55 protein-coding genes and 1 tRNA gene (2 of these 56 only partly in view) are annotated in these 56,659 nt (G+C 63.7%); 24 read left to right on the top strand and 32 right to left on the bottom strand.

Annotated features, from left to right (window positions below):
* Together truA and fmt are read right to left on the bottom strand one after the other, a co-directional pair.
* On the bottom strand, positions 1-13 hold the 5' end (the start) of the coding sequence (gene truA / locus VSX79_RS11825) for a tRNA pseudouridine(38-40) synthase TruA (protein WP_179495219.1). 728 nt of this gene lie to the left of the window's left edge; only the first 13 of its 741 coding nucleotides appear in the window; it begins with the start codon at positions 11-13; its stop codon lies beyond the left edge, outside the window.
* Between the two features lie 112 nt (positions 14-125).
* Entirely contained in the window at positions 126-1,046 is a 921-nt protein-coding gene (fmt, locus tag VSX79_RS11820; RefSeq protein WP_326913439.1) for a methionyl-tRNA formyltransferase, read from the bottom strand.
* Positions 1,047-1,215: 169 nt separating this feature from the next.
* Between fmt and recR the strand changes: the two genes are divergently transcribed.
* Both recR and def read left to right on the top strand, forming a co-directional pair.
* Positions 1,216-1,812: a recombination mediator RecR gene (gene recR / locus VSX79_RS11815; protein ID WP_326913438.1), complete on the top strand. Its 597-nt coding sequence runs from the start codon at positions 1,216-1,218 to the stop codon at positions 1,810-1,812.
* Between the two features lie 32 nt (positions 1,813-1,844).
* Positions 1,845-2,378 (top strand): peptide deformylase, encoded by a 534-nt coding sequence (gene def / locus VSX79_RS11810; RefSeq protein ID WP_179495225.1) that lies wholly within the window; start codon positions 1,845-1,847, stop codon positions 2,376-2,378.
* Between the two features lie 37 nt (positions 2,379-2,415).
* On the opposite strand, the gene grpE is transcribed toward def, so the two are convergent.
* A complete protein-coding gene (gene grpE, locus VSX79_RS11805) occupies positions 2,416-2,976 on the bottom strand; it encodes a nucleotide exchange factor GrpE (RefSeq protein WP_179495227.1) in 561 nt (186 codons plus the stop codon).
* Between the two features lie 4 nt (positions 2,977-2,980).
* Entirely contained in the window at positions 2,981-4,024 is a 1,044-nt protein-coding gene (hrcA, locus tag VSX79_RS11800; protein ID WP_179495229.1) for a heat-inducible transcriptional repressor HrcA, read from the bottom strand.
* Between the two features lie 124 nt (positions 4,025-4,148).
* Between hrcA and VSX79_RS11795 the strand changes: the two genes are divergently transcribed.
* The 3 genes from VSX79_RS11795 to rdgB all read left to right on the top strand — a co-directional run bounded on the left by VSX79_RS11795 (position 4,149) and on the right by rdgB (position 6,417).
* The gene (locus tag VSX79_RS11795) at positions 4,149-4,949 is read left to right on the top strand and encodes a dienelactone hydrolase family protein (protein ID WP_326913437.1); all 801 of its coding nucleotides are present in this window, start codon (positions 4,149-4,151) and stop codon (positions 4,947-4,949) included.
* 48 nt (positions 4,950-4,997) lie between these two features.
* A complete protein-coding gene (gene rph, locus VSX79_RS11790) occupies positions 4,998-5,714 on the top strand; it encodes a ribonuclease PH (protein ID WP_179495233.1) in 717 nt (238 codons plus the stop codon).
* 76 nt (positions 5,715-5,790) lie between these two features.
* Entirely contained in the window at positions 5,791-6,417 is a 627-nt protein-coding gene (gene rdgB / locus VSX79_RS11785) for an RdgB/HAM1 family non-canonical purine NTP pyrophosphatase (protein WP_326913436.1), read from the top strand.
* 13 nt (positions 6,418-6,430) lie between these two features.
* Here rdgB and VSX79_RS11780 read toward each other — a convergent pair whose 3' ends face one another.
* Positions 6,431-6,607, bottom strand: coding sequence for a hypothetical protein (locus VSX79_RS11780; RefSeq protein ID WP_326913435.1), 177 nt, complete (start codon positions 6,605-6,607; stop codon positions 6,431-6,433).
* Positions 6,608-6,744: 137 nt separating this feature from the next.
* On the opposite strand from VSX79_RS11780, the gene hemW reads away from it, so the two are divergent.
* Complete coding sequence (gene hemW / locus VSX79_RS11775; protein WP_326915252.1) at positions 6,745-7,890, top strand: radical SAM family heme chaperone HemW; 1,146 nt, start codon at positions 6,745-6,747, stop codon at positions 7,888-7,890.
* A 109-nt stretch (positions 7,891-7,999) separates the two neighbouring features.
* A complete protein-coding gene (locus VSX79_RS11770) occupies positions 8,000-8,890 on the top strand; it encodes a tyrosine recombinase XerC (RefSeq protein ID WP_326913434.1) in 891 nt (296 codons plus the stop codon).
* Here the strand turns inward: VSX79_RS11770 and VSX79_RS11765 are convergent.
* The 4 genes from VSX79_RS11765 to rsmI are packed head-to-tail and all read right to left on the bottom strand — an operon-like array spanning position 8,887 to position 11,686.
* Positions 8,887-9,495 (bottom strand): DedA family protein, encoded by a 609-nt coding sequence (locus VSX79_RS11765; RefSeq protein WP_179495239.1) that lies wholly within the window; start codon positions 9,493-9,495, stop codon positions 8,887-8,889. The genes VSX79_RS11770 and VSX79_RS11765 overlap by 4 nt on opposite strands.
* 22 nt (positions 9,496-9,517) lie before the next feature.
* The gene (gene gshB, locus VSX79_RS11760) at positions 9,518-10,468 is read right to left on the bottom strand and encodes a glutathione synthase (protein WP_179495241.1); all 951 of its coding nucleotides are present in this window, start codon (positions 10,466-10,468) and stop codon (positions 9,518-9,520) included.
* 10 nt (positions 10,469-10,478) lie between these two features.
* Positions 10,479-10,829, bottom strand: coding sequence for a YraN family protein (locus tag VSX79_RS11755; RefSeq protein ID WP_326913433.1), 351 nt, complete (start codon positions 10,827-10,829; stop codon positions 10,479-10,481).
* Positions 10,826-11,686, bottom strand: coding sequence for a 16S rRNA (cytidine(1402)-2'-O)-methyltransferase (gene rsmI, locus VSX79_RS11750; protein ID WP_326913432.1), 861 nt, complete (start codon positions 11,684-11,686; stop codon positions 10,826-10,828). Before rsmI ends, VSX79_RS11755 begins: the two co-directional genes overlap by 4 nt.
* Positions 11,687-11,747: 61 nt before the next feature.
* Here rsmI and VSX79_RS11745 point away from each other — a divergent pair, with 61 nt between their 5' ends.
* Both VSX79_RS11745 and infC read left to right on the top strand, forming a co-directional pair.
* The gene (locus tag VSX79_RS11745) at positions 11,748-12,884 is read left to right on the top strand and encodes a penicillin-binding protein activator (RefSeq protein WP_179497276.1); all 1,137 of its coding nucleotides are present in this window, start codon (positions 11,748-11,750) and stop codon (positions 12,882-12,884) included.
* A 171-nt stretch (positions 12,885-13,055) separates the two neighbouring features.
* Positions 13,056-13,592 (top strand): translation initiation factor IF-3, encoded by a 537-nt coding sequence (infC, locus tag VSX79_RS11740; protein ID WP_179495247.1) that lies wholly within the window; start codon positions 13,056-13,058, stop codon positions 13,590-13,592.
* Positions 13,593-13,602: 10 nt separating this feature from the next.
* On the opposite strand, the gene VSX79_RS11735 is transcribed toward infC, so the two are convergent.
* Complete coding sequence (locus VSX79_RS11735; protein WP_326913431.1) at positions 13,603-14,310, bottom strand: NRDE family protein; 708 nt, start codon at positions 14,308-14,310, stop codon at positions 13,603-13,605.
* A gap of 88 nt (positions 14,311-14,398) precedes the next feature.
* Here VSX79_RS11735 and VSX79_RS11730 point away from each other — a divergent pair, with 88 nt between their 5' ends.
* Genes VSX79_RS11730 through VSX79_RS11720 form a run of 3 tightly spaced genes read left to right on the top strand, consistent with a single transcriptional unit; the run spans position 14,399 to position 16,035 of the window.
* On the top strand, positions 14,399-14,953 hold the full coding sequence (locus VSX79_RS11730) for a DUF4287 domain-containing protein (protein WP_179495251.1): 555 nt from the start codon (positions 14,399-14,401) through the stop codon (positions 14,951-14,953).
* A gap of 12 nt (positions 14,954-14,965) precedes the next feature.
* Positions 14,966-15,574 (top strand): TetR/AcrR family transcriptional regulator, encoded by a 609-nt coding sequence (locus VSX79_RS11725; protein ID WP_179495253.1) that lies wholly within the window; start codon positions 14,966-14,968, stop codon positions 15,572-15,574.
* 23 nt (positions 15,575-15,597) lie between these two features.
* The gene (locus VSX79_RS11720; protein ID WP_179495255.1) at positions 15,598-16,035 is read left to right on the top strand and encodes a hypothetical protein; all 438 of its coding nucleotides are present in this window, start codon (positions 15,598-15,600) and stop codon (positions 16,033-16,035) included.
* A gap of 232 nt (positions 16,036-16,267) precedes the next feature.
* Here the strand turns inward: VSX79_RS11720 and VSX79_RS11715 are convergent, their stop codons facing one another.
* The 5 genes from VSX79_RS11715 to uvrB form a co-directional block, all read right to left on the bottom strand.
* The gene (locus VSX79_RS11715; RefSeq protein WP_326913430.1) at positions 16,268-17,770 is read right to left on the bottom strand and encodes a S10 family peptidase; all 1,503 of its coding nucleotides are present in this window, start codon (positions 17,768-17,770) and stop codon (positions 16,268-16,270) included.
* A 353-nt stretch (positions 17,771-18,123) separates the two neighbouring features.
* Positions 18,124-18,348, bottom strand: a complete 225-nt coding sequence (locus tag VSX79_RS11710; protein ID WP_326913429.1) for a type II toxin-antitoxin system HicB family antitoxin — start codon at positions 18,346-18,348, stop codon at positions 18,124-18,126.
* Complete coding sequence (locus VSX79_RS11705; protein ID WP_326913428.1) at positions 18,345-18,599, bottom strand: type II toxin-antitoxin system HicA family toxin; 255 nt, start codon at positions 18,597-18,599, stop codon at positions 18,345-18,347. The genes VSX79_RS11710 and VSX79_RS11705 overlap by 4 nt, the downstream gene beginning before the upstream one ends.
* A 51-nt stretch (positions 18,600-18,650) precedes the next feature.
* Complete coding sequence (locus VSX79_RS11700) at positions 18,651-19,106, bottom strand: hypothetical protein (RefSeq protein ID WP_326913427.1); 456 nt, start codon at positions 19,104-19,106, stop codon at positions 18,651-18,653.
* A gap of 75 nt (positions 19,107-19,181) precedes the next feature.
* Positions 19,182-21,368 (bottom strand): excinuclease ABC subunit UvrB, encoded by a 2,187-nt coding sequence (gene uvrB / locus VSX79_RS11695; RefSeq protein ID WP_326913426.1) that lies wholly within the window; start codon positions 21,366-21,368, stop codon positions 19,182-19,184.
* 89 nt (positions 21,369-21,457) lie between these two features.
* Between uvrB and VSX79_RS11690 the strand changes: the two genes are divergently transcribed.
* The 8 genes from VSX79_RS11690 (at position 21,458) to VSX79_RS11655 (ending at position 28,999) form a co-directional block, all read left to right on the top strand.
* Positions 21,458-21,973 (top strand): DUF3617 domain-containing protein, encoded by a 516-nt coding sequence (locus tag VSX79_RS11690; RefSeq protein ID WP_179495258.1) that lies wholly within the window; start codon positions 21,458-21,460, stop codon positions 21,971-21,973.
* 503 nt (positions 21,974-22,476) lie between these two features.
* Positions 22,477-24,240: a tetratricopeptide repeat protein gene (locus VSX79_RS11685; protein WP_179495259.1), complete on the top strand. Its 1,764-nt coding sequence runs from the start codon at positions 22,477-22,479 to the stop codon at positions 24,238-24,240.
* 218 nt (positions 24,241-24,458) lie between these two features.
* Positions 24,459-24,695, top strand: coding sequence for an acyl carrier protein (locus tag VSX79_RS11680; protein WP_003039428.1), 237 nt, complete (start codon positions 24,459-24,461; stop codon positions 24,693-24,695).
* Between the two features lie 184 nt (positions 24,696-24,879).
* Positions 24,880-26,142: a beta-ketoacyl-ACP synthase II gene (gene fabF / locus VSX79_RS11675; protein WP_326913425.1), complete on the top strand. Its 1,263-nt coding sequence runs from the start codon at positions 24,880-24,882 to the stop codon at positions 26,140-26,142.
* Between the two features lie 286 nt (positions 26,143-26,428).
* Complete coding sequence (gene mltG, locus VSX79_RS11670) at positions 26,429-27,370, top strand: endolytic transglycosylase MltG (protein WP_326913424.1); 942 nt, start codon at positions 26,429-26,431, stop codon at positions 27,368-27,370.
* A 28-nt stretch (positions 27,371-27,398) separates the two neighbouring features.
* Positions 27,399-28,148 (top strand): alpha/beta fold hydrolase, encoded by a 750-nt coding sequence (locus VSX79_RS11665; protein WP_326913423.1) that lies wholly within the window; start codon positions 27,399-27,401, stop codon positions 28,146-28,148.
* A 230-nt stretch (positions 28,149-28,378) separates the two neighbouring features.
* Positions 28,379-28,864: a 2'-5' RNA ligase family protein gene (locus VSX79_RS11660; RefSeq protein WP_179497278.1), complete on the top strand. Its 486-nt coding sequence runs from the start codon at positions 28,379-28,381 to the stop codon at positions 28,862-28,864.
* A 61-nt stretch (positions 28,865-28,925) separates the two neighbouring features.
* A tRNA-Met gene (locus VSX79_RS11655) sits at positions 28,926-28,999 on the top strand.
* Between the two features lie 98 nt (positions 29,000-29,097).
* Here VSX79_RS11655 and VSX79_RS11650 read toward each other — a convergent pair.
* Positions 29,098-29,478 carry a hypothetical protein gene (locus tag VSX79_RS11650; protein WP_326913422.1) on the bottom strand — a complete coding sequence of 127 codons (381 nt, stop codon included), beginning with the start codon at positions 29,476-29,478 and terminating at the stop codon, positions 29,098-29,100.
* 126 nt (positions 29,479-29,604) lie between these two features.
* Complete coding sequence (locus tag VSX79_RS11645; protein ID WP_326913421.1) at positions 29,605-30,135, bottom strand: DUF7668 domain-containing protein; 531 nt, start codon at positions 30,133-30,135, stop codon at positions 29,605-29,607.
* A gap of 1,036 nt (positions 30,136-31,171) precedes the next feature.
* Between VSX79_RS11645 and VSX79_RS11640 the strand changes: the two genes are divergently transcribed.
* Both VSX79_RS11640 and VSX79_RS11635 read left to right on the top strand, forming a co-directional pair.
* Positions 31,172-33,547, top strand: coding sequence for a TonB-dependent receptor plug domain-containing protein (locus tag VSX79_RS11640; RefSeq protein WP_326913420.1), 2,376 nt, complete (start codon positions 31,172-31,174; stop codon positions 33,545-33,547).
* A 16-nt stretch (positions 33,548-33,563) separates the two neighbouring features.
* Positions 33,564-34,820 (top strand): aminotransferase class V-fold PLP-dependent enzyme, encoded by a 1,257-nt coding sequence (locus VSX79_RS11635; RefSeq protein WP_326913419.1) that lies wholly within the window; start codon positions 33,564-33,566, stop codon positions 34,818-34,820.
* Between the two features lie 45 nt (positions 34,821-34,865).
* Here VSX79_RS11635 and VSX79_RS11630 read toward each other — a convergent pair whose 3' ends face one another.
* The 7 genes from VSX79_RS11630 to VSX79_RS11600 all read right to left on the bottom strand — a co-directional run bounded on the left by VSX79_RS11630 (position 34,866) and on the right by VSX79_RS11600 (position 47,310).
* Positions 34,866-36,506, bottom strand: coding sequence for an FAD-dependent oxidoreductase (locus VSX79_RS11630; RefSeq protein WP_326913418.1), 1,641 nt, complete (start codon positions 36,504-36,506; stop codon positions 34,866-34,868).
* 14 nt (positions 36,507-36,520) lie between these two features.
* Positions 36,521-39,472, bottom strand: coding sequence for a TonB-dependent receptor (locus tag VSX79_RS11625; RefSeq protein WP_179495268.1), 2,952 nt, complete (start codon positions 39,470-39,472; stop codon positions 36,521-36,523).
* A gap of 78 nt (positions 39,473-39,550) precedes the next feature.
* A complete protein-coding gene (locus VSX79_RS11620; RefSeq protein ID WP_326913417.1) occupies positions 39,551-40,501 on the bottom strand; it encodes a FecR family protein in 951 nt (316 codons plus the stop codon).
* Positions 40,485-41,024, bottom strand: a complete 540-nt coding sequence (locus tag VSX79_RS11615; RefSeq protein ID WP_326913416.1) for an RNA polymerase sigma factor — start codon at positions 41,022-41,024, stop codon at positions 40,485-40,487. The genes VSX79_RS11620 and VSX79_RS11615 overlap by 17 nt, the downstream gene beginning before the upstream one ends.
* Before the next feature lie 260 nt (positions 41,025-41,284).
* Positions 41,285-42,904 (bottom strand): amidohydrolase, encoded by a 1,620-nt coding sequence (locus VSX79_RS11610; RefSeq protein WP_326913415.1) that lies wholly within the window; start codon positions 42,902-42,904, stop codon positions 41,285-41,287.
* 7 nt (positions 42,905-42,911) lie between these two features.
* Positions 42,912-44,516: an amidohydrolase gene (locus VSX79_RS11605; RefSeq protein WP_326913414.1), complete on the bottom strand. Its 1,605-nt coding sequence runs from the start codon at positions 44,514-44,516 to the stop codon at positions 42,912-42,914.
* Between the two features lie 25 nt (positions 44,517-44,541).
* Positions 44,542-47,310: a TonB-dependent receptor plug domain-containing protein gene (locus tag VSX79_RS11600; RefSeq protein ID WP_326913413.1), complete on the bottom strand. Its 2,769-nt coding sequence runs from the start codon at positions 47,308-47,310 to the stop codon at positions 44,542-44,544.
* Between the two features lie 738 nt (positions 47,311-48,048).
* Here VSX79_RS11600 and VSX79_RS11595 point away from each other — a divergent pair.
* Together VSX79_RS11595 and VSX79_RS11590 are read left to right on the top strand one after the other, a co-directional pair.
* Positions 48,049-50,517, top strand: coding sequence for a zinc-dependent metalloprotease (locus VSX79_RS11595; RefSeq protein WP_326913412.1), 2,469 nt, complete (start codon positions 48,049-48,051; stop codon positions 50,515-50,517).
* A 49-nt stretch (positions 50,518-50,566) separates the two neighbouring features.
* On the top strand, positions 50,567-51,139 hold the full coding sequence (locus VSX79_RS11590) for an Lrp/AsnC family transcriptional regulator (RefSeq protein WP_179495282.1): 573 nt from the start codon (positions 50,567-50,569) through the stop codon (positions 51,137-51,139).
* Between the two features lie 109 nt (positions 51,140-51,248).
* Here the strand turns inward: VSX79_RS11590 and VSX79_RS11585 are convergent, their stop codons facing one another.
* The 8 genes from VSX79_RS11585 to VSX79_RS11550 form a co-directional block, all read right to left on the bottom strand.
* The gene (locus VSX79_RS11585; protein ID WP_179495284.1) at positions 51,249-52,364 is read right to left on the bottom strand and encodes a saccharopine dehydrogenase family protein; all 1,116 of its coding nucleotides are present in this window, start codon (positions 52,362-52,364) and stop codon (positions 51,249-51,251) included.
* On the bottom strand, positions 52,358-52,828 hold the full coding sequence (locus VSX79_RS11580) for a DUF2269 family protein (RefSeq protein ID WP_179495286.1): 471 nt from the start codon (positions 52,826-52,828) through the stop codon (positions 52,358-52,360). The genes VSX79_RS11585 and VSX79_RS11580 overlap by 7 nt, the downstream gene beginning before the upstream one ends.
* Before the next feature lie 270 nt (positions 52,829-53,098).
* Positions 53,099-53,692 (bottom strand): VOC family protein, encoded by a 594-nt coding sequence (locus tag VSX79_RS11575; RefSeq protein ID WP_326913411.1) that lies wholly within the window; start codon positions 53,690-53,692, stop codon positions 53,099-53,101.
* A gap of 18 nt (positions 53,693-53,710) precedes the next feature.
* Entirely contained in the window at positions 53,711-54,328 is a 618-nt protein-coding gene (locus VSX79_RS11570; protein WP_326913410.1) for a glutathione S-transferase family protein, read from the bottom strand.
* A 47-nt stretch (positions 54,329-54,375) separates the two neighbouring features.
* The gene (locus VSX79_RS11565) at positions 54,376-55,287 is read right to left on the bottom strand and encodes an SMP-30/gluconolactonase/LRE family protein (RefSeq protein WP_179495292.1); all 912 of its coding nucleotides are present in this window, start codon (positions 55,285-55,287) and stop codon (positions 54,376-54,378) included.
* A complete protein-coding gene (locus VSX79_RS11560; RefSeq protein WP_179495294.1) occupies positions 55,287-55,934 on the bottom strand; it encodes a carboxymuconolactone decarboxylase family protein in 648 nt (215 codons plus the stop codon). Before VSX79_RS11560 ends, VSX79_RS11565 begins: the two co-directional genes overlap by 1 nt.
* A gap of 140 nt (positions 55,935-56,074) precedes the next feature.
* Positions 56,075-56,470: a nuclear transport factor 2 family protein gene (locus VSX79_RS11555; protein WP_326913409.1), complete on the bottom strand. Its 396-nt coding sequence runs from the start codon at positions 56,468-56,470 to the stop codon at positions 56,075-56,077.
* A gap of 10 nt (positions 56,471-56,480) precedes the next feature.
* On the bottom strand, positions 56,481-56,659 hold the final stretch of the coding sequence (locus tag VSX79_RS11550) for an SDR family NAD(P)-dependent oxidoreductase (RefSeq protein WP_326913408.1). 709 nt of this gene lie beyond the right edge of the window; 179 of the gene's 888 nt are visible here — the last part of the coding sequence; its start codon lies beyond the right edge, outside the window — the gene reads right to left on this strand; it ends in the stop codon at positions 56,481-56,483.

Here is a 56,659-nt window from a genome sequence, read left to right as displayed (position 1 = left end):
CAAATCGGGTCATGGGCGGCCTTATTCCCCCTTTTCGTCACCCCGGACGTGATCCGGGGCCCATGACTTCGGCGCTGGAATGGACCCCCGATCAAGTCCGGGGTGACGATGGAGTAGCTGGGTGTTCATGCGAGCCGCGTCCCCGCAGTAATCGGCCGCCCGCGCAGCAATTCGCTTGCCTCCATCGCCGGCTTGCCCGCGCGCTGCACCCGCGTCGCGCGGATCGCGCCGGGGTTGCAGGCGATGGTCAGTCCATCGTCGAGCGTGACGCCGGGAGCGGCGCCGGGGGCGGTCTCCGCCGGATGGATGACGTCGGCGGCGAGGATCTTGTAGCGTTCGCCCTCGAGTTCAAAGAAGGCGCCCGGCACGGGATTGAACGCGCGCACCTGCCGTTCGACCTGCACCGCGCTCGTCAGGAAATCGAGCCGCGCCTCGCTCTTGTCGATCTTTGCCGCGTAGGTCACGCCCTCGTCGGGTTGGGGGACCGGCGGAAAGGCGTGGAGTTCGCTCAGCACGCGTCGCATCATCAGAGCGCCCATCTCGGCGAGTTCGTGCGTCAATAGGCCCGCGCTCTTGCGCGCGACCGGCGTGGTTTCAATGAGCCGCATCGCGCCGGTGTCGAGCCCCGCGTCCATCTGCATGATCGTCACGCCCGTTTCGGCATCGCCCGCGAGAATCGCGCGCTGCACCGGCGCCGCACCGCGCCAGCGCGGCAGGATCGATCCGTGGACGTTCAGGCACCCCTCGCGCGGCGCATCGAGCACCGCCTGCGGCAGGATCAGGCCATACGCCGCGACGACCGCGACATCGAGGTCGAGTGCGGCGAATTCGGCCTGCGCTTCTTCATTCTTCAGGCTTCGCGGCGTGCGGACGGGGAGGCCGTGTTCCTCGGCCCAGACCTGCACCGGGCTTTTCTGCAATTTCTTGCCGCGCTGCGCGGGGCGGGGGGGCTGGCTATAGACCGCCACGATATCGTGCCCCGCCGCGTGAAGCGCGGCGAGCGTCGGCACCGCAAAGGGCGGCGTTCCCATGAAGGCGATACGCATGGGTCCGGGCTTTGGCGGACGGCGGGCCGATGTGCAAGATCGATGGCTGGAGATTGCTTCGCTGCGCTCGCAATGACGAAATTGGATGTCATTGCGAGGAGCGTAGCGACGCGGCAATCTCCAGCCATGGCCCTTGCGCGACTTTGTGTGCTAAGCCAAACACCACCCCATGGCATCCACCGAAATCGAAGCCCTCGTCCAGCAACTGGCCCGCCTGCCAGGGCTCGGCCCGCGATCGGCGCGGCGTGCGGTGCTGCACCTGATGAAGAAGCGCGAGAGCGCGTTTGCACCGTTGCTCGCAGCTCTGCAAACCGTGTCCGAGCGGCTCGTCACCTGCACCATCTGCGGCAATGTCGACACGCACGACCCCTGCGCGATCTGCGCCGACCCGCGCCGCGACGCGCGGTCGCTGTGCGTCGTCGAGGAAGTGTCGGACCTCTGGGCGCTCGACAAGTCGCGGCTGTTCCCCGGCAAATATCATGTGCTGGGCGGGCGGCTGTCGGCGCTGGAGGGCATCCGCCCGCAGGATCTGGCGATCGACGCGCTGGTCGCGCGTGTCGCGGCAGGCGGCATCGACGAAGTGGTGCTCGCGATGAATGCGACCTTGGAGGGACAGACGACCGCACATTATCTGGCCGAGCGGCTGGAGGGTTATCCGGTGCGGCTGACCCAGCTCGCGCATGGTTTGCCGGTGGGGGGCGAGCTGGATTATCTCGATGAGGGGACGCTGGCGCAGGCGCTACGGGCGCGACGACCGGTGGGTTGACGTCAGGCTTTCGAGTTCATACCTGAGCCCCCATGGCCATCCTACCCATCATAGAGACCCCGGATCCCCGGCTGCGCGTCATTTCGAAGCCCGTCGAGAGTTTCGACGCCGAGCTGAAACAGCTTGTCGCCGACATGTTCGAGACGATGTACGACGCCCCCGGCATCGGGCTGGCGGCGATTCAGGTCGGGGTGCCGAAGCGCATCCTGGTCATCGACTTGCAGGAACCCGATCCCGACGATGAAGAGGGCAAGAAGGTGATCCGCGACCCGCGCGTCTTCATCAATCCCGTCTTTTCGGACGAGAGCGAAGAGCATAGCGTCTATTCGGAAGGCTGCCTGTCGGTCCCCGAACAATATGCCGAAGTGACGCGGCCCGCCGAAGTCACCGTCGACTGGCAGGACGAAGACGGCAAGCATCACCAGGAACGCATGACCGGGCTGATGGCGACCTGCATCCAGCACGAGCACGACCATCTGGAAGGCATTCTCTTCATCGATCATCTGTCGCGGTTGAAGCGCGAGATGGTTCTGAAGAAGCTGGCGAAGCTGCGCAAGGCGGCCTGATTAAATCCCTCTCCCCCTTGGGGGAGAGGGTTTGTCATTACCCCGCCTTCGCCACGCCTACCATCGCGGGGCGAAGCAGGCGATCCTTCAGCATGTAGCCCGCCTGCATTTCCTGCACGATCGTGCCGGGTTCCTTGTCGCTCGGGATTTCGAGCATCGCCTGATGCTGGTTCGGGTCGAGCGGCAGGCCGATCGCCGCGATGCGCGTGATGCCGTTGCGTTCGAAGACGCTGAGCAATTCGCGCTCGGTGGCTTCGAGCCCGGTGATCAGCGGCTTGATCGCCTCGTCGGCGCGCTGCTCGTCGCTGAGCGCCGCGAGCGCGCGGCCGAGATTGTCGGCGACCGACAGGATGTCGCGCGCGAATTTGGTCGCGGCATAGGCGTGCGCGTCGGCGATTTCCTTGTCCTTGCGGCGCGTGACATTCTGCGTCTCGGCGCGCGCATAGAGCAGGTCCTGCTGGAGCGCGGCAACCTGTTCGGCGAGCTGCGCGACTTCGTCGTTCGCGCTTTCGGGCGCCGCCGTTTCGGCGGTTTCGGTGCCGTTGGTTTCGGAAGCTTGGCCGTCGTCGACGGGGGTGTCGTTTTCGATGTTCGTCATAAACCTATCGTATCAGTCTGGAGAGCGATTGTGCGGTGAAATCCACCATGGGAACGATGCGGGCATAGTTCAAGCGCGTCGGGCCGATCACGCCCACCACGCCGACCACGCGCCCGTCCGATCCGCGATACGGCGCCGCTATCACGGACGAGCCCGAAAGCGAGAATAATTTATTCTCCGAGCCGATGAAAATTCGGGTCGCGGCACCTTCGCGCGCGCTGTCGAGCAATTGCGCGATATCCTGCTTCGTCTCGAGTTCGTCGAGCAACTGCCGGACGCGGTCGAGGTCGCCGACCGCGCTGTCGTCGAGAAGGTTCGCCTGACCGCGCACGATCAGCACCGGTCGGTCGGCACCGTCGGACGACCAGATGGCGAGCCCGCGTGATACCAGGTCCTGCGCCGCGCGGTCGATCGCGATCCGCTCGGCCTCGATCTCGCGGCGTACCCGCGCCATCGCCTCGCTCAGCGTCAGCCCGCCGAGCATCGATGAGATATAATTGCCCGCCTCGACGAGCGCCGACGGGTTGAGCCCAGCCGGAATGTCGATGACGCGGTTCTCCACCGTCCCGTCGCCCGCGACGAGCACGACGAGCGACTGGTTCGCCGAGAGCGGGACGAAGGCGAGCTGTTTGAGCACGCGTTCATGCTTGGGCACGAGGACAAGCCCGGCGCAGGCCGAGAGCCCCGACAGCGCCGAGGTCGCCTGCGCAAGCGCGCTTTCGATCGGACCGCCCTCGGACAGGCTCGCCTCGATCTGCGCACGGTCCTCGGCGCTGGGTTCGGCGACCTGCATCATGCCGTCGACGAAGAGGCGTAACCCCTGCTCGGTCGGCAGGCGCCCGGCGCTGGTGTGCGGGCTCGCGAGCAGCCCATATTCCTCGAGGTCCTGCATCACGTTGCGGATCGACGCGGGGGAGAGGTTGAGCGTCGCGAGCTTCGACAGCGTGCGCGATCCGACCGGCTGCCCCGTTTCGAGGTACGCATCGACGACCAGCCGGAACACGTCGCGGGCGCGCGTGGTGAGTTCGGTGATCGGTGCGGTGGTCATAGAGGGGATTTAGGGACGGCGAGGGGGTGGGGCAAGCGCAACGCCGCTCCACACCGTTGCCCGAAGAAAAGAAGGTGCAATTGGCGGGCCTTCTGCATAGCCTTCCGCTTCGGGGGAGAAAATCATGACGACGCCACCGCTAAACCGCGACGACCCGCTCGACGATTTCGACCATCGCGACATCACGCTGCTCGGCCGTAAACACCGCGTCTATGTGACGGGCGGCGGCCCTGCCGTCATCGTGATGACCGAAATGCCGGGGATCAGCCCGCATGTCGCGCGCTTCGCGCGCTGGGTCCGCGGCGCCGGCTTCACCGTCTATATGCCGCATATCTTCGGGAGGGACGGCGCTGTGCCGCGGGCGCCTCGCATGTTGTTCACGATGATCGGTGGCTGCATCAGCCGCCAGTTCCGCGCCTTCCAGGCGAACGAAAGCTCGCCCGCGACCTTATGGCTGCGCGCGCTCGCGGCGCAGGCGCATACGGAGTGTGGCGGGAAGGGCGTCGGCGCGATCGGCATGTGCTTCACCGGCAATTTCGCATTGTCGATGATGCTCGAACCCGCCGTGCTCGCGCCGGTGCTGGCGCAGCCGTCGCTGCCGCTCAATGATCCGGCGGGGATGCACATCGCCCCCGACGAACTGGCGGCGGTTAAGGCGCGGATGGCGGCCGAGGACCTGACCGTGCTCGCCTATCGTTTCGAGGGCGACAAATATTGCAAGGCCGCGCGCTTCGCGGCCTATCGGGATGCGCTCGGCGACCGTTTCATCGGGAAGGTGCTGCCCGACAGCGCCGCAAACCCCGACAGCCCGATGAAGAACCCGCACAGCGTCGTCACCATCCACCTGATCGACGAAGCGGGCCAGCCGACCGTGCAGGCGCGCGACGAAATCCTCGATTTCTTCAAGATGCGGTTGAGCCAATGAGGCCGGCGGCCTAAGGGCCACCGCAATCACCAATCGAAAGGATATCCCATGCGCCCTTCCGGCCGTGCGCCCGACCAGATGCGCCCCATCGCGATCGAGACCGAATTCACCATCCATGCCGAGGGCAGCGTGCTCGTCAGCTTCGGCAACACCAGGGTGCTGGTGACCGCCAGCGTCGATGAAAAGGTGCCGTCGTGGATGCGCGGCAAGGGCGCGGGCTGGGTCACCGCCGAATATGGCATGCTGCCCCGCGCGACGCACACGCGCGGCAGCCGCGAAGCGGCGAAGGGCAAGCAGTCGGGACGGACTCAGGAAATCCAGCGGCTTATCGGCCGCAGCTTGCGCGCGGTCGTCGATATGAAGAAGCTCGGCGAGCGCCAGATCATCATTGATTGCGACGTGATCCAGGCCGACGGCGGCACGCGCACCGCGTCGATCTCGGGCGCGTGGGTCGCGCTGCGCCTCGCGGTCGACAAGCTGCTTGCGGCGAAATTGCTCGCCGAGGATCCGATCGAGGACAAGGTCGGCGCGATCTCTTGCGGCATCTACAAGGGCACGCCCGTTCTCGACCTCGACTATGACGAGGATTCGGTTGCCGAGGCCGACGGCAATTTCGTGTTGACCGGCAAGGGCCAGATCGTCGAAGTGCAGGCGAGCGCCGAGGGGGCGACCTATGACGAAGAAGGCCTGCTTCGCCTTCTCCGCCTCGCACGCATCGGCTGCGGAGAAATTTTCGCGGCGCAGGACAAGGCGACGGGGCGGTAAACCTCCTTTCGTCACCCCCGGCAAAGAAATAGATGCCGGATCAAGTCCGGCATGACGAATTTCGAGAGGTTCGATGATGGCTCATCGCAAACTGCAACCCGGAAAGCTGGTCATCGCCAGCCACAATGCGGGCAAGGTACGCGAAATCCGCGCGCTGCTCGAGCCCTTTGGAATCGAGCCTGTGTCGGCGGGCGACCTTGGCCTGCCCGAGCCCGAGGAGACGGGGACGACATTCCGCGAGAATGCGCTGCTGAAGGCGCACGCGAGCGCGTCGGCCGCAGGCTTGCCCGCGCTGGCCGACGACAGCGGGCTGGAGGTCGCGGCGCTTGGCAGGCGGCCGGGCGTCTACACCGCCGACTGGGCCGAGCGGCAGGTCTTCGAAGGTCCGCCCGGTCGCGACTGGTACATGGCAATGGGCAAGGTCGAAGGCCTGCTCGCCGAACAGGGGCCCGATGTCGACCGCAGCGCTTGTTTCGTCTGCACCCTCGCGCTCGCATGGCCCGACGGCCATGCCGAGGTTTTCGAGGGCCGGGCGCAAGGCAGCCTGACCTGGCCGCCGCGCGGCAAACTGGGGTTCGGTTATGATCCGGTGTTCGTTCCGGTCGGCAAGTCCCTGACTTATGCGGAGATCGATCCGGCGGAAAAACATGCGATCAGCCACAGGGCCGATGCATTTGCCAAACTGGTCGCGGGGGTGTTTTAAAGCCGCGGCGACATCAGGTGCGAAACCTGATCTTGCCTTCAACCTCGATGAAGCGCGACCGGTTGCCTTTCTCCTGCATATCCCACAGCGCCTGTTTGCGGCATTCGGGATCATGGTTGATACGACGGGCGACGAGCCTGCGCATTTCTTCGTCGGCAAAGATCAAATCGTGGGCGCCGTCGATGCTCACGCCAAATTTCTCGCGGGTCCGTTTGACGAGCTCGACGAAATCCCGATTGCCAATATCCATAAGTCCCTCCGGCATCGCGTTCCGGAGATCAACCTACCCATGCAGACAATCACGGAAAAGTGACTATATCGCCCCGCATGGCCGAACCGCTCGCCCTTTATGTCCATTGGCCGTTTTGCGTGTCCAAATGCCCCTATTGCGATTTCAACAGCCATGTGCGCGAGAGCGTTGATCAGACCGTTTGGCGTGGCGCGCTGCTTGCGGATTTGCGCCACGAGGCTGCGCTGCTGCCGGATCGCCGTGTCGGGTCGATCTTCTTCGGCGGCGGCACGCCGAGCCTGATGCCGCCCGCGACGGTCGCGAGGGTGATTGCCGAGGCGGAGGCGCTGTGGGGTCTCGCGGACGATGTCGAGATCACGCTCGAGGCGAACCCCAATTCGGTCGAAGTCGCCAATTTTGCCGACCTCGCCGCCGCCGGGGTCAATCGGGTTTCGATAGGTGTTCAGAGCTTCGATGCCGAAGTGCTTGAATTTCTTGGCCGCGCGCACAGTGAAGATGAGGCGCGCCGCGCCATCGCAACCGCGCAGGAGCATTTTGCGCGCGTCAGCTTCGACCTGATCTATGCCCGGCCCGGTCAGACGATGGCGGCGTGGGAAAGCGAACTTGCGGGCGCGCTGGCCTTTGGCACCGATCATCTTTCGCTTTACCAACTCACCATCGAGCCCGGCACGCGCTTTGCGACGCTCGCCGCGAAAGGCGACCTCACGATCCCCGATGGCGATACCGCCGCCGACCTGTTCGACGCGACGCAGGCGATGACGCGTTCGGCCGGCCTGCCGCGTTACGAAGTGTCGAACCATGCGCTTATCGGGCAGGAAAGCCGCCACAATCTCGCCTATTGGCGCTACGCCGATTATGCGGGCGTCGGGCCGGGGGCGCATGGTCGACGCCTTGGGCAAGCGACCGAACGGCACAAGAAGCCCGAGAATTTCATCGCGGCTGTGACACGCAACGGCCACGGTCTGAAGGTCGAAGCCGACCTGCCGGCGCAGGAGCGCGCAACCGAGGCGATGCTGATGGGGCTGCGGCTGACCGAGGGCATCGACCTGGCGCGGATCGAAGCGCGCAGCGGGCTGCCCCGCGACGCATTCGTCGATGGCGAAGCCGTCGCGCGGCTGGAAAAACAGGGACTGATGCGATCCGACGGCGCACGGCTGGCGGTAACCGACGACGGCATCTTGCTGCTCGACTCGATCCTTTCCGAGGTGGTCAAAACCCACTAGCTTGCCCCAGATCCGTTCGTGTCGAGCGAAGTCGAGACATCCCTCGATCTTACGCTTCGCCGAAGGGCATCTCGACTTCGCTCGATGCGAGCGGGAATGGGGACATGGTTTGGCGCAAGATTTGATCCGCGACTGGGACGCCCATCTGGCGCATGAAAAGCGCCGGTCGGAACATACACGCCGTGCCTATATCGCGACGGCGGAGCGTTTTTGCGCCTTCCTGTCGCGACATCGCGGCGGCGCGGTCGATGCGCGCATTATCAAGGCGCTGACCCCGAACGATTTGCGCGCCTATCTCGCCGAGCGCCGTGCTGAGGGGCTCGGCAATGCGTCGGCCGCGCGCGAGCTTTCGGCGCTGCGCAGCTTTCTGCGCTTCGTGGGCGGATCGAACGCCAGCGTGCCGCAGATGCGCGGGCCCCGGGTCAAGAAGGGGCTGCCGCGGCCCGTCGCTCCCGCCGAGGTGCTCCGCCTCGCGCATGATGTCGAGGATAATGCCCGCGAGGGCTGGGTCGGCGCGCGCGATTTCGCGCTGCTGCTCCTGCTGTATGGCGCGGGGCTGCGCATCGGCGAGGCGCTCTCGCTCACCGGTGCAGTCCTGCCGCTCGGCGATACGCTGCGCGTCACCGGCAAGCGCAGCAAGACGCGGATTGTGCCGATCCTGCCCGCGGTTGCGGGTGCGGTGTCGCGCTATGTCGAGGCCTGCCCCTGGCCGATCGGGAAGGACACGCCGCTGTTTCTCGGCGCGCGGGGCGGGCCGCTGGCGCCCGGCGTCGTGCGCGCCAATGTGCGTTCGGCGCGGCTCGCACTCGGCCTGCCCGAACGCACGACGCCGCACGCGTTACGCCACAGCTTTGCCACGCACCTGCTCGCGGGCGGGGCCGATCTTCGAAGTTTGCAGGAATTGCTCGGCCACGCGAGCCTTGCCTCGACGCAAGTCTATACCGCGGTCGACGCGGCGCACCTGCTCGATATTTACCGGTCGGCGCACCCGCGCGCCTAATCGCGGCGCGGCTTCGGCTTCCAGGTGATAACGCGGTAGATATAGAGGGCGATCAGCGACCCGATCGCGACGAGTGCGAGCGGACCGACGAAGGCGTCGAGGTTCGCGAACTGCTTGCCGAACCAATTGCCCGCGCCGGCGAGCGCGGCGATCCAGATCGTCGAGCCGGCGGCGGTCCAGATCAGGAATTTCAGCTGATTCATCCGCACCATGCCCGCGGGCAGCGACACCATCGTTCGCGCGACGGGCATGAAACGCGCGATGAACACGATGGCGGGGCCATATTTCAGGAAGAAATTGTGCATCCGTTCGACCTCGTCCCAGTCGAGTGTCAGCCAGCGCCCGTGGCGGTCGATAAAGGGTTTCAGCCGTTCGTAACCGATCCAGCGGCCGATCGCGTACCAGATCCAGTTGCCCGCCGTCGTGCCCGCGACCGCGACGGCGACGAGCGTCCAGAAATCGAAGCGGCCCTGCGCGACGGCGATCCCGCCGAGTCCCATGATCACTTCGGACGGGATCGGCGGAAACACATTCTCGATGAACATGAGGATGAAAATCCCCGCATAGCCCCAGCTCTGGATCAGGTTCAGGATGAAATCGGTCATGGGGGAGCAACGCTTCGCGCGGTCAGCCGATGCGTCGCTTGATCGCGTCCCAGATCATTCCCGCCGTATCGCTGTTGTTGAAACGGTCGATCGCGACGATCCCGGTGGGTGAGGTGACGTTGATTTCGGTCAGCCACTCGCCGCCGATCACGTCGATCCCGACGAAAACCAGTCCCCGCTCGCGCAGCTGCGGCCCTAGCACATCGCAGATTTCCTGTTCGCGCGGAGTGAGCTCGGCCGCCTCGGCATAGCCCCCGACCGCGAGGTTCGATCGGAATTCGCCTTCGCCGGGCTTGCGGTTGATCGCGCCCGCGACTTCGCCGTCGACGAGCACGATACGCTTGTCGCCCTGGCTGACGCTCGGCAGGAATTGCTGGACCATGAAGGGTTCGGGCCACACCTGTCCGAACAGCTCGACGAGCGCGCCGAGGTTGCCGCCGTCGGCGTCGACGCGGAATACCGCCTTGCCGCCGTTGCCGTGGAGCGGCTTGATCACGACCGCGCCGTACCGCGCCTGGAAATCCTTCACCGCGTCGAGGTCGCGTGTGACCATCGTCGGCGGCATGAACTCGGGAAAGTCGAGCACGAACACTTTTTCGGGGGCGTTGCGGACCGAGACGGGGTCGTTGACGATCAGCGTCTCGCCCGCGATCCGTTCGAGCAGCCAGGTGCCGGTGAGATAGCCGAGGTCGAAGGGCGGATCCTGCCGCATCAGCACGACATCGACATCACGGCCGAGGTCGATCAGCACTTCGTCGCCGAACTTGTAATGCGCGCCGTCTTCGCGCTGCGCTTCGATGATACGGTGCGCCTTCGTCGTCAGCCGCCCGGCCTCCCACGTCAGGCCGCGAACATCGTAATGATAAAGCTCGTAGCCGCGGTCGAGCGCCTTCAATATCAGATGGAAGCTGCTGTCGCCCCCGATGTTGATGCCATCCATCGGGTCCATTTGTACCGCGGCGCGCAGGGTCATTCGATCTTCCTCAGGGTTGCCAGACGTGGACCAGATGGCGTGGCAGGCGCCGTGGTGCAAGGAGCATCACGTCGATGCGAATGTCGTCGCGCGGGCCGGCGAAGCGCGGAGCGAGCATTTCGGCCGCCGCAGCGACGCGGCGCAGCCGGTATTGGTCGATCGCCAGGTCGAGGTCGGCGGCGCGGTCGCGCCATTTGACTTCGATGAAGGCGACCGTTCGCCCACGCCGCGCGACGAGATCGACTTCGCCGACCGGAACGCGCAGCCGTTCGCCCAGGATGCGCCAGCCGTGGAGGCGCAGCCACCAGGCGGCGCGGCGCTCGGCCTTGCGCCCGCGCGCCTCGGCGGCGGCGCGGTTCAAGCCTGCTCTTTCAGCGTCAGCGCACGCGCATAAACCGCGTGCCGATCGAGCCCGAAGCGTTTGGCGACCGCTTTCGCTGCCTGCGCGACGGGCTTGTCCGCCATCGCTTCGCGCAATGCGGCGTCCAGGGTGTCGTCGTCGGCTTCCTCGGCCAGCGCTTCGCCGGGCGGGCCAACGATGACCACGATCTCTCCCTTCGGCGGCGCCTCGGCGTAACGCGCGGCAAGCTCGCTCAGCGTGCCGGTGACGCATTCCTCGAACATCTTGCTGATCTCGCGCGCGACCGCCGCCTCGCGGTCGCCGAGCCCTTCGGCCATTGCTGCCAGCGATGCTGCAAGCCGCGGCCCGCTTTCGTAAAACACCAGCGTCGCACGCAATCCGGCGAATTCTGCGAGCGTGTCGGCGCGCGCCTTGGCCTTGTTCGGCAGGAAACCCGCAAACAGGAAGCGGTCGCTCGGCAGGCCCGACAACGTGATCGCGGCGATCGCGGCGCAAGGGCCGGGCAGGGTGGTGACATGGCGTCCCGCCGCACGGGCATCGCGCACCAGCTTGTATCCCGGGTCCGAAATCAGGGGGGTGCCGGCGTCCGACACCAAAACGACAACTTCGCTCTCCATACGCGCAACCAGCGCGGCGCGGGTGCGTTCGTCGCTATGATCATGATAGGGGGTCATCGGCACACGCAAACCCAGATGCGACAGCAGTTTCGCGGTCACGCGCGTATCCTCCGCGGCGACCACGTCGGCGGCGGCGAGCGTTTTGGCCGCGCGCGCGCCGATGTCGCCAAGGTTGCCGATGGGCGTCGCGACGATATAGAGACCGGGCAAGGGAGAATCTGAGATGTTCGAATCTGGCATGACGCCGAAAATGGCAGAAACTGCCGACCAGCGCCAAAACAAAGCACCGCCGCGTCGCCAGATGCTGCGCGGGTTCGGCGTGATGGCGATGGCGGGGCTGCTCGCGGCGTGCCAGGTGGTTCCGAAAACCGGCGGCCCTGCCACCCCGCCGCCGCCGACCAACCCCGACGACAATGTCGGCCCCGGCCTGCCGACCGACACCGACCGCCACCGTGTCGCGCTGCTCGTTCCGCAGACCGGACCCAACGCCGACGTCGGCACCGCGATCGCCAATGCGACAACGCTGGCGCTGCTCGATACGCGCACCGAACGCGTGCGCATCACAACCTATGACACCGCGCTCGGCGCCGCCGCGGCGGCGCGGCAGGCGGTCGCCGATGGCAACAAGCTGATCCTCGGGCCGCTGCTCAGCGAGGATGTCTCGGCGGTGGCGCCGATCGCACGCGGGGCGAAGGTTCCGGTGCTGAGTTTCTCGAACGACAGCAGCGTCGCGGGCAACGGCGTCTTCATCATGGGCTTCGTCCCCGGCCAGTCGGTCGAGCGCGTCGTCGCCTTTTCGCGCGCCAAGGGGCATCAGCGCTTCGGCGCGCTCGTGCCCAAGAATGTCTATGGTGACCGTTCGGCAGCGGCGTTCCGCGCCGCGGTCGCCGAGGCGGGCGGGACACTGGTTGCCGTCGAAAGCTATGACCGCAGCGCGACTGCGCTGTCGGGTGCGGCGCGGCGGCTCGCCAATGCCGGCGCGATGGATGCGGTGCTGATCGCCGACAGTGGCGGCAATGCGATCCGCGCCGTCCCCGTGATCAAGGGAGCGGGCAGCAAGCAGATCCTCGGCACCGAACTCTGGAACACCGATGCGGCGCTGGGCAGCAATGCCGCGATGCGCGGGGCATGGTTCGCCAGCGTCTCCGACGGCCTCTATCGCCAGCTTGCGACCAAATATCGCAGCCGTTTCGGCCGAACGCCCTACCGTCTCGCCAGCCTCGGCTATGATTCGGTTCTGCTGACGGTGCGCATCGCGCGCGACTGGAAACCGGGCAGCAATTTCCCGACGAGCCGCCTGCTTGCCGCCGACGGCTTCGGCGGGATCGACGGCATCTTCCGCTTCAGCAACCGCGGCATCGCCGAGCGCGCGCTCGAGGTCAGCGAAATCGGGGCCGGCGGCTTCCGCGTGATCGATCCGGCGCCGACCAAATGGTGAACTGCGATTGACAGTGGCAGGCCGGCCACAGTTGGCCGAAAACCGGTATCGGAAAAGCGCGGCGGTCTTTACGCCGACGCGGCGATCACTATATGACAATCGCGCGTGTTCCGGCGTCGATTCCGCACGCCTGTTTACAATGTTTCAGGAGATACAGCTATACCACCGCCCATGACCCGTCGCCCGATGGCACCGATGCCGCCTAAAAACGGTCCGCGTTACAATGAATTTATCGCCTCCCCCAAAGTCCGCGTGATCGACGAGGAAGGCGAAAATCTGGGCGTGATGCTGACGGCCGAAGCGATTGAGCAGGCGGCCGAGGTCGGGCTCGACCTGGTGGAAGTATCTCCCAACGCCGATCCGCCGGTGTGCAAATTCCTCGACGTCGGCAAGTTCAAGTACGAGGCGCAGAAAAAGGCGAACCTCGCGCGCAAGAGCCAGAAGACCCAGGAAATCAAAGAGATCAAGATGCGTCCGAATATCGACGATCATGATTTCGACGTGAAGATGAAGAAGGTCTTCGACTTCCTAGAGGAAGGCGACAAGGTCAAGATGACCATGCGCTTCCGCGGCCGCGAGATGAGCCACACCCAGCTGGGCCTCAACGTGCTCCAGCGCGTCGCCGAACTGACGTCGGAAATCGCGAAGGTCGAGGCGCATCCGCGCACCGAAGGCCGCCAGATGCTCATGGTGATCGCGCCGAAATAATTTCGCCGGCTCAGCCGGTATGAAATTCGAGGGCGGTCGCTCCAGCGGGGCGGCCGCCCGCTTCGTGTCGGCGCTCGATCATTCGGGCCGCGCCGTCAGCCGACACGAGCACGAGCGTCGAGGCGCGCGTGCCATAGATATCGCCGCGCAGGAAGAGTGCGGGGTCGTCCTCGGCCATCAGCGAATCGAGCAGTCTCTCGGGATCGCCGCCAGCTGCGACACTCGTTTCGAGCGCGCGGCGCAGCCGCTCGGCGCGCGGGCAGGGGGTATCGACCGGCTCGTTGGCGAGCGCGTGGACGCCGGGTTCGAGGGGCATGATCAGGGGAACCGGCCGGTTGGTGAGCAGCCGGGCCGCACCGGCATCGACCGCGAACAGGTTGAACGCGTTGAAGCGCGGCAAATCTTGGGCGTCCGGCGCTGCGAAACGCCCTTCGCCGCGCAGCAGGTCGGACACGAGTGCGCCGCGCGATTCCTTCGCCGGATCGGGCATCGCGCCGCGGACGTTGGTGACGACGACGGTGCGGCCGCTCGGGCGGTGAACGCCAAGCCAGGTCCCGCCCGCCTGCAGGTCGCGCCCGGCGACGATGCCGCTGTCCCCGTCCCAGATGTGGAGCGGCGCAGCGGGCCGCGCGTGGAACTCGTCGCGGTTGCCGACAAGGATGAGCGGCCAATCGGGATGGGCGCGATGGGCGAGGGCGACGACGCACATGCTGCGCATATCGGGGCTGACCGTCCGCTTGCCAAGCCTCTTGACAAAATGCTTGGTTGAATGTTCAATCAACTCATCTTGACGAGGGAGGACGGCGATGGCCGACGAATTCGAGAAGATGGGCGAAAGCCTCAAAGCGAAGACCGGCAAGGGGCTCGACGAATGGGTCGCCGCCGCGCGCGCCGCCGGCATCGCCGGCCATATGGCGTTGGTCAATCACCTGAAAAGCGAACATGGCCTCGGCCACGGCTATGCCAATATGATCGTCCATGCCGCCAATAAGTCCTCCGCGCTGTCGCAGGATGATGACGTGCTGGTCGATGCGGCATTCGAAGGGGCGAGGGCGCATTGGCGGCCGCTTTACGACCGGCTGATCGCGCAAGTGCAGGCCTTCGGCGGCGACGTCGAACTTGCTCCCAAGAAGGGCTATGTCAGCCTGCGCCGCAAGAAGCAGTTCGCGCTGCTCCAGCCGTCGACCAAGGATCGTTTCGATATCGGCCTCGCGCTCAAAGGCGAGGAGCCTGCCGGCAGGCTCGAACTTGCGGGTAGCTGGAACGCGATGGTCTCGCACCGCATGCGCGTCGCCGCGGGCGAAGAGGCGGGCGATGATGTCGCGGGCTGGCTCCGCGCCGCCTATGATCGTGCGGGCTAGGGGGGGGGCGCCGTGAACGCCACCGACACGCGCAACCGCATCCTGATGACCGCGATGGAGCTGTTCTGGGAGAAGGGCTATCTCTCGACGTCGGTGTCCGACATCCTCTCGCGGAGCCAGGTGCACAGCGGCAGCCTCTATCATTTCTTCCCCGGCAAGCAGGATGTTCTCGTCGGCGTGCTCGAACTCTATCGCGACGGGATCGACGAGATGCTGCTCGCGCCGAACTGGGAGGGAGTCGACGATCCGATCGAGCGCATCTTTGCGCTGCTGGCCGGCTATCGCACGCACCTGATCGTGACCGATTGCACCTACGGCTGCCCGATCGGTAGCCTTGCGCTCGAAATCCACGAGCCCGACCCGGTGGTGCGCGATCTGATGGCGGCGAATTTTTCGAACTGGTCGGCGGCGATTGCGGGCTGTTTCGATGCCGCGGCCGATCGCCTGCCGAAGGACTCCGATCGCAAGGCGCTCGGCGAATTCGTGCTGACGGTGATGGAAGGTGCGGTGATGCAGGCGCGCACCTATCGCGACATCGGCTATTTCGATCGTAACATCGCTGTATTGCGTGACTATATCACCACATTGATGGCGGCGGCAAAGCGTGATAGCTTCGCCTGATCTTTCTGGAGGGGGAGACGAATATGAACGAAGCCGTGAAAACGCCGTGGCACCTGTGGGCCGTCGGCATCATATCGCTGCTGTGGAACGCATTCGGTGCATTCGACTATGTGATGACCAAACTCAAGAACCCCGAATATATGGCGGCTTTCACCCCCGAACAGCAGGCCTATTTCTACAGCTTCCCGCTGTGGGCGAATCTCGGCTGGGCGCTGGGCGTGTGGGGATCGGTGCTGGGCTCGATCCTGCTGCTCGCGCGCAGCCGCCACGCGGTGACCGCCTTCCTGCTCTCGCTCGTCGGCCTTGCGATCAGCAGCGTCTATCAGTTCGGGATGCACTATGGCGACCTGGAGCGGATGTTCGGGACTTTCCCGATGATCTTCACCGCGGTGATCTGGGTCATCGTGATCGCGCTGTTCCTTTATGCGCGCGCGCAGGCGGCAATGGGTGTGCTGCGCTGAAGATACCCGCCTTGGGGCGTATCCCCGACCTTCCGTTATTCGTCATCCCGGCCTGCGCCGGGATGACGGTGAGGAGACTATCCTCCTTGTCGCGTAGCGATGGGGAGGTGGCAGCCCCCCAAGGCTGACGGAGGGGCCAGGCGCGCAAGCGCGCGCTGACGCCTCGCGGCCCCTCCACCACGCCTCCCCATCGCTACGCGACAGGGAGGAGCTTGTGGCAACCCGCCGCGCCTCAGCGCGCGCGGATAAAGGCCCGCACGTCTTCGGACAATTTATGCCGGTCCTCGTCGCGGATATACATCATGTGGCCGGCGCCATAATAGGTGTAGCTGATGCGATCCTGCGGGATGCCGGTACGCGACAGCGCATATTCGGCGGCGAAAAACGGCGTCGCGAAATCATAATAGCCCTGCGCGACAAGGACTTTCAGCCCCGAATTTTCGCGCAGCGCCTGCCCGATATAGGGCGCGACGTTCAGATAGGAGTTGGTGTCGCGGTCGCCGATCCGCCAATCCCACTGGCCGCCGATCCGGCCGATTGACTGATATTCGCGATCGGTCTTGAACCCCAGCCCGTCGCGGCTCCAGCTGTTGATCGCGGCGGTATAGCTCGCATCGATGCCGTAAAAGCTGGGGTCGTTGTCGGGGCCTTCGCCCGCGCTGTCATAATCCTTGCCGGTATAGCGGCTGTCCAGGCGCCCGACGGTGAGGCCGCGGTCGCGGAGCAGTTCCTTGTAAAAGCGCTGCGGCGTGACGCGCAGATCGGCCTGTTCGAGATAGGTTTCGGAGAGGCCGGTGAAGCGCGACAGCTCGCGGCGGATCGCGGCGCGCTCCTCGCCCTGCAATTTCTGACCCTTGAGCAGCGCCGAAGCATAGGGACCGATCGCCCATTGCCGTGCTTCCTCGACGAAGGCTTCGACCGAGGGCGCACTCGCCTTGCCATGATAGAGTGCGGTCGCGGCCATCGAGGGCAGGTTGGTGATCGGCGACAACTCGTTGCCCGGCGTGTCGGCGCCCGCGGCGAAATCGAGCACGGTCGAGATCAGGATGATGCCGTTCAATGCGACGTCATTGTACGTCTCGTTCATCAGCTGGTTGGCGACCGCGGCCGAACGTGTCGTGCCATAGCTTTCGCCGCCGAGGAACTTGGGGCTGTTCCAGCGGCCATTGTCGTTCAGCCAGCGACGGATCACCTCGGCGACCAGCTTGGCATCCTGCGTCACCCCGTAATAATCCTTGGGGTCGGCCTTGCCGATCAGGTGCGAGAATCCGGTGCCCGGCGGATCGATGAAAACGACATCGGTGACGTCGAGCAGCGCATCGGGATTGTCGACGATCGGATAGGGCGGGGCGCCGTCATCGACGCCGGTGCCGGGGATCGCGACGCGCTTCGGCCCGAACGCCCCCATCATCAGCCAGACGGTGCCCGACCCCGGGCCGCCGTTGAACAGGAAGGTGATCGGCCGGCCGGGGTCGCGCGGCTCCTTGATGTAGGAAGTGGTGACGACCGCCACCTCGGGCACGCCATCCTTGTTCTTGATGATCGTCTCGCCGATCGTCGCGGCATAGCTGATCCGCTGCCCGCCGAAGGTGCCGCTGAGCTTGGTGGTGCGGATTTGCGGTTCGATATCGGCGGGCTTTTCGGCCTTCGTCTTGTCGGCGGCTTCCTGTGCTTGGACGACAGACGGTGCGGCAGCAACAAGCGCCAGCGCGATAAGCGACAGACCCGATTTCATAGATATTGTCTCCCCGATTGCGGGGCGACCCTATGCAGCGGGCGCAGAGGCGGCAAGGTTACTTGTCGGTTACAAGCGGGGTTTCGTCGAAGGAGGAGACGGTGCGCCTATTTCCGAAGCAGGCGCGGGTTGGCTTTGCCGAACCAGAATTTTCCGTCCTTTGGCGCCGACCATGGATTGATCGCTTCCCCGCGTTTGCCGGAAAAAGTCATCTCGTCTGGGTTTGCCTCAAGCGTCCGTTTGGCGCTGTGGCGCAATGCACGCGCCGCCTTTGCCTTCCACTCAGCGTCGGATTTTGCTGCAGTAGTTCCGGTTATGGGCGTTTTTCGGCGAGAGCGAGACATGGCACGTACTCAGGCCGCCGCGTAGATCGCCGGGCGATAGCGGGGCGGCGGGATATCGAAGCCTTTTTCGCGCGCCACTTCCAGCCAGCCGTCAATAGCATCCTGCACGTTGGCAATAGCCGCTTCGCGCGTGTCGCCGTGCGCGGAGCAAGGGCGCAGATCAGGAACGTCTGCAATCCAGCAGCCATCCTCTGCCGACCAGAAGAGATTGATATGATAGTGCGGTTCGTTCACTCGCCGAGTTTTAGCCCATATTGCTCGACAAGTTCAAGCAGTTCGCGGACCTGGTAGCGCTTGGCATCCTTGCCGTCGGGTTGCACAGGGAAGGGACGCGAGATAGCGGGGTGGACATATTGGCGGTGACTGCCGGTGGTGCGGACATGTTCGAACCCGAAAGCGGCGAGCAGGGCTTCAAAATCGCGGAAGCTGATTGAGCGATTGGCTGATTGAAGCAGCTGCGCGTAGAGTTTGTGAGGCCTAACCACGTTCTGCCTCCTTTGGGCTGGCGCAATTTGAGGCAGCGGCGATGTCGAAAATCATGGATCGATCCGCCGAACCGCGGCGCAGACCGAAGGAGGCAGCCGATATGCATATTCGCCTTCATCCGCATTCCACACCCACTCTATCAGGGAACTACCGAGTGCATGCCCTTCCGTCTGTGAGAGGCGCCTACCAATGGCACCGAGCAGCCCACCAAGCTGGTTTGGATTGTAGCTTGTAGCAGTTTGAAGGTCTGAAGCAGAAACCCACTCTGGATAGGCATCAAGTAGCGATCTGAATAAGGAGCGCTGTGCAACGGATAGTGGCCGACGGCGAAGAGCGCGATAAGCGATCTTTTCGCTCGCGAAGCGCTCATCATCGTCGTCGTTGCTTTCAATAAGCAGCGATTTCGGTGAAGCTTCCGCCGTCGGAGCCTGTCCTTGCGCTCGGATCAGCGCCGCAATCTCGTCCGGAGTGCCTTCAACCTCGAATCCGTTTATCGTTATTCGCATAGCGCCCTCCAGTTGGGAAGGCCTATGCTGGTATATTGAGGCTTAGTCAATAGCTATGTTGAGCCAAGTTCGAGGCTACCGCCCCCACTTCGTCTTGCTCTGCTTTCCGAACCGTCCCTTGCGCGTGCCCGGCTTGCCTTCGTTCGAGCGTCCGACGCGCGGTGCCACCTGTTCGCCCGCGGGGAGCCCCAGTTCGTCGGCTTCCAGCTTGCGGATTTCGTCGCGGAGGCGGCCGGCCTCCTCGAACTCGAGGTCGGCGGCGGCGTCGCGCATCTTCTTTTCGAGATCCTGGATGTACGCGCGCAAATTATGCCCAACCATGTGCGCGGGCTTGTCGTCGCCGATGTCGATCGTCACCTGATCCTTCGACGCGACATGCGCGATGATGTCGCCGATGTTGCGCTTGATCGTCGTCGGGGTGATGCCGTGTTCGGCGTTATACGCCTCCTGCTTTTCGCGGCGGCGGTCGGTCTCGCGCATCGCGCGTTCCATGCTGCCCGTTATGCGGTCGGCATAGAGGATGACGCGACCGTCGACGTTGCGCGCGGCGCGGCCGATCGTCTGGACGAGGCTGGTTTCGCTGCGCAGGAAGCCCTCCTTGTCGGCGTCGAGGATCGCGACCAGCCCGCATTCGGGAATGTCTAGTCCTTCGCGCAGCAGGTTGATGCCGACGAGCACGTCGAACACGCCCAAGCGAAGATCGCGGATGATCTCGATGCGCTCCAATGTCTCGACGTCCGAGTGCATGTAGCGGACCTTGAGGCCCGCCTCGTGGAGGAATTCGGTGAGGTCTTCGGCCATGCGCTTGGTCAGCGTGGTGACGAGCGTGCGGTATCCCGCCGCGGCGGTCTTCTTCGCCTCGGCGATCAGATCGTCGACCTGCTCCTCGACGGGCTTGATCTCGACCGGAGGGTCGATCAGGCCGGTCGGGCGGATCACCTGTTCGGCGAAGACGCCCTGCGTGCGCTCCATTTCCCACGTTCCGGGGGTGGCCGACACGCTGACCGTCTGCGGGCGCATCATGTCCCATTCGGCAAAGCGCAGCGGCCGGTTGTCGATGCAACTCGGCAGGCGGAAGCCATATTCGGCCAGTGTGATCTTGCGGCGATGGTCGCCCTTCGACATCGCGCCGATCTGCGGGATCGTCTGGTGGCTCTCGTCGACGAACAGCAGCGCGTTGTCGGGCAGATATTCGAAAAGGGTCGGCGGCGGCTCGCCGGGCAGGCGGCCGGTGAGGAAGCGGCTGTAATTCTCGATCCCCGCGCAGCTGCCGGTGGCGGCGATCATCTCGAGGTCGAAATTGGTGCGCTGCTCGAGCCGCTGCGCTTCGAGCAGGCGGCCTTCGGCCTCCAGTTCCTTCAATCGCTCGGCGAGTTCGTGGCGGATCGCCTCGCTTGCCTGCTTGAGCGTCGGACCCGGCGTGACATAGTGGCTGTTCGCAAAGACGCGCACGTAGTTGAGGCTTGCGATCTTCTTGCCCGTCAGCGGGTCGAACTCGGTAATCTCCTCAATCTCGTCACCGAAGAAACTGACGCGCCAGGCCATATCCTCATAGTGCGACGGGAAGATTTCGAGGCTGTCGCCGCGGACGCGGAAATTGCCGCGCGCGAACGCCTGATCGTTGCGCTTGTACTGCAGCGCGACGAGCTTGCGGATGATTTCGCGGCTGTCGGCGACCTGGCCCTTTTTCAAGTCGAAGATCATCGCCGAATAGGTCTCGACCGACCCGATGCCATAGAGGCAGCTCACCGATGCGACGATGATCACGTCGTCGCGTTCGAGCAGCGCGCGCGTCGCCGAGTGGCGCATCCGGTCGATCGCTTCGTTTACCGAGCTTTCCTTCTCGATATAGGTGTCCGACCGCGGGACATAGGCCTCGGGCTGGTAATAATCGTAATAGCTGACGAAATATTCGACCGCGTTGTTCGGGAAGAAGCTCTTGAACTCACCATAAAGCTGCGCCGCGAGGATCTTGTTCGGCGCGAGGATCAGCGCGGGCCGCTGCAGCTCGTCGATCACCTTCGCCATCGTGAAGGTCTTGCCCGATCCGGTGACGCCGAGCAGCACCTGGTCACGCTCGCCGTCGAGCGCGGTCGATACGAGTTCCCGGATCGCGGTCGGTTGATCGCCCGCCGGCTCATAGTCGCTAACCAGTTCAAATCGCTTGCCGCCTTCGACCTTTTCGGGGCGCGCGGGGCGATGGGGAACATAGCCTTCGGCGGTTTCGATTTCGTCGAGCGAGGTGCGAATCTGGATTGCCATCGCCGGTAATATGGTATCGATGGGGCGGGTCCACAATCGCAATGAACAGAACAACGCCCCCTAAACGGTTCATCACAGGAGACAGGGTTATGAAGAAATTTCTGACGGTCGCCGCCATCGGCGCGCTGGTCGCGGTGGCGGGTTGCAGCGACAAGGCCGAAAATGCCGGCGGCACGGTGAAGCGCGAGGCCGGAAACTGGAAAACCGACGTCAAGCTCGTGAAATTCGAGGTCCCCGGCATGCCGCCCGAAATGAAGGATGGCATGACGAAGATGATGGAAGGCGCCAGCGGCCTGGACCAGTGCTTCACGCAGGAGCAGGTCGACAAGGAAGACATCACGTCCGAACTCGCCAAGGGGCCGAACGGCGGCGGCGAATGCACCTGGTCGAAAAAGGAGGTCGCGGGCGGCAAGATCGACGTTGCGGGCACCTGCACGCAGAACGGTCAGACGGTCGACATGGCGATGACCGGCACGATGGCGGCGAAAAAGACCGACGTCACCGTCACGACCAAGGGCAAGGTGCCCACCGGCGGCGACATGGAAATGGTCATGCAGCTGACGAGCACGCATACCGGCCCGTGCAAGGCCGCGACGACGACCTGATTTTATCGGTTGTTTCAACGAACGACAGGGGCGTCAGCGGAAACTGGCGCCCCTTTTCTTTGGGTTCCAGCAGTGCGAGTGGCCGCGCGCTATATTCGGATCGGTGAGTTATCGACTTGCCGGGCGACAGAACAGGTGGGGCTGTCGGGCCGCCCGGCAAAGTCTTGAATGAAGCCTGAGGGGGATCGAAAGGTGCCAGGGACCAGCTCGCACCATTCGCCTTTTGGCTTCACACCGCGTCATCGCAAGGATGTCGCGATGCCCGGAAGGATGACAGAGTTTCGGCTATGCGGCAGTTACAAGGGGTCACATCGTGGAATGTTGCCGTTTGATAACCAATCCTTAACCTGATTTCGCGTTTTTCCTTGCGGATTGGCGGGACGTTTTTCTTCTGATATGGCTCAAGGCCGCCGTGTTACCGTTACGTCAAAGTAACAACGGGTGGCCGCGCCGGCCGATTGGCGTATCTACCGCACCGCCCGTCGGGGGTATTTGAGGGTAGCATGGACCAGGCGAAAGCGAACGAGACACAGGATCCCGGCGAGGTCGACCGGATCATCGCCGAAGAACTCGAGAGGCTGCTCGATTCCCCGATGTTCACCCGGTCGCCGGTGCTGTCGCGGCTGCTGCAATTTCTTGTCGAACACCGCCTGCGCGGCGGTCGCAGCTCACCCAAGGCCTATGCGATCGCGACCGAGGCATTGGGGCGCAGCGACGATTTCGATCCCGCCGTCGACAGCTATCCGCGCGTCATGGTCGGGCGGCTGCGCAGCCTGCTCGACCGCTATTACGCCGACACGCCCTGGGTTCACCGCCTGCGCGTGCCGCAGGGCAGCTACGAAGTCGTCGTCCAATATCGCTCCGCGCCGCCATCGGGACGGTCGGCCGACGATCCGGCCGATGAAGATGACGTCAAGGCCGCAGCGGTGCCGCCCGCGCCCGCCCGTTCGCCCAGTCCGGGGCGGCCGTCGCGCACCCGCGATCATGGATACCGTTTCGGCCGCTGGATCGTCGTGCTCGTCCTCCTCGCGCTCGCGCTTTTTACCTTGTGGACGCTGCGCGGAGGCTCCGGCCGGCTCTTCGTCGGCGATCCGGTGCCCGTTCCGCTGCTTGAGGTCAGCCCGCCCGCAGCCGGCAATTTGCCGCAGTCGCGGGCGCTGGCGCGCGCGCTCGACGGCAAGTTGCGCGACGGGCTGCGACGGTTCGATCTGATCGACCTGTTGAGTTCGAAGGCGCCGGGCAGTGTCGAGGCGCGAACGGGGGATTATCGTCTCGACACCTCGCTCGTGCGCACGGTCGAAGGCGACACCGATGTCACGCTCGTCCTCAACCGCGTCGCCGACCAGCGCGCGATCTGGTCGCAGCAGATGCGTCTGTCCAGCGACGAAACCCCCGAATTCACCGCCATCGAACCGCTGATCGCCCAGCTTGCCGGCGATTATGGGGTGATCGTGCGCGATCAGGTCCAGCGCCAACCCGACAATTTCGCGGCGGGCTTTCCGTGCCTCGCGCAGTTCAACCGGCTGCGCCAGATGCGCAACGCGTCGGCTGCGAAGCGGGTCGACGCTTGCTTGCGCGCGACGATCGAGGCGACGCCGCGCGACCCGGTCGCGCTGACCGCGCTGTCGCTCGTGCGCTATGGGGACTGGCAACCACAGCGCCTGACCCCGGCGGGCCGCGAAGCGCTCGGTGAAGCGCGCGCGCTTGCCCTGCGCTCCTATGAAAGCAGCCCCAATTCGTCGGCGGGCCTGTTCGCGATGGCGCGGGCCAATTTCTACTCGGGCAATTGCGCGGGCGGCAATGCGATGGGCGACGCCGCGATTGCGCTCAACCCCTATGACGCCGACATGCCGGGCTTTCTCGGCCTGTTCAAGCTGGCGTGCGGGCAGGCGGAAGAGGGCGAGACGTTGCTCCGCCGGTCGCTGCAACTCGATGCTTCCTACCCCGGCGTGCCCGCGGTCACGCTGGCCTTTGTCCTGTCGCAGCGCGGCGAGCAGGAGGAAGCGCGCCGGATTCTCGACCATATGCCTTCGCCGAGCAACATGGAGCCGCAATTCATGATGGTGCGCGCCATCGTGATCGCGCGGCAGGGCGATGTCGCCGAGGGCCGCGCGCAATGGAAGCGCCTGGTCGCCTATACGCGCCAGCCGGCGGACGCGACGCCCGAAGCCGTGCTCGGCCGCTTCATGATCACCCCGGCGGTGATCCAGCGCGCGTCGGATGCGCTGCGCGATTCAGGGGTCGTGCCAGCCAAAACCGTATCCTAGCGGCGAAACGCGGCGAACCGATCCGTTCCACCTTGAACGGAGCGATGGCACCTCCTATTTCCCGACGCATGTGCGCAAGAGGGGCGGAAAGGGGACATCTTCGGCCTGTATCGCTGCGGAAGAAGGGCCGGCTGACGCCAGCCCTCTTGCCAGTCCCGCCCACGGGCACTAGGGCAATTTTCAACATTCACGACATAGTCAGAAAAAAGGAACTGTGCATGAGCGATTCGGCCGAAAAGGTTAAAAAGATCGTCGTCGAACATCTGGGCGTCGAAGCCGACAAGGTCACCGAGGAAGCGAGCTTCATCGACGATCTGGGTGCCGACAGCCTCGACATCGTCGAACTGGTGATGGCGTTCGAGGAAGAATTCGGCGTCGAAATCCCCGACGATGCGGCGGAAAAGATCGCCACCGTCAAGGACGCGATCGACTATATCGAAGCGAACAAGGGCTAAAGCCCTGCGATCCGGCGTTGCCGGATGCGGCGGCGACGCCGTCCACGCATTTCCGGCTCCCCGGTCTCGAGCGCTCGTGCGCAGCGACCGGGGAGCTTTTTTTATGCGCGCGGCTCCTCTAGAAGCGCGCCGACGGTAATGACGCGGCACCCTGCGGGGGCAGGGGCCGATGAAAGGAATGACTATGCGCCGGGTTGTGGTGACGGGTTTGGGTTTGGTGACGCCGCTGGGCGGGGATGTCGAAACCAGCTGGAGAAATCTGATCGCGGGCAAATCGGGCGCCGGCACGATCACCCATTTCGATGCGTCGGACCAGAAATGCACGATCGCGTGCGAGGTGAAGGGGCCGGATCATGAATATGGCTTCGACCCCGGCAAGCGCGTCGATCACAAGGTTCAGCGCCAGGTCGATCCCTTCATCATCTTCGGCATCGACGCCGCAGGCCAGGCGCTCGAAGACGCGGGCCTCACCGAACTCACCGAGGAGCAGAAGGTGCGCGCCGGCTGCTCGATCGGGTCGGGCATCGGCGGCCTGCCGGGTATCGAGAGCGAAAGCCTGCTGCTCGCCGAAAAGGGGCCGGGCCGCGTGTCGCCGCACTTCGTCCACGGCCGCCTGATCAACCTGATCTCGGGCCAGGTCAGCATCAAATATGGCCTGAAGGGCCCGAACCATGCGGTCGTCACCGCCTGTTCGACCGGCGCACATTCGATCGGCGACGCGGCGCGGATGATCAAGGACGACGATGCCGACATCATGCTCGCGGGCGGCGCCGAGGCGACGATCTGCCCGATCGGCATCGCGGGCTTTGCGCAGGCGCGCGCGCTCAACATGAGCTATAACGACCGTCCCGAACAGGCGAGCCGCCCCTATGACAAGGATCGCGACGGCTTCGTGATGGGCGAGGGCGCAGGCGTCGTCGTGCTCGAGGAATATGAGCATGCCAAGGCGCGCGGCGCCAAGATCTATGCCGAGGTCGTCGGTTACGGCCTGTCGGGCGACGCCTATCACGTCACCGCGCCCGATCCGCAGATGGACGGCGCTTTCCGCTCGATGCAGGCGGCGCTCAAGAAGGCGGGAATGACCCCCGCCGACATCGACTATATCAACGCCCACGGCACCTCGACGATGGCCGACACGATCGAACTCGGCGCGGTGAAGCGCCTGTTCGGCGACGCGATGGCCAATGTCTCGATGAGCTCGACCAAATCGGCGATCGGCCATCTGCTCGGCGGGGCGGGCGCGGTTGAGACGATCTTCTGCATCCTCGCGATCCGCGACCAGATCGTGCCCCCGACGCTCAACCTCGACAATCCCGACGAGGGCACCGAAGGCGCCGACCTGGTCCCGAAGGTCGCGAAGAAGCGCAAGGTGAAGGCCGCGCTGAACAACAGCTTCGGCTTCGGCGGCACCAACGCCAGCTTGATCGTCAAGGCGGTCGAAGACTGATTTTAGAACCCTCCCTGTCGCGAAGCGATGGGGAGGGGGACCGCTCGCGTAGCGAGTGGTGGAGGGGCCGCGACGTCGCGCCATTGCCCCTCCGTCAGCCGCTAGGCGGCTGCCACCTCCCCATGGCCTTCGTCCACAGGGAGGATGAAAACCCTCTTTCCTACATTGTCTTGCCATGCTCTATCACCCTGTCGCCAGGCCCCGGCTTAAAGCGACAAAGGAGACAGTTCGGCCATGCGCATCCGTATCTTTTGTCTCCTTCAAGAAGCGCATTGAGGAGTTTAGGGTGCATCCGTTCCGCTGGCTGACGATTGCGATCTTGGCATTGTCTCTCGCCGCCTGTTCGGGCGGCGCGCCGAAGGATGCGGAGATCGTCGTCCCGCCGGGTGCGAGCATCGCGAAGGCGGGCGAAATTCTCGAGGACGCGGGCCTCGTCTCGGCATCGAGCTTTCGCAACCAAGCGCGCTTCTTCGGGTCGGACGAGCCGATCAAGCCCGGCGAGTACAAGATCGAAAAGGGGATGGACGCGGGCGACATCCTCGCGCTGTTCCAGTCGGGCAAGACGATCCAGCGCCTCGTCATGATCCCCGAAGGCATGCCCTCGATCATGGTATGGGAACGGCTGAAGGCCGAAAAGCGGCTGAAGGGCGACATCCCGGTGCCCCCCGAGGGCAGCATCCTTCCTGACAGCTATGCCTTTACCACCGGCGAAACCCGCGCCGCGGTGGTCAATCGGATGCAGGCGGCGATGGACAAGGCCTTTGCCGAACTCTGGGCGAAGCGCAGCCCGCGCACCGCGGTAAAGAACCGCAACGAGGCGATGACGCTGGCGTCGATCGTCGAAAAGGAAACCGCGGTCGCGGCCGAACGCCGCACCGTCGCCGGCGTCTATACCAACCGGCTTGGTGTGGGCATGCGGCTGCAGGCCGATCCGACGATCATCTATCCGATCACCAAGGGCAAGCCGCTTGGCCGCCGCATCCTGCGCTCCGAAATCCAGGCGGTGAACGGCTACAATACATATAGCATGGCCGGCCTGCCCAATGGGCCGATCGCGAATCCGGGCAAGGCGTCGATCGCGGCCGTACTCGACCCCGAGGCGAATGATTATCTTTTCTTCGTCGCGAAAGGCGACGGCAGCCATGTTTTTTCCCGAACGCTCGCCGAGCACAACGCCAATGTCCAGAAATGGTATGCGCTCCGCCGCGAACGCGGGGAAATGGAATAGCTACGCCCATTCCGAAGCGGAGGGACCGATGACCGCAAAGCTCTTCATTCATGGGGTTCCCGATAGCCCCGCGATCTGGCGGCCTTTGATCGCCGCGCTCGACCTCGGCGATACGCCGGTAGCGGTCCCGGCACTTCCCGGCTTCACTGCGCCGCTCCCCGCCGGCTTTGCCCCGACCAAGGAGGCCTATGCCGACTGGGCGGCCGCGCAGGTCGAGGCGCTGCACGCCGCGCGCGGCCCGATAGACATTGTCGGCCATGACTGGGGTGCGCTGATCGCGCAGCGCGTCGCGATGCTGCGCCCCGATCTGCTCCGCAGTTGGACGATCTCGAATGCCGTGATCGATCCCGACTATCGCGGGCATCGCATCGCGCGCATCTGGAACACCCCCGTGCTCGGCGAAATCTTTATGGCGCTCAGCAGGGCCGACAAGCTCGCCGACGGGCTCGCGGCGCAGGGCATGCCCGCTGACATCGCGCGCGAGGAGGCCGAGCAATGGAAGAACAGGGACAAGCGCCGCGCGATCCTCAAACTCTATCGCTCGGCCAAGGGGCTCAGCTTCGAGCATGACTGGGCGCTGGACATTCCGAAGCTGCCCGCGAATGGCGCGCTGATCTGGGGCGAGGGCGACCCCTATGTCGAGCTGTCGGTCGCGCGCCGCTACGCCGCGAACACCGGCACACCGCTGACGGTGATCGAAGGGGCGGGGCATTGGGCGATCGCCGAGCGCCCCGCCGAGGTCGCCGCAGCGCTCCATGCTTTCTGGAACGGCTTGTAAAGGCCGGATAATTTTATTTCATCGATTTGAACGATTATTGTGACGGAATAAATCGATTGGAGCGCACAGCCGATCTGGCGCAAGGAATGGATCTCGAGAAAGGGCGTCCTGTGGACGATGGCAAATCTCCCCCGAAATTGCCTCGGCCATCCCCTTCCGAAGCAGATGGCCCGGGCTTCCCCCCTCCCTACCGGACCACTGGCGCCGTGCCCATCATCGCAACCGCGACGATGGGTGCGGCGGACCAGCGCTTTTTCGACGCGCTGCGTCGCGCGCATTTCCCGCCCGAACGCAATCATCTCGCGGCGCATATCACGCTCTTTCATCAGTTGCCGCCGTCGGGCCTCGACGAGCTGGAACGTCTGATCCGCGCGATCGCGGCTGATACGCCGCCGCCCGCGGCAATGCTGCGCGAAATCTATTCGCTGGGGCAGGGCGTCGCTTTCCGTATCGAAAGCCCCGATTTGCTCGCGATTCGGGCGCGCATCGCCGAGCGGTTGGCCGGAATGCTGACCGCGCAGGATCAGGGCGTGCCGCGGCTGCACATCACCGTGCAGAACAAGGTCGCGGCGGCCGAGGCGCGGGCGCTGCTCGCCGAATTGACGTCCGATTTCCACCCGCGCCCGATCGCGATCACCGGACTCGCCGCGCATCATTATCGCGGTGGCCCATGGGAGCCGGCTTTTGCACGCAGTTTCCGGGGGCGGCGCAGATGATATTGACCGGCGCCGCGAGCCTGCCTATAGGCGCGGCTCGCCCGATGCGGCGGCCTTTCGGGGCGGAGTAGCTCAGCAGGTTAGAGCAGCGGAATCATAATCCGCGTGTCGGGGGTTCGAGTCCCTCCTCCGCTACCGGAAAACCTACGTTTTCTGCCGTTTTCAGTGAAACGAACCCCCGAAGTTTCTTGCCCGCTGCTCCCGCGCGCCGCTGAATGGCCGGAATGGGGTGGTTAGCTGCCGTTCTTCGCAGCCGCGAAAGCCCCGATGATTTGCTGTTCTGACAATCCTTGCTGTCGTGCCCAATCGATCAGATACTCAGCCAAGTGCCAATCAACTGGTTCATCTGGGCGCACAAGGCAGTTGGAAAGGCGTAGTCCACTGTCATTCGACGGGCCCAGTCGATCTATCTCTTGCCATATCCGCGACTGTATTGCCGATAAAACAGCGGGTACAGCTTTTTGGTCGAATGCCTCTAACGCTTCCCTTTGCAGGGGGTGTTTGAGGGTGATGTGTTCGTGAAACGCGCGAACGATCGGCAAAGTGCTAGGAGCAAGCTCGCCAGCATCGATCTTGTCGATTATCAAATCGGCGTCCTGAGGTGCACTGTTCATGGCGAAAGCTTATCATCGAACGCTATGTCCGCAATCGGTCGTTTCCCGACATTGCATCCGGATCGGCGACGAACGACAGAAACGGGGTGGGAGGCGGAATTTCGGCTTCCAGGCCCCGCTTTTCCGTTAGGGGACATGCACCGACCGAACTTCAATTCGTGCATTGTCTTCGTCTTGCAAGGTCGCGTGGAGCGTAAGGTCGCTGACATCTTCGCTCTCGGTCGTTAGATCCACAAGAAACTGCCAGTAGCCATCCATCCAGCGATAGACCGCTCTATCCCACGTCGCTGGTCGCAAAGGAGCTATGGGATCGCCGTAGGTTGATATACTGTCCGCAATTAATGCCGCTGTTGATAGGTCGATAGGAGAAGCCCGGTCGATCACGTGGGTTCGCAGGGTAAAGTCCCCAGAAGCAAACGCATCAGCGATGTCGTGAAACACAATGCGCCATTCCAGCGGAACGGGGTGCTCGACATCATTCCTTTCAAGCACTCTGGCATTCCCCCAATGTCCGGTTTCGGCGATCCTGAAACCGATCGCGAGCGACGTCAATCGGTCGATTCCGGTCATTCGATCCAGATCGGCACGAATGGCAGAAAACGACCGATTGCGGACGATCAACTGATTGCCAGTTGGTCCCGCCGCTGCAATTCCCACACCCCCGATTCCTTGCGATAGATTACCAGATCGGTCCCGCCGCCAAGGCCTCCCCAATACTCGCTGGCATAAAGCATCGCTGTCGAACCATCGTCCGAGATTGCCGGCAACGACATTGTAAGAACGGAGACCGGCCAAGGCTCTTTCCGAACGAGCCTGTCTATTTCCGGGTCGCTATGAATCACGGCATTCTTGGAAAGCCAAGTTTTCAGGGAAGGGCATCGGTCAACGACGCTAACATTCCGTGTTTCCGCCGCTTTCCGCAATAGTGGCAGAACAGGATCTTTACGGACCTGCGGCGTCTCCAGCAGGATCGCGTCAAGCTCTTCTATTGTCGGTCCGACGGGGGGAGCCCGGGTCCGGACAGCCACTGGCCGAACTTCGTCGCGCTTGAAGTTAGTAGCATGTACGATCGCGACGGCGCATGCGTCATCAAGTTGCGCGCGTTGATCGTCTAACGGCCTGCATCCGTGCAGGGAGAATATCGCTAACAGCATTGCGAGAGATGCGCGAGACATAGGCTAAGGTCGCATTACTCGAGCGATTTCGCAACGTCCGCTTCCCACCCCATTTCGGCCGTTAGATCGCGATTCGGGCCAAACCCCGCTTATGGCCAAGTCGCTCCTCCGCTACCAAGTCATATAAAATATTGAAATAATGGGATTTTCTATTCACAGAGCGGCCGCCACGCTTGTAGGCTCGCCTAGGTAACTCGTTGATATTCCGAACGCATATCCGGCCAGAAGCCCGTGAATCGCGGTCCAACCCTTCCCTCCGGGCGTATCGTTGGCCGCACTAGAAGGCTGCTATGTGCCTGAAACCGGTCAAACGGGCTCGTCTCCGGATGCTTTAAAGCAGACCCTCAAATCGCGCGGTCTTTCCGAATATGCTTTGCTGCCTCTCGCTAGGATGAGCGGTCCGCAGGTGCCCCTCATCCAAACTAACCCATCGATCGACACCTGTTTGTCACAATGAATTCCTAGGGCGCGACCGCAACCAGAACATAACTCTCCCCGTCGAGATCCAAGGAGCATCCATGAACAGCCTTACCGCCTGCGCGCTTGTCGCGCTGCAATTTGCTGCGCCCGCGGTGGCCGCGGCCCAAGAGATGACTCCGGCCGGCTCCGAAGGCGTCGAGGGCGACATGATCATCGTCACCGGCACGCGCGACGCGCGGCGGACCCAGTTCGACACGCTGGCCCCGATCGACGTCCTGTCGGGCAAGGCGATCGACAACAGCGTGTCGAACGATCTGTCGGACACGCTCGCCCAGCTCCTCCCTTCGTTCAACGTCCAGCGCCTGCCGGCGGCTGACGGGCAGGCGTTCGTCCGCCCCGCGACGCTCCGCGGCCTCTCGCCCGACCAGACGCTCGTCCTCGTCAACGGCAAGCGTTATCATCGCTCGGCCTTGCTCGGCACGCGCGGCGCGCAGGCCGCCGACCTCGCCACCATCCCGAACCTCGCGATCAAGCGGATCGAAGTGCTGCGCGACGGCGCATCGGCGCAATATGGGTCCGACGCGATCGCGGGCGTTATCAACATCATCCTCGACGACCAGCCCGGCATGACTGCGTTCGGCCAATATTCGAGCTATTATGAAGGCGACGGTCAAAGCTACCAGACCGGCGGGCAGGGCGGCGTCGCGCTTGGCGATCGCGGCACTTTGGTCTTCACCGGCGAATTTTCAAAGTCCGATGCGACATCGCGCACGCGGCAGCGCCCCGACGCCGAAGCGTTCCAGGCCGCGAACCCGGACCTCGACGTGCCGAACCCGGTGCAGCGTTGGGGCCAGCCCGATCTCCGCTCGGTGCGCGGCGCGGTGAACGCTGATTACGAGATTGTCGATGGCGCGACCGTCTATGCCTTTGGCACCGTCGGGAGCGGGGAGGGGGTTACCGATTTCAACTGGCGCAACCCCGTGGGTACCGGAAACGTGTACAACCCGAGTACGGCATTCCCCGGTTTCAGTTTCAACAGCCTGTATCCGGCGGGCTTTACGCAGCGTTTCGGCACGAAATATGACGATTTCCAGACCGCCGGCGGCGTGCGCGGCGCGGCTGGCGATGCGTTCACCTATGACCTCAGCGCGGCGCTGGGGCGCAGCCGCATCAATTATAATATGAGCGAATCGCTCAACGCCTCACTCGGACCCGACAGCCCGACCAGCTTCTATCTCGGGCGGTTGATGCAGCGCGAGTTCAACCTGAACGCCGATTTCGTCTATCGCCTGCCGCTTGGCATGGCCGAGCCGGCGAATATCGCTTTCGGTGCAGAACGGCGCAAGGAAACCTACGCCATCCGGCCCGGCGATCCCGCATCCTATGCGATCGGTCCCGGCGCGGCGACGGGGCTCGCCCCGAACAGCAACGGCTTTCCGGGCTTCAGCCCGCTCAGCGCGGGCGAATGGTCGCAGACCAGCTATGCCGGCTATGTCGATGTCGAGGTTCGGCCGGTCGAGATGCTGACGCTCGGCGCGGCGGGGCGTTACGAGGATTTCTCGGCCTTTGGCGACACGTTCAACTACAAGCTGTCGGCGCGCCTCGAACCCGTGACCGGCGTGGCGCTGCGCGCGACCTATTCGACCGGTTTCCGCGCGCCTACCCCGGCGCAGCTCAACGCGCTCACCACCAGCCAGGGGCTCGACACGACAACGTTGCAGATTTTCAACACCGGGCGGCTGTCGCCGAGCGACCCGATCGCGATTGCGCTCGGCGCCAAGCCGCTGACCCCCGAAAAATCGCGCACGCTGACCGCGGGCCTGACTTTTCAGTCGGATTTCGGGCTGACGGGCAGCATCGACGTCTATCAGATCAAGCTGCGCGACCGTTTTGGCCAGTCGAGGACCTTTGCGGTGCCGGCGGACCTGCCGAATCCGCAGCGTTTCACGGCGGTCACCTATTTCACCAATGACTTCGACACGCGCACGCGCGGCGTCGATGTCGTGCTTGCCTATGCGCGCGACGTCGGGCCGGGCAAGGCCGACATCAGCCTGGCCTACAACTATAACCAGACACGGGTGACGAGCGGCACGGGCGCGTCGATCGGGAATGAAACGCAGCGGGTGCTGTTCGAAGACCGCCTGCCCAAGCATAATGGCACCGCTTCGCTCGGCTATACGATCGGCCGTTTCGGATTGCAGGGCCGCGCGCGCTATTATGGCGCGTGGACCGACGTCAGCGGCAACGCGACGGGCGAGGTCTTCCAGCGCTTCGGATCGATGGTGATGTTCGATCTGTCGGCGAGCCTGCAACTGAACGATCATCTGTCGATCCGCGCCGGGGCTGAGAATATCTTCGACACCTATCCCGACGAAGCGACCAACCAGGCGGTGCGTGGGCTCATCTATTCGCGCAATGCCCCCTATGACACCGACGGCGGCCAATATTATGTTCGCCTCGGGATCACCTTCTGACGCAAAGGGAACGGGCGTGGAGCTGAATCGGAGGCAGATGCTGATGGCCGCCGCGGCGGCGCCGGTGGTGGGGCGGCTCGAAGCCGCGCCGCTGCCGGCGGGCGCCGCGCCCGAAGACGAGGCCTATTGGGCAAAGGTCGCGGCGCAGTACGATGTGATCGAGGACATCATCCAGCTCGAGAATGGCAATTGGGGCATGATGGCGCGGCCCGTGCTCGAGCAATATGAAGCCGCCGTCCGGCGGGTGAACCGCGCGACGAGCTATTATGCGCGCCGCGGGCTCGTTCCCGACCTCATCGCGGTTCGCGCGCGCGTCGCGGCAAAGCTGGGTGTGGCGCCCGAGGAAATCGCCTTCACCCGCAACGCGACCGAGGCACTCAAGGCGCTGATCGGCGGCTATAACCGGCTGCGCCCCGGTGACGCCGTACTCTATACGGATCTCGACTACGACAGCATGCAGGCGTGCTGCGACTCGCTCAAGACGAGCCGCGGCGTCGATGTGGTGCGCATCGCGCTCCCCGAGCCCGCGACGCATCAGGGGCTGATCGACAGTTACGAAGCGGGGCTCAAGGCCAATCCCCGCGTCCGCCTGATCCTGCTTACCCATCTCAGTCACCGGACGGGACTTGTCGTTCCGGTCCGCGAAATCGTGGCAATGGCGCGCGCCCGCGGCGTCGATGCGATCGTTGACGCCGCGCACAGCTGGGGACAGCTCGATTTCACGCTTCCCGATTTGGATACCGATTTCGTCGGGCTGAATCTGCATAAGTGGATGGGCGCTCCGCTCGGCGTCGGTGCGCTTTATATCCGGAAGACGAAAGTCGAACTGATCGACCCCGATATTGCTAATGAACCGCCATTTGCCGCGACGAGCCAAGCGCGCGTGCACACGGGCACGGTCGATTTCGCGGCGCAGCTCACCGTCCCTGCGGCGCTCGATTTTCAAGCCGCGATCGGCGATGCGTCCCGCGCCGCACGCTTGCGCCATTTGCGCGATCGCTGGGCCGAACCGCTGCGCGGCACGCCGGGGGTCGAAATATTGACCCCGGCCGATCCGCGCCTGCACGGTGGCATCACATCCTTCCGCCTCGCCGGGCGCACCAGCGAGGCGGACAATATGGCCATTGCCAAACGCCTGCTTGACGATCACCGGATATTCTCGGTCCATCGCACCGGACCGGCTCGCGGCGCGTGCGTCCGGATTACACCAGCGTTGTTCAACACGCCGAGCGATATGGACATGCTCATAAAGGCGATATCGACCTTCGTTTGATCTTTGCATTGCCGAGTGCAGCGAACTTGGCGTGCGCGATTCCCGTCAGTGCGCAAGCTCGAGAATTTGCCCCTCCGCCGTCAATCTTGCGCGAAGCTTGTCATAGTCGACGTCTTGGACGGAGACCTGGTCGTCGATCGCGAGCGAAGCGGCGGTTGCTGCCGACTGGCCGAGAATCATGAACACCGGCTCCATCCGGATCGAACCATAGGCGATGTGCGACGCCGACAGCGCGACCGGCACCAGCAGGTTCACGGCCTCGCGCTTCTTCGGCACGATGGCGTCGTAACTGATCGGATAGGCGCGACCAGGGCTGATCTCGATATTGCCCTCGTTCCGCGCGAAGCCCCGCGCGTCGACGATCCGCTGCACATTATGCGAGTCCATGTTGTACGAGCCCATTCCAACCGGCCGCGGCGTCGCTTTGGTGCCGCGCAAATGCGGTTCGGCCATCACGAAGTCCGAAACCATGCGGCGCGCTTCGCGCACATACATTTCGCGCGGCCAATGGCCGGTGCCGGTAAATTCGTCCTTGCAGAGCCCCCATCTTGACATTTCCGCGCGGGTTTCGGCGGGCACGTCGGGATCGTTCGCCATGAACCACAGCAGCCCTTGCTGATAGGTCGTGTGCTCGCGCGCGATCGCGGCGCGATCGGCATCGCTGCCTTCGGGATAATCATAGTTCATGCCGATATTGTCGAACGAGAAGGCGCCGAAATTGTTCGTGTCGGTCTTGCCGTTGGGGATACGGTCGAACTTCCGGAAATGGTCGCGATAGCCGGCATCCATATAGCGCTTGAGCAGTATGTACTGGCTCGCGTCATAGCCTGCGGGCTTGGGGAAGGGCACGCGGTTCGCGGGCACGTCGGTCAGGCACATGCGATAGGTATAGGCCTGAATTTTGCGGTCGGCCGTGCCATCGCGGGCGGGTCGCTCGGCGCTGATCCGCGGCACCAGCCCGCTCGAGGGATCGCCGGGCACGCGATACGGGTCGATGTCGAGCGTGAACTGGTGGTTGGTGGTGTTCGCGAGCTGGACGCCGTTGAGCGTCTCGCCATAGGTCGCGTTCGCTTCGCGCCCGACCGCGAAGCTGACGCCGGCGCCGGCCATCAGGTCGCCCTCATAGGTCGCGTCGATGAAGATATTCCCCTCGAAACGGCGCCCCGACTTCGAGCGGAAGGCGACGATACGGTTGCCATCCATCTCGACGCTGCGCTTCGAGCGGTCGAGTGGCTGATTGCGCACGATGGTGACGCCCGCCTGCTTTGCCCAGTCCTCGAAGATCCGTTCGGCGACCTTCGGTTCGAACTGCCACATGGCATCGCCATCGACGAAGTTCTCGGCCCGGGCGGGGCGCGGGGCGTGGACCCAGACCGACGGGTCGTCATAATATTGCTTCACCTTGCGGTAGAATTCGAGCGACAGGCCGCCGATCGCGCGATGGTTGCCGGTGTCGGACCAGCCGAGACCGTTGGTCGACATGCCGCCGAGATAGTCTTCGCGGCATAGCAGTAGCACCGACCGGTCGAGCCGCCGCGCCTCTATCGCCGCGACAACGCCGCCCGAGGTGCAGCCATAAATGACGATGTCGGCATGCTGCCCAGCGCCGGCGGTCGAAGCAAAAGCCGCCATCGGCATAAGCCAGGCAGAAGCGATGGCGAGGGCGCGGAAGCGCTTGCGGCCCATGGTGATCCTCCTCATCAGAAGCTGGCGGCCACGCCGAAGAAGATCCTGCGATCCTCCTGTGCGCTGAACGTCAGGCGATCGGGTTCGCCCAGATACTGGCGGTCGATCGCCTTGGTCAGGTTGATGCCCTCGAGGGTCAGGCGAAGATTGGGCGTCAGGGTGATCTGCGCCGATGCGTCGAGTTGACCGCGCGCGGCGATATATGTGTTGCCGCCGCTGGCTGCGCCGCCGACCGAGTTCAGATATTTGCTGCGATAGGTATAGGCCGCGCGCACCGAGAAGGTGTCGTCCTCATAATAGCCGATCAGCGTGTAACTATCGCGCGACAAGCCGGGAAGCGGGAGGCGCTCGCCGGTGATGGCATCGACCAGCGGCGTCGAGCTGTCGACATAGGTGTAGTTCGCCTGGATCCCGAGATTGTCGAACGGCGCCGGCAGGAAGCGGAAGGCATGCTGATAGGCGAGCTCGAAGCCCTTGATGTCGCCATCTTCGCCATTTTGCGGCTGCGATATGTCGAACAATCCGAACCGCTCGGAAAAACCGGGAATGAACTCGCGGGTCACGGTGTTCACCGTGAAGGAATCGACCTTCTTGTAGAAGACGGCACCGGTGAGCGAACTCGAAGGCGCGAAATACCATTCGAGCGTGGCGTCAAATTGCGTCGCCTCGAATGGCCGGAGATTGGGATTGCCGCGCGAGCCGGTCATGCTGACGGTGTTGGGCACGAAGCTCGCGCTGACCTGATTGAGACCCGGTCTGGCGACGACCTCCGCCCCGGCCAGGCGCAGCGTCAGATCGTCGTTGAAGTCGATCGACAGATTTGCGCTGGGCAGCCAATAGCTGAAGTCGGCCTTGACCATGGTCGTAGCGGTCGGAGACAGAAATCCCTTTGTCGCGCGCGCTGTACTGATATAGCGCACACCGGCGTTGCCCGAATAACTCAGGCTGCCGATTTCTCCTTCGAAATTGCCCTTCACATAGGCGCCCAGCGTATCCTGCTTGACGTCCTTTATCGAAGTCGGGCCCACGGTGATCGTCGTGTCGTAGGGATCGGGCCTCGCGAGGCCCAGCGCGTCGCGCGCGGCCCATTTATCGAGCGAGCCGCCAAGGAGATCGCGGGGAAAGGTGCCGTCGGAGCCGGGGAAAAAGGCACCATAGTCCTTGCCGTAGCTGAGCCCGGGTAACTCGTCGACGGTCAGGATGCCGTCGCCGTTCGCATCGCCGGCCGCGAGCAGGCTGGCGGCGACGGGCAGGTTTTGCGGATCGGCGGCGAGCAGCTCGACGCGCTCGTAGCGCACCCCGGTCTCTACCGAGGACAGGATGCCCCACTCGGTCTGATACTCCCAGTCCAGCCGCCCGTCATAGCCGTTGTTTTCGGTCACCGCGTCATAGTCGAAGATCGACATCAGCTGATATTGCGACGGGTCGTTCGGGTTGAAATTGGCATCGATCGACAGGTCCGGCACCGGATTGCCGCCCCTGAAATCATAACTCGCGTTCGCCGTGTTTCCCGCGCGCGGCACGACCACATAAGTGAATGAGGCACCCGGCCCGCCGTCGCTGCCTTTGCCGTGCGCATAGGACATGTCGAAGCTCACGCGGGCGCGGTCGCTTTCCCATTTTACCGATCCGCCGAGCAGGGTCGATTTGAGGTCGGTGGGCTCGTCATAGATCAGCGGCCTGACGGTCACGCCGGTGAAGGTGCCGGCGACGACCGTATCGCTCTCGTTCACGATCGCATCGGTGTCATTGTTGTTGAACAGCACCTGGTAATTGACGCTGTTCCGCTGGCGCTTGAGGTGGTTGAAGGTCGCGTCGAGGATGATTTCGAGCGTGTCGGTGGGGCGCCACTGCGCGGTGCCGTTCACCGTCAGCCGCTGTTCGGCGCGGTTGAAGATGCGCGCCATGAAGCGGTTCGGGCGGTACAGGCCCGGATCGTCCACGCCGTCGCCATTGCCGTCGATCGCGGCGGTCTGCGTCCAGCCGCCGGCATCGAACGAATGGCCCTGTGTCTTCGTGTCCGAATAGGCGATGCTGGCGAGCAGGCCGAATCGCTCGCCGAAACTCTTCGAGACCATCGCCGAACCGCGATAGCCGACATGGTCGGCCTGATCTGCATAGGCGCCCTGGAGGCGTCCGGCGGCGACGAAGTCCTTGAGGTCGAGCGGGCGCTTGGTCTTGAGGTTCACCGTCGCGCCGAGCGCACCCTCCGGCATGTCGGCGGTGGGCGACTTGATGACGAGGATGGAGGAGATGATCTCGGGGCTCACCGATTCCAGCGCCGCGTTGCCGCCGTTGCCGGGCCCGATATAGTTGCGGCCGTTGATCTCGAGCCGGTTCTGCGAAATCCCGCGCACGGTGAAGTTCGATCCATCACCCTCGCGACGGCTGATCTGGACGCCCGTCACGCGGCTCATCGCTTCCGCCACGTTCTGATCGGGCATCTTGCCGATGTCCTGAGCGGTGATGACGTCGACGATCGACTGCGCTTCGCGCTTGACGTCGATCGATTCCTGGAGCGACGCGCGGATGCCGGTGACGACGATGTCCTCGCCGGCTGGCGTGTCCACTGCCGGACCGGCGGATTGTTGCGCGGAAGCCTGCGCTCCGCTTGCCTGATCCTGCGGGGCGGCGGCGAGGTGGCGCTGCGCGACCACCGCGCGGCGCTTCAGCACGAAGGCGTTGCCGACCTTGACCGGGACGAGATTCGTGCCGGACAGGAGCAGTCGCAGCGCCGCGGCAACCTCCATCGATCCCTTGACGCGATTGACCTGCAAGCCTTCGGTTAGGGCCGCGGGAGCCAGGACCTGAATGCCGGCCTGATGCGCAAACATCGGGATACCGGTGCGCGCGGGCTGCGCGGGTACGTCAAAGCGTCGGACCTGCGCGGTGGCTTCGGCGGGCGAAGCCACGCCGCATATGATCGCGGCGGCAGTCACCAGCAAATGAATACGCGCGTGCGTCATCCGATCCTCCCCGTTTTTATCGGGCGCCCTATTTCCGGTACGCTCTTGATAACAAGAGTCCGCGCCGGCGGATTTCCGTCAGGGTAGCGGGTTCTTTTTTCGCGCCAGCCGGATCTCGGCGGGGGTGGTGGTGACGGCGACGTTGAGCGAGGCGGCCAACGTCGCAGCGAAATCGGCGGGGCGGTCGATCTGGAAAAGCCCCACCAGTCGCTGGCCCGACAGGTCCGGGTCCGCGATCACCAGCTGCTGGCGATTGTACCGGTTGAACTGCTCGACCGCGCTGCCCAGCGTCTCGTTTTCCAGCGAGATCTCGCCGCTGCGCCACGCCAGCGATCGCTCGATCGCGGCGGGCTCGGTCGCGACTTCGGGCGCTGCCGCACCGGGCCGGAAGATGGCGTATTGCCCCGCCTCCAGAATCGTCATCGTCCCGCCGCTGTCGGTCGGCCAGGCGGCGACACTCCCTTCGGTGACGGCGACGCGCACGCCGCTGTTCGTACGGCTCACCGAGAAGGCGGTGCCGACCGCGCGCACCTGGGCGATGCCGGCATCGACGACGAAGGGGCGCTTGCGATCCTTGGCGACCTGAAACCAGGCCTGTCCTTCCTGGAGCGCGATGCGGCGGCTGTCGTCCACCATGGCGACGCGCAAACTGCTGCTGGTGTCGATGGTCGCGACCGAGCCATCGGCGAGCGGCAGCCGCCGGATCTCGCCGCGTGCGGTTGTCACGCGCTCGACCATCAGGTGGGGCCAGGCGACGATCCCGGCAATCCCCGCCGCCATCGCGCCGGCGGCGCCCGCGAGCAGCCAGCGCCGCGTCGGGGCTGCCGGGGGAGGGGCGTATGCGGAGTCGATCGGCGCGCCTCCCGTCACCGCACGATCGATCACGCTCAACCCCGCCTGCGCGCGGAGCAGCGCACCGGCGTGGCGGTGATCCTGCGCCAACCATGCATCGAGTTCGGCGCGTTCGGCCGCATCGAGCGGATGACGCAGCGCCCAGGCGGCGGCGGTCTCTTCAGCGTGATCGCGCATGCGCAGCACCTCCGTCCGACAATCTCTCCCGCTCGGGTTCGGGCTCGGTGATCAGCTTCAGGATCGCGCGCAGGCTGCGGCTCGCGTCATTCTCGACCACCGCCTCGCTCACGCCCATCGCCGCCGCAATTTCCTTCTGGGTCAGCCCTTCGACCCGACGCATGAGGAAAATCCGCCGGGCGCGCTCGGGCAGGGTCGAGAGCGCTGCCTGTACGCGTTCGAGTTCCTGACGTGCGGCGGCGAACCGTTCGGGCGAGAGCTGGTCGCTTTCCGGTTCGGCATCGAAGGCTTCCGCCAGCGCTTCGATCCGGACGACCCGTGCGTGCTTGCGCTGCCGCTGCGCCAGGTTGCGGGCCATGGTGAACAGATAGGCGCGCGGCGTCGTGACGTGCGCGACGTCATCGAGCTGGGCAAGGCGACAATAACATTCCTGCACGATGTCCTCCACGTCGGCTGCTGCGACGAGCCGTCGCCGCAGCCATAGCCGCAGGTCGCGTTCGTGCGGCAGGATCTCGCGTCCCACCCAATCGGCTAGCGCCTCGCGTTCCGTCGTTTCGCTCCTCTCACCGTCTAAGAGGCCCGACCGCGATGTTTCCGTCAACCGCGATGCTGAATCGGGTTCCTTTAGTTCCGTTCGATCCGCGTCCGCCGCTGTTTGCTCCCGCTTCGCAGATGCCGGCCACGAACCTCGCAGCTAGTTTCGAGCGGCAATCGAAGTAGGTCAACCGCGCTACGGCAGTTTGGCGCCTGATCCCGGCCGCCGATCGGTCGGTGCTGCGGGCGCTACTTCTCTTCCCCGGGGGTTTCGCGATCCGGATTTTCATAATCGATGCCCAGTTGCTGCAAGTAGCTGTCATACTTGTCCGGCTGGTAATATTGCTTCTCCATCGTCGGCCGAATCTGGGCCATCGTGCGGGTGTTCCGATCGATCGCGGGCATGTCGGTCGGCGCGATCAGCGGATCATAGGTCTGTTCTTTGAGCTGGACGTCGCGGAACCAAGCCTTGGCATCGGCTACCAGCTTGGGCGTCGTGGCGATGTCGAGGATCGTCATGGCGACTGCCTTGGCGCCTGCCACCGTGCCCTTGTGCGCGATCGGCGTCGCCATCGCCATCGCGGCGGTCGAATGGTGGAAGATCACATTCGGGATGTTGGCCGGATAGCCGATGGTGACGGTCGGCACCGTCCACATGACGTCGCCGATGTCGTCCGACCCGCCGAAGCTGGCCCCTCCGCGCGTCTGGGGCGTAGAAAGTGGGGCGACCGTGGTCGGCAGGGCTTGAACCTTCAACCGGTTCTCGGATTGCACCGCCTTCGCGAAGGCCTGATCGGCAGCGGACCACTGCGGCATGCCCACCGCCTTGATATTGGCATCGAGCGCCTCGGCGAGCGGCTTGTTGGCATAATTGGGTGCGGCAAAGCCCAGTATCTTGCGGGTGACCTTGGTACCCGTCGCGAGCGCCGCGGCCTCGGCCACCTCGTTGCCCGTTTGATACAGGTCGCGCAGCGAGGCGAAGTCCGACTGGCGGAAATAATACCAGCTGCTTGCCTTGTCGGGCACGACGTTGGGCTGGCCGCCGCCGTTGGAGATGACATTGTGCGATCGTTGCGAAAGCGGCAGGTGCTCGCGCCGAAAATTCCACATCACGTCCATCAGCGCGACCCCGTCGAGCGCACTTCGGCCCTCCCATGGCGAGGCAGCGGAGTGGGCGGTCTTGCCCTGGAATTCATATTCCACCGAGATCATGCCGGTGAGACCGAGATTGCCCCATCCGGTGCCGAAGCCGGTGTTGACGTGGGCAAAGATCGAGGCATCGACATCCTTGAACACGCCGGCGCGCACATAATAGGCCTTGGTCGCCAGAAGTTCTTCGGCGACACCGGGCCAGAGCATCAAACGGCCCTCGATGCCGTGCCTTTCCATCACATGCTTGGCGGCGATCGCGGCGGCGACCATCAGCGGCATGCCCGAATTATGCCCCTCGCCATGTCCCGACCCGCCTTCCGTCAGCGGTTTGATCTTGGCGATGCCGGGCACCTGCGAGACGCCGACGAGTCCGTCGATGTCGCTGCCCAGTGCGATCTTGGGGCCGCCCTCGCCCCACGTCGCGGTAAAGGCGGTGGGAACACCGGCGATACCGCGCTCGATCTTGAAGCCATTCTTCTCGAGGATGGCGATCAGATATTCGGACGTCCTGATCTCCTGAAAGCCGGGCTCGGCAAAGCTAAAGATCTGGTCGACCATGACCTGGATCTGTTTGCGCTGCACCTCCACCTCGGCGAGGACTTCCTGCTTGAGCGCGGGGGTCGCTGCCGCACCAGCGGGGGCTGGAGCCAAAAGGGCGCTGGCCAGCATGGGCACCACCCCGAGGCGAAGCCCGCGCTTCCTGCGGTCCATGCTCATCGCGCCTTCACTCCGCCGGGCCTTCGAGCATCGGATATTTGACCCCCAGCTGGTCTAGGTAGGTGTCATATTTGGAGGGGTCGTAGTAATATTTCTCCATCAACGGGCGGTAGAGCGCCATGTTGCGTTCGTTAAGCCAGATCGCGGGTACGTCCTCGTCGGTCAGGATCGGGGCATAGGTGTCGGTCTTGAGCTGGACATCCTTGAAATAGGCCTTTGCATCGGCGATGAGTTTCGGTGTGGTGAGCAGGTCGAGCACCGTCATCGCCACGGCCTTTGCGCCCGCTTCCACACCCTTGTGCGCGATCGGCGTCGCCATTGCGATGGCCGCGATCGCGTTATGGCCGATCATGTTGGGGATGTTCGACGGGTACCGGATCGTTATCGTCGGAACCGCCCACATGATGTCGCCGATGTCGTCCGACCCGCCGCCCGTCGAGGGCTTGCGACTTTCCGGGGTGGAGAGCGGGGTGACCTCGTCCTTCAGCGGTTCGATCTTGCGATTGTTGAAGCTTTGCACCGCCTTCGCGAAGGCCTGATCGTCGGCGCTCCACTTGGGCATGCCGACCGCCTTGATATTGGCAAAGGCGGCCTCGGCCAACGGCTTGTTGCCGAAATTGGGCGCCGCATAGCCCAGCGTCTGCTGGGTCATCGTGGTGCCGGTGGCCAGCGCCGCGGCCTTCGCAATGTCGTTGCCGACTTCATAGAGCTTGCGGATGTCGTCGAAGGTGCGCTCGCGGAAGAAGTACCAGATGCTGGCCTTATCGGGCACCACATTGGGCTGGCCGCCGCCGTTGGTGATGATCATGTGCGAGCGTTGGGTCAGCGGCAGATGTTCGCGCCGGAAATTCCACGCCACGTCCATGATCTCGACCGCGTCCAGCGCACTGCGCCCTTCCCACGGCATCCCCGCCGAATGCGCGGTCTTGCCCTTGAAGGAATATTCGACCGAGATCAGGCCATTGTTGCCCATCTCGCCATAGCCGGTCGAGAAATCGTTGCTGACATGCCCGAAGATCGAGGCGTCGACATCCTTGAACATGCCGGCGCGCACATAATAGGCCTTGGTCGCCAGCAATTCTTCGGCGACCCCGGGCCAAAGCATCAATCGGCCCTTGATGCCGTGCTTTTCCATCACCTTCTTCGTCGCGATCGCTGCCGCCACCATCATCGGCATGCCCGAGTTATGGCCTTCGCCATGCCCCGGCGCCCCTTCGATCATCGGTTTGAGATAGGGAACGCCCGGCATCTGCGAGACGCCGAGGACGTCGTCGATGTCGCTGCCCAGCGCGATCTTGGGGCCGCCTTCACCCCAGATCGCGGTAAAGGCAGTGGGGATGCCCGCCACGCCCTTGGTGATGGTGAATCCGTTTTTGGCGAGGATGTCGGTCAGATATTCGGACGTCCTGATCTCCTGAAAGCCGGGCTCGGCGAAACTGAAGATCTGGTCGACCATGACCTGGATCTGTTTGCGCTGCGCTTCGACTTCAGCCGCGACCTCCTTCTTGAGCGACTTGGGGGCCTCGGCGTGGGCCGGGGCGGCGGCGATCGGAGCCAGGACGGCGACCGTGCTCAAGGCAACGGCGATGACGGCGCGGGCGAATATTCTCATCTCGCGGATAATCCTTTCTTCTCGTTCAGAATTCGATCTTGGCGGCCACGCGGAACGACCGGCCGACGACGTCGAAGCGACTGCGGTTGGTCTGCGCATAGGCGGGCACATTGTTGCCGTCGGGCCCGTTGCCGACCAGGACGGGCTCCTTGTCGAGCAGGTTGTTCACGATGAAAGTGAGGTGGCCTGTGCCGGCCATCGCCTCGAACTCGAAGTCGATCGACGCATCGAAATAGGTGGCGCCATCGATGTGGTTGTTGTTGATCGTGCGGAACTGCGACGTGCTGGCGGGGCAGTCGTCGTCGCACGCGATCCAGTCGTTGCCATAGACTCCGCTGGTGAAGCCGCGCGCGACCAGGTTTATGGTGACGGGATCGATCTCATAGAAGGCACTCAGGCGGTAGGCCCAGTCGGGCGAGCTATAGGTTCCCGCCGAAAGCACCCCGGCATAGTCGACGGGGAAACTGATGCCGTCGTCGATCACATTCTTGATATAGTGCGTCGCCTGGCCGTGCAGTCGCAGATTGCCCGGACCGACCGGCGTGGAGTAGCTCGCCTCGATGTCGAAGCCGCGGGTCTTCTGGGTCGAAAAGTTGATCGGCGTCAGGTCGATCGTGCTGAGCGCACCGTTCACGAACTTGATGTTGGGGCAGTAGGCCGCGATGCCCTGATCATAACATAGATCGACCGTCTGCTGCGCCGTTACCGAACCGATCGCGTCGTCGATATCGATCGAATAATAGTCGAAAGATGCGCTGAAGCCCGGCAGGAACGACGGTGTGAAGATGGCGCCAACTGTCCAGCCGTCAGCTACCTCAGGCTTGAGGTCCGGGTTGCCGAAGGCGTTCTGGACAAATTGCTGCGATCCGGTGACCGGGGCGTTTGCGCCGGCCGGGATGATGACCGAGTTGGTACGCGCGGTCCCCGCGGCAAACAGTTCGTCGAGGTTCGGCGCGCGGATATCGTGACTGATGTTGCCGCGCAGACGCAGGGCGTCGAATATCTGATAACTGGCCCCGACCTTCCACGTGCCGACCCAGCCTGACGTCGAATAATGGGTGCCACGCGCGGCGGCATCCAGGTTCATTCCGTCGAATATCGGGATGGAGAGTTCGAGGAAGCCCTCATAGACGTCATACTTGCCTTGGTTGACGCGGTAATTGCCATAGAGCCAGCCGGAGTTATGGACCGGGTCCACTTCGCCGTCGATCTGCTCGCGGCGCCACTCGGCGCCCGTTGCAAAGGCGACGTCGCCGGCCGGGAGCGTGAAGAGACTGCCCGAAATGGTGGCGGCCGCGACATCCTGCTTGATTGTCTGGTAACGCAACGGCTGGAATCCGTCGTAGTAGATATAGTCGAGCGCCTCCTGCGACGGCCCTTCCGTGCCAAGGCGATCGATCGGGACGCATCCGTTGGCCGGGTGGGTCAGGGTGGAGCGGCACACGATGCTGCCATCGGCCGCGAAGACGGCGTCCTGCGCCAGCGCCATGCGCGCGTTGAACCAGGTATTGGTCAGCTCTTCGCGCGTTTTGGTCACGCCCTTTTGGTAATAGGCGTCCCACGACATCGACGATCCGAACAGGCCGACGCTGCCCTTCGCGCCGGCGACGAAGCGATACACCTCGCGTTTGTTGTTGCTGCCCGGAATCGGGAAGCCCGCGTTGGAGGTACCGATCGTGATAGAGGCCAGATTCTGCGTGGCCATCTGCGCGGCTATCGTCGGGTATTGGCTGAGAAGATAGGCATTGTCCGCGAGGATCGAAACGCCGGTGCTCGGCGTCTGCTGGTAAGAGCTGGCACTGACCGAGCGGTTATAGGAGAATTGGCCGAAGATCTCGATATCGGGCGTCACGTCGAAACCCACGCGCTGGAACAGGCTCAGGCGTTCGTCCAGCGGCACCAGCGTGTTCGTGCCGACGTGACCGGCAAGCGTCGTCTGCCAATCGCCGCCGATCATCCACGGGCCGGCGATCGTCCCATAGGTCAGCTGCGCGGTCTGACCTTCGCCGAGGAAGTAGGTGCCGCGCAGCGGGCCGCTGGAGATCAGGCCCCCCGTCGTATAACCGGACGGACCGATCCCGCCGCCGACCAGGCGTTGGGGCTGGCCGTTGGTGCCGTCATAGGCCGGGTTGTTGATCTGGAAATAGCCGCTGTCGTTCCAGTCGCGGTCGATTCCTTCCTTGCGGTCCTGATGAAACCACGAGACGTTGGTCAGAAGGTGCAGCCGGTCGTCGAGCAGCGAGAAGCCGGCTGTCCCCGAGAGGCGGTAGTTGAAGGCGTCGCCATAGGTCGAGATACCTGTGTCGGCGGAAAGTTTCACGCCATCGAAGTCGGTGTCGAGGATGAAGTTGACGACGCCGCCCACCGCGTCCGAACCATAAGCGGCCGAGGCGCCGCCGGTGATGACCTCGACGCGCTTGACCAGATCCTGCGGGATCGTGTTGATGTCGACCGTGCCGCCCACGCTGGAAGCGACCGAGCGTTGGCCATCGACGAGGACCAGCGTGCGTCCGACGCCGAGACCCCGCAGGCCGATCGAATTGATGCCCGCAGCGGCATTGGAAAGGCCGCCAGATGCGGTGCCCGAAGTGCCGCTTCCGGCAATCGCGGGCAACTGGTTGACGAAATCGGAGATGTTGGCCGGCGATTGTGCCGCGATATCGGCTTCACCCAAGACAGCGACAGGGGTCGGCGCACTATAGCCGTCGCGCACGATGCGCGAACCGGTAACGACGATGCTGCTCGTCGGGTCCTCGGCGATCTCGTCGATGGGTGCCGGTATTTCCTGTGCCATGGTCGGCGCGACCGAGAGCAACGGCGCCGCCGAAGCCAGCAGTATCTTGATGGTCGCTATTCGCGATTTGTCTCTTGCGGTTGAAGTCCGCGCCCCGTCTGTCGTGCTTTTATACGTGACCCCATGCATCGTTAAGCTCCCTGCGGCCTGAACCTTGTCTGCCGTAGGCGTCCCACCCCATGAAAATGGAAGGTACGAGCTTGGTCACACCGGCGAGGCGCCGGTCAGCGGAATCCGCCCCGCTGTTTTCCCATCGTTTCGACCCACCCCCGCAGTAATTGCGAGGACCATTTGCCGGAAGTGCCCGTTGGCCCGTGGCCTTCGGTGCTCCTTGCCGGACACTGGCGATCCTAGCGGGAAGCGGGTGGGCGATCTCACGAAAGATCAAGCATATCGGGTCAAATGATGACTGATTCTGTCTTCAAAAGCCATATCTGCATAAAAATCATGTGCGACTCCGGCTGGAGGCGCAATTTACGATCAACGCTGTGCTGAGTGATTCGAAAATGCGGCGCAGCACCCCGATTGCGCACTCAAAGCCAACGCAGCCAATCAGGATGAAATGGAATTTCTGCACAAGTCACGCCTATCGCGCCGGAATTCATCACATAAAGCCTTTTGCCGACCGATAAGTTCGGGGATGCTGCTCTTTGATATCTGTTAGTCTCGCCAAGTCTCTTCGTGTCATCCCGATGCGTTGTTGCCGCCGATCGGTCCAGGAACAGGGGTCCAATTCCTATGACGAATACATTGCGTAACAAGCGCTTGGCCAAGCAGCTGCTCTTCGCGGCAACCGCGCTGGGGCTGGCACCGGGAACCGCGGTACTTGCCGCGCCCGTTCGCGTGACCGCCTCGCCCGACGGCGCGTTGTTGCCGGTGGAAGTGGACGCGCAGACGGGCAAGGTTCTGCTGGTCCTGCCCGCGTCCGACGCGGATGGCGTTTCGGGTCGCTATTTGTTCACGCAGGCGATCAAGACCGGGCTGGGTTCCGCTGCGATCCGCATCGACCGCGGTATGCAGGGCGACACCAAGGTGCTCGCTTTCCGGCGTTTGGGCGGCAAGGTCGCGGTGGTTTTCGAAAACCCGCGCTACCGTGCGACCGGGGACGCGGGCGTTGCCAAAGGCGCGCGCGCCAGCTTTCCGTTCAGCACGGTCGCTATGCTTGAAATCGTCGGTGATGCCCCCGTCGCAGGCCCGGTCAAGGTCGATTTGACTCCATTTTTGATGACGGACGCGATGGACTTGGCCGGGGCGATCGGGGCAGAGGCCAAGGGTTACAAGCTTTCGGAAAAGCTCAGCGCGGTCGATACGGGATCGGTCAAGGTCTTCCCGCGCAACATCGAATTGGAAACGGTGCAGACCTTCGTCGCCGACACGGCAGGGCGCGAACTCGACACGCTGGCGCCCGACGGCCGCGCGGTCAGCTTTACCGTCCACTCCTCGTTGGTGGCCTTGCCCGAACCTGGATATGTGCCCCGCCGGTTCGACATCCGCTCGGGGGCGCACGCGACGCAGATCTATGACTATGGCACGCCGCTTGGCTCGCCAATGTTGGTCGAATATGCCAACCGTTTCCGCCTGGAAAAAACGGACCCGACCGCCGCGCGTTCGACGGTGAAAAAACCGATCATCTTCTACATCGACAGCGCCGCCCCCGAGCCGCTCCGCACCGCGCTCGCCGATGGCGTCCGCTGGTGGGCCGACGCCTTCGACGCAGCCGGCTTTATCGATGCCTTCAAGGTTGAAACCCTGCCGCCCGGCGCCGACCCGCAGGACGTGCGATACAATATGGTCAACTGGACCGACCGGCAGAATCGCAGTTGGTCCTATGGCGGGGGTGTCATCGATCCCCGGACCGGAGAGATCATCAAGGGCAATGTGGTGTTGGGCGCGCTGCGCGTGCGGCAGGACATCACGATCTTTGAAGGGCTAGTCGGAACCGCGCAAAATGGCAGCGGTGGCTCGAACGATCCGGTGCGCGCGGCGCTGTCGCGCATCAGCCAGCTCGGCGCGCATGAAGTCGGCCATTCGCTCGGCTTCGTGCATAATTTCAAGGCCAGCCTGCAGGACCGCGCCTCGGTGATGGACTATCCAGGGCCGAAGGTCCTCATCGATAATGGCAAGCTGGACCTGAGCGATGCCTATGCGTCCGGTATCGGCAATTGGGACAAGTTCACCGTCGATTGGCTCTATGGCCAGCCTGCGCCCGGTGCCGATCCCGACGCCGATGCCACGGCCAAGGCCGACGCGGCGCAGAGGGCGGGAATCGCCTTTGGGACCGACATCGACGGCCGCGCCGCGGATCTGGCGGTCCCGGGCGTGAATATGTGGACCGAGGGGCAGGACACGCCCGCTGACCTCGCGCATACGATGGCGGTACGCCGCATCGCCTTACAGACCTTCGGCCCGAATGTGTTGCAGCCGGGAGAACCGCTTGCGAACCTGCGCCGCAAGTTCGTGCCGATCTGGCTGTTCCATCGCTATTCGATCGACGCCACCGGCAAGCTGGTGGGCGGTGTGCGCTACGATTACGCCGTGGTCGGCGATGGCAAGCCGGCGCCGAGCCCGGTTCCGGCGCAGGAGCAAATCGCCGCGATCGACGCGATGGTGGCGAGCCTTTCCGAGCGTGAACTGACGGTGCCGGCTGCGCTGTCGATGATGCTGTCGAGTGGAACGAGTGCCCGCCGCGATGCCGAAATGGCGCCCGAACTGTTCCTCGGCGCCGGATCGGCGGTCTTCGATCCGCTGGTGGCCGCTCAGGTGGCGGCGCAAGTCACGCTCGACAGCCTGCTCGCGCCGGCGCGCCTGACGCGCCTGCACATCCAGCATGGCTATGATCCGGCACAGCCCGGGGTGATGGCACTGCTCGACAAGCTGCGGCCGGTTATCGGTGCGCACGACCATGTCGTCGAGCGGCGCGTCTCGCAGACGACATTGCTGGCGATCGCAGCCGCTTCGCGCGATCCGGCGACTCCGGCCGATGTGGGGGCGGTGCTCGATGGTTTCATCAAGGAGATTGCGAGCGGCTTCGCCAATACGCAGCGGAAAAGCGAGGAAGGATTGTGGCTGCTGTCGATGGCAAGCACGCTGTCGGATCCCAAGCGGATCGAGGCTGAAATCGGCAAGCAAAGCCGGCCCAGACCCGACATTCCGGCGGGTATGCCGATTGGCGATACCGGGTGGTTTGACGGGCTGCTATCGAATTAATTGATCCTTTTCTCCTCTTTCGTTTGAAATTCCGGAGGCTTTAGCCATTATGGCCTTGAAATCAAAAAAAGGGGTGCAAAGCAATATGGATCTGCCGCCCGGCCGACCGAACTGGCTCGATTCGGCGCGAAGCCGTCCCGTCCAGCACGAGCTTGACGATACCGACTTTCGTCTGATGCGTGCCCTCGTCGCCGAAGGGCGCGCATCGGATGTATGGCTGGGCGACAATGTGCACCTTTCCAGCACAGCGGTGGCGCGACGACGCAAGATTCTGGAGGAAACCGGCTACATCACCCATTATTCGGCGAATCTCGACGTGCGATCTCTGGGATATGGTACGCTCGTGGTAGTCTCGATCGAGCTGGTATCGCAGGCCGAAAATGTCCTGCAGGATTTCGAACGGGCCGTATTGCAGAGCCCTTCGATGCGTTTTTGCGCCTTCGTCTCGGGCGACACCGACTTTCTGATGATCCTGAACGTCCAGTCGCTCGAGGATTACGATATGATTTATCGCAAGGAATTGTCGGTCCTGCCGCACGTCGCCCGCATCCGCAGCAGCTTTGTATTGCGTGAAGTCGCGAATCGTCAGATCGCGCCGGCAATCTTGCAGTCGCGCCCGTAATGTTCTTCGGCTTGAGGTTGAATTGAAGGGCTCCCGAAGGGGTGATTTTCCGTCCTCGAAATCGGAAACCGTCGGATCATTGCGATAGCTGAACGGTTGCTTTGAGACCTCAGGCTTCGATGTCGTCTCGATTGATCTCGATATCGAGATCTGACAGCGCCGCAAGATAGCTGTCGAGATCAATCAGATCGACACAGGGCCTTGCGCCGGGTTTCCTAACCCTCTCTCTTGCCAACTGCCGGGCCAGCAGGATCGCCGGCATGCAAGGAATGTAGGGCCCGTGGCCCGACCTCGCGACAATCCAGAAGCGTCGCTCCAGCGGGTTGCCGTCATGACCTAGGCCGCTCATGAACATGTGGAAGCCACTTCGCCCGGACCCGAACCGGTCGAATGCGAAAGCGAGTTTGAGCAGCGATCCGGCATGGTCGCTGAGCGATCCGATCACCCGCAACCGTACTAGCACGCCCAACATACGCGTGCCGATATGGAGAGCCTTCAACTCATGCCCGGCGCAAAAGCGCATCGATCGGAGCGTGGGATAGCGTTGGGGAAACAGTGTCAGGTCGGGGATATCGCAGTTGCCGAATAGACGGGTGCCAAGACCAGGGTAACGGACGGCATGCGTATCTTCCCAGCCATAGACGGTTTTCATCGCACCATCGCGCAGCATCTCGATCGGCTTGCCGACATAGCTCAGCACAGCGGAGGTTGTTGCCAGACCTCGATTGGTGTGTTGCGCCGCGCTGATCCCATAATCGACAGCCTTCAGCCGTCCGAAGGACGGGAGATAGGCGTCAATCACGGCTGCGGTCAGACAGGGGACGGAGCTGGCACCACTAACGACCAGCACATCCTTCGCCTTCGCCTCGGCATCGAGCCGGTCGATCGTCGCCACGAACTCCCGAGCATCGGCGAGATCGAGATAATGACAGCCCTGCGCGATGCATGCCCTTGCGACGCGATGATCCTGCGTCTGAAAAGGTCCGGTGGTGTGGATGACAATGTCGGGCGCGATACGACCCAACGCTTCGGTGAGATCGCCATCAATGTCGATCGCATGACCTTCGGCGGCATTGGCGGCTTCGAGCGATGCCGAAAACGCATGTGCCTTGTCCGCCGATCGTCCACCGATCAGCAGGCGGATGCTCTCGTCATTGGCAAGGGTCCGCGCGATATATGTGCCGAAATTGCCATAGCCGCCGATGATCAGGATGCGCGCTACCATGTGGGCTTGGTCACCATCAGCCAGAAGATGACGACCAGTCCGCCGAAAGCGGGCCAGCCCAGCACGAACCATTTGCGAAACAGCCGCTCGTAGGCGGCTTCGTCAATTGCCTCGCCTCGCGCGTGCGCTTCCATCATCACCTTCATGCGTATCTGGATGAAGACAACGGGCACCCAGCACAGCGCCGCCAGCAGATAGAGACCATAGGTGACGACCAGCCAATAATCGTCCCACAGGAAGCCGCCCTGCCACACCAGCCATACGCCGGTCAGCGGCTGGACGATCACGGCAGGTAGGGTGAAGAGGAAATCCGCCTTCACCGTCATGCGTGCGGCAAAGGCGCGTTCGACCGGAACGCGGCTGCGACTTCCGAAGAACATGAAATTGGCGATGCCGATCCCCGTTCCGAACACGATCGTCGCACTTACAATATGCAACGTTTTGACGAGGGAATAGAGATCCATGGAATGTCGCTACCGCACTGCACGATGCGCCGCTAGAGCTACAAGAGATGTGGGGATCGTTCAATTTTTCGGGGCGACTACGCCTCATCCGTGAAGCGCAGCATTGTGGGCGGCAGTTGCCCCGAAAGTGTGCAAGAGGAATGGCAGCTCTCGAGTGCCGGGCAATCTGAAACTACCATTCCGCTATCGGTCGGAACCCACCATCGCCAAAAAAGAACCCGGCCAAAGACCGGGTCCAGGAGGAGTTCAGCATGGTGTTTTCGGGACTGTCTATTCGGCGGGCACCGGGGTGCGACCGGTGATGAGGCCTTCGCGCTTGGTGCCGTCGGCCTGCACCGGGTCGTGCGCGACGTCGCTTTCGTCGAAGGTTTTGGTCCATGCGGCGAATTCGAGGCAGACGCCGTCGGGGTCGAAGAAATAGACCGAACGCACGAAGACTCCGGGGTGGAGTTCGTCGGTCGACTGCATCGGGCTATCATCGTGGTTCAGCACCTTGCTGACGTTGATGCCCTTCTCGACCAGGCGGTTGTAATATTCGTCGAACTTGTCGGCGCGGACGTTGATCGCGATATGGTTCATCGACCCGTGCGCCGATACGAAGCTGCCCTGCGTCGGCAGCGCCGCGGGGGCCGAGATGCCGGGAACCGCTTCGGGCGCTTCGGGGAACCAGAAGAAGGCGAGGCTGTCGCCATTGCCGATGTCGAAGAAGAAATGCTGGCCGCGCCCGCCGGGCAGGTCGATGGTCTTGGTCAGCGGCATGCCGAGCGTATCGCGGTAAAATTCGACCGTTTTCGCCATGTCCTTGCACACGAGTGCGAGGTGATTGACCCCGCAGAATTCGAACTCGCTATTTTCTGCAGCCATCATCCATCTCCTTGTCGTTCAGCTTGCGGTGGCGCTGGGGCGGCTTTTCATCCGCTCGTACCAGCCGAGAATATTCGTATTGGCGGGGTCGATCGGCTGACCGACCGACGCACCGAAATCGAGGAAGGCGAACAGCATGATGTCGGCGAGGGACAGCGTGTCGCCCGCAACATAGCCCCGCCCCGCGATCAGCGGATCGAGCCATTTGATGCCATCCTGTGCGGTAGCCTTCAGCCCCTCGGCAGCTTCGGGCAGGCAGCGCAGCCGCTGCTCGAACAGCGGTAGCCCCTCTGCGAAACGGAAGCCGTTGGTCAGCGGCTCGCAAATCTTGAGGTCGATACGGCGCGTCCACATGCGGGTGTTCGCGCGCTCCTCGGGGGTCGAGCCGATCAACGTGCGATCGGGAAAACGCTCGTCGAGATATTCGCAGATCGCCGTGACTTCGCAAAGGAAACCGCCGTCGTCGAGTTCGAGCGCGGGCGTCTGTCCGGCGGGGTTCACCTCGACATTATAGGGTGCGCGCCGGTTCTCGCCACCGCGCAGGTCAACGGTGACCTCCGGGATCTCGATACCCTTTTCGGCCATGAACAACTTCACGACGCGCGGGTTGGGGCCGACGCTGGTATAGAATTTCATCCTGTCCTCTCCCGATCCTTTTATCATCATCCGGATCAATCGTCAATTTAGTTGACGGTTAACCCGGGGCGCGGCCAGCGGACGCGATAGAGCGTGCCGGTCGTCGATCCCGTAATATAGGCGTCGCGCCGGTCTGCGCCGCCGAAGGCGATGTTCGTGATCCCGACATCGGGCAACGGCACGAATTCCGAACCGCCGCCGTCGGGATCGAAGACGGTGATCCCGCCTTCGACCATCGTGCCGACGCAGATGCGTCCGCTTTCCTCGATCGCCATGCTGTCGAGCAGGCGAAAGGCGGGCGGGGTGCCGACGAAGCGGCCGGGCGCCCAGGGCGGCGGCGGCGCGAGGGTGCCGGGTGCCAAGATGTCCATCGCCCAGACGCGCGCCGTCATTGTCTCGCTGACGTACAGTGTCGTGCCGCCCGGCGAGAGGCCGATTCCGTTCGGCCCCATCATGTCGGCGCGCTGGCGGCTGATCTTCGATCCGTCGGCCGCCGCATAATAGACGGCGCCATGGTCTCGGCCGGTGTCGCGCACCTGTCCATGATCGGTGAACCAGAAGCCGCCGTCAGCGTCGAAGACGATGTCGTTCGGTCCCTTGAGCCGCTCGCCTTCGAAACCGTCATAGAGCGTCGTCACCGCGCCGGTGATCAGGTCGACGCGCTGGATCGACCCGCACGCCTCAGCGTGCGCGGCATGGCCGGGAAAGAGCAGACTGCCCGCATCGATCCACTCGAACCCGCCATTGTTGCAGACATAGGCCGCGCCATCGGGGCCGATCGCGAGCCCGTTCGGCCCGCCGCCAAGTTCGGCGACGACCGTCAGGCTGCCGTCCTCCGCAACGCGCGTCAGCGTCCCGCGCGCGATCTCGACGAGCAGCACCGATCCGTCCGCCATCGGCACCGGACCTTCGGGAAAGCGAAGGCCCGTCGCGACGGCCTCGGGCACGCCATAATCCATCACCCTTGGGCGGGGCGCGGCGCGCTGAGGAAGTCGGCGGCGCTGAAGCCCTCGGGCGCCGCGATCTCGACGATCGGATCCTCGCGCGCGTCATATTCCATGCGCAGCGCGCGGGTGATCACCGCGTGCATGTCGTACAGACATGTGATGTAGGTGAATTCGAAAATCTGCTCATCGTTCCAGAAACTCTTGAGCTTGTCGAATATCTCGAGCGGCACGCGTCCGCCGGCCTGGCTCAGGCAGTCGGCATAGGCGAGCACGGCGCGTTCCTGATCGTTGTAGCAGTCGGCAACGGTCCAGTGTGCGATGGCGGCGATCTTCTCTTCGCTGACGCCAAGGCCGCGGAGCGACTTGCAATGCTGCGAGAAGACGAACTGGCTGCCCTTGACCCAGCCCGCGCGCGTCTGGCCGAGTTCGCGCAGCACCGGATCGATCGTGCGCGCCGGGTTGCGGTAAACGGCAAAGCCTTTGACCGCATGTTCAAAGATGTCAGGGGACAGCGCGAACACCGTCCACCAGTCGCCGGGGGTGCCCGTCGCGGTGCCGGGTTCGGCAACGGGGTCGCGGTCGCCGAACAGGCGGTTGTAGTAAGCGAGGACGGTCTCGTCGGTGACCTCCGAGCGGGGCACCTGGCGCAGGACGGGCATGGGATACTCCTGAAAAATTATACTCGAACCTTCGTCATTGCGAGGAGCCGAAGGCGACGCGGCAATCTCCAGCTATCGGTCCAGCGCTAGACCGATAGCTGGAGATTGCTTCGCTCCGCTTGCAATGACGAACCTCATCATCACGCCGCCGCGAATTTGCGGAATTCGGCGACGTGCGCGCTGTCGAAATACTCGTCGAGCCGCGTGATCTTGCCATTCTCGACCTTGCACACAATCGCGCAGGGCAGGCGGACCTCTCCATCGTCGTGGACGCGTTTGCCCGTCAATACATGCTGCTGGACGAAGCCGCCGGGAAAGGTGGTGAGCCGCCGGTCGGCATATTTGCGATCCTTGATCCGCGCGACCATGCCGGTCAGCGTCTGCGCCGTGTCGTCGCGCGTGACGATCAGCTCGTCGGTATTGTGCCAGATCTCGGCATCGGGCGTGAAGCTTTCGCGCATCGTTTCGATGTCGCCCGCTTCGATCGCGTCGAAAAAGCGCTGGGCCATCGCGCGAATGTCGTCCTGCTCTGCCATGATGCTCTCCTTAAGCTTTCGCGCCGAACATGCGACCGCCGTTGGCCGCGATCAGCCCATCGATGTCGTCGCCCCGGTATTCCGGGTCGGCGGAGGGGCCGAAGGAAGAAAGCATGTCCTGCGTCACCAGCTCGGCCATCGCCTTCCATTCGGGGTGGGTGAAGATCCAATATTCGCCGGTTTCGATCG

This window comes from Sphingopyxis chilensis (genome assembly GCF_035930445.1).
GTDB lineage: Bacteria > Pseudomonadota > Alphaproteobacteria > Sphingomonadales > Sphingomonadaceae > Sphingopyxis > Sphingopyxis chilensis.
Note: the sequence above shows the minus strand (reverse complement) of the source record. Positions and strands in the feature narration are given on the sequence as shown.

Excerpts from the sequence above, each read along its gene's own strand:
- VSX79_RS11585 (WP_179495284.1), bottom strand. The coding sequence starts at position 52,364 with ATGGTAGCGCGCATCCTGATCATCGGCGGCTATGGCAATTTCGGCACA.
- VSX79_RS11605 (WP_326913414.1), bottom strand. The coding sequence starts at position 44,516 with ATGAGAATATTCGCCCGCGCCGTCATCGCCGTTGCCTTGAGCACGGTC.
- VSX79_RS11610 (WP_326913415.1), bottom strand. The coding sequence starts at position 42,904 with ATGAGCATGGACCGCAGGAAGCGCGGGCTTCGCCTCGGGGTGGTGCCC.
- VSX79_RS11715 (WP_326913430.1), bottom strand. The coding sequence starts at position 17,770 with ATGAAATCGGGTCTGTCGCTTATCGCGCTGGCGCTTGTTGCTGCCGCA.
- VSX79_RS11590 (WP_179495282.1), top strand. The coding sequence starts at position 50,567 with ATGGCCTTGAAATCAAAAAAAGGGGTGCAAAGCAATATGGATCTGCCG.
- grpE (WP_179495227.1), bottom strand. The coding sequence starts at position 2,976 with ATGACGAACATCGAAAACGACACCCCCGTCGACGACGGCCAAGCTTCC.
- VSX79_RS11580 (WP_179495286.1), bottom strand. The coding sequence starts at position 52,828 with ATGGATCTCTATTCCCTCGTCAAAACGTTGCATATTGTAAGTGCGACG.
- VSX79_RS11730 (WP_179495251.1), top strand. The coding sequence starts at position 14,399 with ATGGCCGACGAATTCGAGAAGATGGGCGAAAGCCTCAAAGCGAAGACC.
- VSX79_RS11625 (WP_179495268.1), bottom strand. The coding sequence starts at position 39,472 with ATGACGCACGCGCGTATTCATTTGCTGGTGACTGCCGCCGCGATCATA.
- fmt (WP_326913439.1), bottom strand. The coding sequence starts at position 1,046 with ATGCGTATCGCCTTCATGGGAACGCCGCCCTTTGCGGTGCCGACGCTC.
- VSX79_RS11660 (WP_179497278.1), top strand. The coding sequence starts at position 28,379 with ATGGGTGCGGCGGACCAGCGCTTTTTCGACGCGCTGCGTCGCGCGCAT.
- VSX79_RS11595 (WP_326913412.1), top strand. The coding sequence starts at position 48,049 with ATGACGAATACATTGCGTAACAAGCGCTTGGCCAAGCAGCTGCTCTTC.
- VSX79_RS11630 (WP_326913418.1), bottom strand. The coding sequence starts at position 36,506 with ATGGGCCGCAAGCGCTTCCGCGCCCTCGCCATCGCTTCTGCCTGGCTT.
- VSX79_RS11560 (WP_179495294.1), bottom strand. The coding sequence starts at position 55,934 with ATGCCCGTCCTGCGCCAGGTGCCCCGCTCGGAGGTCACCGACGAGACC.
- VSX79_RS11565 (WP_179495292.1), bottom strand. The coding sequence starts at position 55,287 with ATGGATTATGGCGTGCCCGAGGCCGTCGCGACGGGCCTTCGCTTTCCC.
- VSX79_RS11700 (WP_326913427.1), bottom strand. The coding sequence starts at position 19,106 with ATGCGAATAACGATAAACGGATTCGAGGTTGAAGGCACTCCGGACGAG.
- recR (WP_326913438.1), top strand. The coding sequence starts at position 1,216 with ATGGCATCCACCGAAATCGAAGCCCTCGTCCAGCAACTGGCCCGCCTG.
- VSX79_RS11690 (WP_179495258.1), top strand. The coding sequence starts at position 21,458 with ATGAAGAAATTTCTGACGGTCGCCGCCATCGGCGCGCTGGTCGCGGTG.
- VSX79_RS11570 (WP_326913410.1), bottom strand. The coding sequence starts at position 54,328 with ATGAAATTCTATACCAGCGTCGGCCCCAACCCGCGCGTCGTGAAGTTG.
- VSX79_RS11555 (WP_326913409.1), bottom strand. The coding sequence starts at position 56,470 with ATGGCAGAGCAGGACGACATTCGCGCGATGGCCCAGCGCTTTTTCGAC.
- VSX79_RS11765 (WP_179495239.1), bottom strand. The coding sequence starts at position 9,495 with ATGACCGATTTCATCCTGAACCTGATCCAGAGCTGGGGCTATGCGGGG.
- VSX79_RS11685 (WP_179495259.1), top strand. The coding sequence starts at position 22,477 with ATGGACCAGGCGAAAGCGAACGAGACACAGGATCCCGGCGAGGTCGAC.
- infC (WP_179495247.1), top strand. The coding sequence starts at position 13,056 with ATGACCCGTCGCCCGATGGCACCGATGCCGCCTAAAAACGGTCCGCGT.
- rsmI (WP_326913432.1), bottom strand. The coding sequence starts at position 11,686 with ATGCCAGATTCGAACATCTCAGATTCTCCCTTGCCCGGTCTCTATATC.
- rph (WP_179495233.1), top strand. The coding sequence starts at position 4,998 with ATGCGCCCTTCCGGCCGTGCGCCCGACCAGATGCGCCCCATCGCGATC.
- VSX79_RS11620 (WP_326913417.1), bottom strand. The coding sequence starts at position 40,501 with ATGCGCGATCACGCTGAAGAGACCGCCGCCGCCTGGGCGCTGCGTCAT.
- VSX79_RS11745 (WP_179497276.1), top strand. The coding sequence starts at position 11,748 with ATGCTGCGCGGGTTCGGCGTGATGGCGATGGCGGGGCTGCTCGCGGCG.
- hrcA (WP_179495229.1), bottom strand. The coding sequence starts at position 4,024 with ATGACCACCGCACCGATCACCGAACTCACCACGCGCGCCCGCGACGTG.
- VSX79_RS11665 (WP_326913423.1), top strand. The coding sequence starts at position 27,399 with ATGACCGCAAAGCTCTTCATTCATGGGGTTCCCGATAGCCCCGCGATC.
- VSX79_RS11680 (WP_003039428.1), top strand. The coding sequence starts at position 24,459 with ATGAGCGATTCGGCCGAAAAGGTTAAAAAGATCGTCGTCGAACATCTG.
- VSX79_RS11650 (WP_326913422.1), bottom strand. The coding sequence starts at position 29,478 with ATGAACAGTGCACCTCAGGACGCCGATTTGATAATCGACAAGATCGAT.
- VSX79_RS11720 (WP_179495255.1), top strand. The coding sequence starts at position 15,598 with ATGAACGAAGCCGTGAAAACGCCGTGGCACCTGTGGGCCGTCGGCATC.
- VSX79_RS11640 (WP_326913420.1), top strand. The coding sequence starts at position 31,172 with ATGAACAGCCTTACCGCCTGCGCGCTTGTCGCGCTGCAATTTGCTGCG.
- VSX79_RS11735 (WP_326913431.1), bottom strand. The coding sequence starts at position 14,310 with ATGCGCAGCATGTGCGTCGTCGCCCTCGCCCATCGCGCCCATCCCGAT.
- rdgB (WP_326913436.1), top strand. The coding sequence starts at position 5,791 with ATGGCTCATCGCAAACTGCAACCCGGAAAGCTGGTCATCGCCAGCCAC.
- hemW (WP_326915252.1), top strand. The coding sequence starts at position 6,745 with ATGGCCGAACCGCTCGCCCTTTATGTCCATTGGCCGTTTTGCGTGTCC.
- VSX79_RS11600 (WP_326913413.1), bottom strand. The coding sequence starts at position 47,310 with ATGGCACAGGAAATACCGGCACCCATCGACGAGATCGCCGAGGACCCG.
- VSX79_RS11795 (WP_326913437.1), top strand. The coding sequence starts at position 4,149 with ATGACGACGCCACCGCTAAACCGCGACGACCCGCTCGACGATTTCGAC.
- uvrB (WP_326913426.1), bottom strand. The coding sequence starts at position 21,368 with ATGGCAATCCAGATTCGCACCTCGCTCGACGAAATCGAAACCGCCGAA.
- gshB (WP_179495241.1), bottom strand. The coding sequence starts at position 10,468 with ATGACCCTGCGCGCCGCGGTACAAATGGACCCGATGGATGGCATCAAC.
- def (WP_179495225.1), top strand. The coding sequence starts at position 1,845 with ATGGCCATCCTACCCATCATAGAGACCCCGGATCCCCGGCTGCGCGTC.
- fabF (WP_326913425.1), top strand. The coding sequence starts at position 24,880 with ATGCGCCGGGTTGTGGTGACGGGTTTGGGTTTGGTGACGCCGCTGGGC.
- VSX79_RS11575 (WP_326913411.1), bottom strand. The coding sequence starts at position 53,692 with ATGGCTGCAGAAAATAGCGAGTTCGAATTCTGCGGGGTCAATCACCTC.